A 57671-nucleotide genomic window follows, 5' to 3' on the forward strand; every position below is an offset into this window, starting at 1 on the left:
GGATACACTTACCCAGATTCCCAGGGAGATGAATATACCGTGAATTTTTATTTGGATCCCTCGGGCGGTTCTACTTCTGTAGATATCAACATTGATGTACTCGAATACTATTATGACAGTACCAAGCCCGACCCCATTATAGTGGTAAATACAACTACCATTCCAATCGCCGAAAATGTTAAGCCGGGAGAATGGACGCCTTACCTTAAAGTTCAAATACCGATGGCTCATCAACAACAGGATGGGACGGAGTTATATCCGATTGTAGTGGTCAGGGATTCGAAAACCAAAGACTACTATGTCAATAATAAGAGGGACCAAAGTACGGTTACTATGGAATTACCTTATGATGGTGTTTCTCCAGGTAAGGTACAGAGTATATATCTGAATAAGAAAACAGTCACTGCAAAGATGTTTTATCTGGAGGTGTATGATCTTATTCCCTTATTTCCGCGTTAATTGTAGCTTTAGCAGTTGTCAAGGATTCCTTGACAACTGTTTTTTTGTCAATTCCTCTTCTTTTGATGGAATGGAATATGAGAATATAGCTCCATTTGGTTCTACATTCTGAGCCCAAATCTGTCCACCAAGTTTTTGAATAAAATCCTTACACATGGAAAGGGCTATCCCTGCTCCATGTTGTGTAGAGGAACCGAAGTTACTGGATACTGAAAACAGTTTACCTAGGGTTTGCTCATCCATTCCCTGTCCTTCGTCTGTAACGGATACTGTAATCAAATGATCGTCCTGTGTGCAACTAATTATAATTGTTCCGCCGTCAGGAGAGAATTTAATGGCATTAGATAGTAAATTTCGATTAACGAATTGTAGCATTTCCTTATCTGATACGGCAGTTGCATGCATTGGTATTTGGTTTAACAATGTTATTTTTTTTGCGCTTATTTGTTGCATAACAATATCAGCTGATTCGCTGAAAAGGTCGTGGAGCACCAGTGTTTCAGCTTTGTATTGGTAACCGGAAAGTTGTTGTTTGATCCATTGCAATATGATGTCGAATGACTCCAGCATATCTGAAGCTCGTTTTTCTATATCCCCATAAAAATGTTCCATTTCCTCTTTTGTAAATTCTGGATTGTCCTTCATTAATCCTGCAATACTTATTGTAGAGATAAGTGGTGTCCTGAAATCATGTGCTAGAATAGAGAAGAGCTTGTTTTTGAATTCATCTGCTACCTGTAAAGTCTTGTTTTGTTCCAATATTTGCAAGTTAAGTTTCTCGAGTTCAAGTTCATGCTTACGTGAAACCTGATACAAACGGTAAATGAAAAGGAGTAAAAATAAGCTGACTACACAAATGGAAACCAGCAACCAGATTTTGGTTCTACTATTTTTATTTACGATACTTAAAACAGCATTATCGCCTTGTATGGTATTGTACTTAATGTAATCTCCAACAAATTTTTTCAGATTCTCATTCTCTTCAGCCATTGTGGCCTCCAATAGCTTCTGAACACTGATAATTTTGTCTTTATTTCCCAATAATTCAGTATGGGTTAAAATATCCTGCAACATTGGGATTAAATCCAATACATAACCTTTTTCTTTAGCCAATTGGTAACCACGCCAGGCATAATTTAATGCGCTATCTGGCTGATTTTTATAATATCTGGCGAAGGAATTAAGTATGTAAATTTCCTGATCATCAATCTCATATTTTCGCGCCTCAGCTAAGGCTGCAACGAGTACTTTTAGCGATTCTTTATTGCGGCCTTTTTTAAAAAGAAAATCGGATTCTAACTCATTTACTGCAATTAATACTCGGTGATCATTATATCTGGAAGCAATTTCCCGAGTTTTATCTATATAATACTGACTACTATCATCAGAAAGCCTTGGATTACTCATGCAATAATTGGCATTCACCAGGCTCATAATACTGTCTTTTCTTCCTGTTCGAATAACCTGTCTGAAAAGATTAAGACCTTTTGTAGAATCACCAAGACTTAGATATACATTACCCATGTTCATCATTACTTGACTAACGTTTGCACTATCCTGTTGAACCCTGTAAGCGGCCAATGCATGGGTGTACAATTGAAGAGATTCCTGATACATTCCCCTTATGTAGAGCACAGAAGCGATCACATTATCGGCATCTGCTGTTCCTTTCGCATACTGCAATCTAGTGGCTATCTCTTTAGCCCTGATACCATAATAAAGAGCGCTATCCACATTCCTCATATGATAAAGCATTCCTAAGCGGTTTATGGAATTGATATAATTAATACTGTCCTTAGCTGAAGCCAATTTCTGTTTTTCTGCTTTTATTAAATTGGACTGTCCCTGTATTGGGCCATAACAAAAGAGTAGAACGGGCAAAAGGTAAGGCAATAGTTTTGGTAAGCGCATGGTGAAAATAGGAATAGATTAATCTAATTTAGTTTTTAAATTAAACAAACTCAGTTAAATATAAACCTATTCATTTCATTTATTTAAGTGATTGCGCTTAGATATGGTTATAGAATTTGCATACGTTTATTCAAGAGTGGTCTATAAGTATCAGATACAGGAATCATAGTGTGATTAACGATTAATGTGCCCCCCTCGATAGAATCTATTTTCCCGAGGTTAACAATAAATGACCTGTGCACTTTGAAAAATATATTTTCTGGTAATTTTTGTTCTACAGATTTTAAGGATGAGTGAATAGAATAAGTTGTGTTTGAAAGGAAAATTTTTATATAGTCTCCCTTAGCTTCAAAGTATAAAATATCAGATAATTTAATCCGTTTAATAATATTTGAATCTCGGATAAACACAAATTCATCCGCTTCATTTGCAACTGGCTTTCTAGTTTTGATCAGATCCCGAGCCTTTTGTACTGCTTTCAGAAACCGAACAGAACCTATTGGTTTTGTTAAAAAGTCAACCACGTTTAGATCAAAAGCTTCTATAGCATAATCGATTTGAGAAGTAGTAAAAATAATCATAGGGTTTTTACCCTCCAATAATCTTGCTAGCTCAATTCCACTCATTCGGGGCATCTCAATATCTAAAAAAATGATATCAATATCGTTGTTAAGGATAATCTGATGTGCTTCGGCAGCATTTGTGCATTCACCAACCAAAAATAAGGACGGATCTAAACTTATTAATTTCTTTAAGACGGCTCTAAATACCGCCTGATCATCGACAATTAAGCAATTCATCAGAAATGATTTATTTATTAACCCAATATACAGTAATATTTCTATTCAATAAAGACACTACCGGTGTTAAACATCACTATTAAATTACAACGCTTCAAATCCCCATTTCGGCGAAAGAATTTGCCTTTCTGTCTCCTATTCATTTCGGAGATCATTTTTCTGCGATAGTTTTGATCAATCAATTCACTAAAATATAAGCTATTATGAAAACCATTAAAAATTTTATCATCTTAATTATCTCAGTATTATCTATCCAATTTGCGAGTGCTCAATCTACCTCAATGCAAGATCCCGTTAGTTTTAAACTAAAAAATGGTTTGACTATAATCGTTGCAGAGAATCAGGACAGTAAAAAAATATATGCAGGTTTTACAGCAGATGAAGAATCCGCTGAAAGCAGTAAAGCTGGTGTGCAGGACGTATTTAACGCTATGATGAATTTTAGTGATAAAGGTGGGAATATAGCTGCAAATACTTCCGATTTTGCTGCCACCTTAATGACATTCTCAAAATCAATACAAGAACCTGTCTTAAACCAAGCTTCTTTTGAAACAGCGTTGGCAAAAGTAATTACAAGTGTAAATGCCAGAGATCGTTATTACCCTGAAACAATTACTGAAACATCAGTTAAGACCATAACTTTAAACGATATTAAAGCATTTTATAGCAAGAATATTATTCCTTCAAATACATACCTAACTATTGCGGGCAATATCTCTGCCTCCGATGCTAAAGCTTTAGCAAAGAAATTTTTTGGGGAATGGAACACCCGCTCTGCTTCGGAACTATTAGTTAGCAAATAGTTGAAGTTTAAGGGTTGAGTTATTGACTTGCTGTCCAGAATTCTTTTTGGACAGCTTTTGTTATTTAGAAGTATAGTGGATATATAAATGTAGCAAATTCCACTATCTTTGCTGCTCAATTTAATATCCGCATTTCGTGATTAATGTAAATAATATCTCCGTTTCATTTGGTGGAACTACCTTATTTAGTGATGTAACCTTTTCGATTAACGAAAATGATAAAATAGCCCTGATGGGTAAAAATGGTGCTGGTAAGTCGACTATCTTAAAAATAATTGCCGGTGCTACAAAACCTACTTCCGGTAACGTAACAGGCCCAAAGGATGCTGTAATTGCTTATTTACCACAACATTTGCTTACACAGGATAATGTTACGGTTTTTGAAGAGACGATGAAAGCTTTCGAAGAGGTAAACCAGATGCAAAAAGAGCTTGATGAGCTGAATGAGCAACTCACTATTCGTACCGATTACGAAAGTGATGACTACATGAAGCTGATCGAACGTGTGTCTGAACTGAGCGAGAAATTTTATTCAATTGAAGAGGTCAATTATGATGCTGAGGTAGAGAAAGTGTTAAAAGGCTTAGGTTTTGAACGTAAAGACTTTACTCGACAAACCTCTGAGTTTTCGGGCGGATGGCGTATGCGGATTGAGTTGGCCAAGATTTTATTAAAGAAACCTGATCTGATTTTATTGGATGAGCCGACCAATCACATGGATATTGAAAGTATTCAATGGTTGGAAGATTTTTTAATCAACTCAGCAAAGGCCGTTGTGGTAATTTCGCATGATCGTACTTTTGTAGATAACATTACCAATCGTACAATTGAGGTTACCATGGGCCGAATTTATGATTATAAAGCTAAGTACACTCACTACTTGCAGTTGCGTGCCGACCGTCGTGTACATCAATTAAAAGCCTACGAAGAACAACAACGTTTTATTGCCGATAACCAGGAATTTATAGATCGCTTTAGAGGTACATACTCAAAAACTTTGCAAGTGCAGTCGCGGGTAAAAATGCTTGAAAAACTCGAAGTTATCGAGATTGATGAAGTGGATACTTCGGCATTGCGTTTGAAATTCCCACCTTCACCACGTTCGGGACAATACCCTGTGATGGTAGAAGAGCTGACCAAAAAATATGGCGATCATGTGGTATTCGAAAAAGCATCGATGGTGATTGAGCGGGGAGAAAAAGTGGCTTTTGTAGGTAAAAATGGTGAAGGTAAGTCGACCATGATAAAAGCCATTATGAGCGAGATTGACTTTGAGGGAGGTTTAAAAGTTGGCCACAATGCGAAGATTGGCTACTTTGCTCAAAATCAGGCAGCATTGCTTGATGAGAGCTTAACAGTATTTGAAACTATTGATCAGATTCCATTAAGTGATGGGAGCATAAAAATCAAAGACCTTTTAGGTGCCTTTATGTTTAGCGGTGATGATACCACCAAAAAGGTTAAAGTACTTTCTGGGGGTGAAAAAACCCGTTTAGCGATGATTAAACTGTTGCTAGAACCGGTAAATGTATTGATTTTGGATGAGCCGACCAATCACTTAGACATGAAGACTAAAGACATTATTAAAGAGGCTTTGCAAGATTTTGATGGTACCTTAATTTTGGTATCACACGATCGAGATTTCTTAGATGGACTGGCGCAAAAAGTATTCGAATTTGGTAATAAACGTGTTCGCGAGCACTTTGAAGATATTAAAGGTTTCCTGGCCTACAAGAAAATGAGCAGCTTGAAAGAGATTGAACAAAATTAAGTTTTTTAAGGTGTAGCGTTTTGGCTTTTGGATTCGTTTAAAGAATAAACCAACACTCTAACTATGAAAATCTTGACTTCCACAATTTCAGTATTACTTTTATTTTCTATTGGCTTTTCTTCTTGTAAAAAAGATAAAAAAGTGCAGCTCCAAAATCCTATAAATGGCAATTGGGAGGAAATAGGTTTGGATGGACTGAAGCGATCTGTGAATTTTACCAAAAACAATACCTTTTTTCTAACGATTGCATATAACGATGGAGGTAGCAGCCAATTTATTGGAACGTATCAGATTAAAGGGAATGAATTAACTGCAACTAGTACTGAAACGCTTGAACAGAAACCAGGAAAACCTGTTGAACGAACCTCTACGAATTTTACGCTTTATGAAAAAGCCACCTTTAGTATAGTTGGTGATACTCTTAAGTTGAATTACATTAGCTACCCAGCTGATGCCCCAGTTAATACAACTGTAAAATTTCGCAGATTGACCACAATTGATGAAGGTGGGTTGACACGATAAGATAACTATGGTTTCATCTCCTTTTTAAACAGAAAGGTTTGTCCTCCTTGCTTCAGTACAAGATCAGTATTTACAGGGTTAAATTCCAATACAATGCCATCCGGTTCAAACTTAAACTTGTTTTGTTCGAAAGCGTCTAATGGCAAAGCACCCTGTCCTGTTGCCTGTGCGATCAAAGTGGTTCCATTACTAGTAATGTCCAATTTCAAAGGGAGTTGTGCACTACTATACACTCCCACATAATTATCAAGTTGTGTGGGAGTCAGGCTCAACGATTTAAATGAGGGGATCTCATAAGGGCCGTTACTAAGAATATGCAACATCGCAATGTTAATGTCATTTATGGGGTAACTCACTCCATTCATACAAATGGCCACCATCAGCCCCTGTTTTTCAAAGTTTTCTAATACACAGTGTGAACCGTATGTATCACCAGCATGGCCGTAGCCTACCATTGAGTAAAAAGGAATAACCATAAAACCCATTGCCAGGTCATCCTTCGGCCCGGCAGTTTTCATTTGCTGCAAATTTTTAGCACTTATCAACTTTCCTTCAGTTAAAGCCTTTATAAATTTAAGGAGATCAGTTGGGGTCGATAGGATATCTCCAACCCCGATAACATTGGTAAAATAGATATCTTTAATCTCGGACCAGGGAGATGCGAAACGATATGGTATGGCCTCATGCAAACCAGTTTTATTGACTACGCCCGAAATGGTATTTTTTAACCCTGCTTTTTTAAATATCTTTTCCTCGGCAACCTTAGCATAAGGTTTTTTATAAAGCTTTTCTACGATATAACTTAAAAGCAGATAACCTGAATTGCTATAACGCTTTTCTGCACCTGGAGCAAAAAGTGGTTTGATTCCAGAAATTGAATCCAGCAGTGTTTTTTTTGTTCTTGGATTTGTAATCCACATCAGATCACCAGAAGCATAGACATAATCACCCAGGCCACTATTATGTGCAAGTAAATTGCCTATGGTGATCAGTTTTGAATTGGGTACTTCAGGAAAGAAATGTGCCAACTTTGTGTCGAGCGACAATTTTCTTTGATCAATCAGTTGATAAATAAGTGTTGCTGTAAAAACCTTGCTGATTGACCCTATACGGTATCTGGTTTCTGGCGTTGCAGCAATCCTTTTGTCTCCTTCAATTAAGCTGTATCCTATGGTTTTCTGGTAGACAATTTTACCACCTTTTGAAACAGCAAAACTGCCCATCCCTTTGTTGTTGACATTTAAAGTATTAAAGAAGCTATCTAACTTCGCTGTGTTAATATCTTGAGCAGATAGATTACCTATAAAAAGAAAAACAAGTAGTAAAGAGGCATTAATTTTATTCATAAATAAACGGCAGATCTTATCCTCAAATCTAACTATTTGTTTTGCTTTATTATCTACTTTATCAATAGTTTTATGGTGTTAGGAGACTATTACGGAGCTGGTATTTTTGACACAAGGCCTCCATCTTTTTTGCGAAAGCCAGTCGATAATACAATGGCATCTGCGAGCCGTTTGCGAAAAATTTGCGATATTTTTCAAGCAAATGTGGATAGTGCTTTTCTACGGCTCTTAGTACAAGTGTTTTGCTATCTGAAGGTTCGGAACCATACAATGTCAGGGTTGCTGGGAATATATAATCTATATGGGTTTTCTCAAATAGCTGAAACATATTCTCAAGCTGTACCGCGGTATCCGTTATGAATGGTAACAAAGGCATTAAACTTACACCTGTGCTGAGCCCTGCTTGAATAGCTGCCTTTAAAGTCTCCAGACGCATTGAGGGCGGTGTGGCGCCAGGTTCAAAAATGTGAGCAACTGAATCCTCTACAGTTGAAAAAGAGAATGTAAGGAAGGCTTTATGAGATAGTTTAGCACGAAGATCATCCGGGAGTATTGCTTCATTTTCAATGGCTTGAAGAAGATCAAAATCTCGGGCAATTAAATCCGATTTAGTAATCATATGTACCGGAAAACGATAATGTAGAATCACTTCCAGAAGACTCCGGGTAAGCTGTTGTGTCTTCTCGATTTGAAGATAGGGGTCTGTAGCTGAGGACAACACGATGATGCCATATTGTTTTTTACGAGCGCGGATCGATAGCTGCCTGTCCAGTAGTTCAACAGCATTACTTTTGATGCTTAACCTCTCTTCCATATTGACCCCATATTTACTCCCCCTGATATAACAGTACAAGCAGTTAAAGGAACAGCCACTATAGGGATTTATCGTGTAATCGTCCAGAAACCAGGGATCACGCCGTTTTGTTTTGTTGAGTATTGATTTAGCTATGATTGTTCGTGTCATTTTTTTTGCTGCGGCCAAGGCCTATTCTAACTTTAGTCTTGAACCATTGTTTTGTTTCAGACGATGCAATATTTGAGTGATAACGATCGATAATATCTGGGTGAAATCTGGCAACAGTTTTGGCACCCCATCCAATCCCTTTTTTTGTATGAAAATCCGTTGTGCCTGCCAAGGACAAAAGTATGTCGAATACTGGCGCTACAAAAACCGTAGCCAGGCCTTTTTTAACTGCGTAATGCGTAGCAACACCAACCGCCCTGACAATCCATTTGTCTTCGTGAATGGCGAGCTGCCGTAGTAAGGGGATGGCCTTGTCTGGTGTGCTGAGTAAGGCATAGCCAAGTACCCGCTCTCCAATTATATCACATACATACCATTCATCACCGAATTGGATATAGTCACAGGCTTTACTAATCGATTGCTGAAAACCCTGAGACAAACGCTGCTGCAGTATGATTCCGGCTAATACCTGACTACCAATCTCCTTCAATTCGATTATCTGGTCCGTAATACTGATTTGTTCTGCATAAGGGATTGTCGAAGCTATTTCCTTAGCGGCATACTCTAACAAAGGAAATCTAACTTTCTTTTTGAGGAGGGTGTGATGCAGGACGGTTATGAAAGCATTAGCTCCCTTCTGGTTCAAAACTGACTTTGCTTCAAGTAAGATTTGCTTTACAGTTGCTTTACTATTGATCGTTTCCATTTGGGGCTGATTAATTGAGATAAAGATAAAGATTATTGAGATTCACTACCAGGTGTTACTGCGGCAACTGTAGTTATCTTATTCAAGGTTTGATTACAAGTGAAGAGAAACCTAACTTAGGCGGATATTTATAAAGTATGCGTTTGCAACTGTATGATGTTATCCCAAAACTGCAGCCTTACATAAAGCTGATATGCACTATGGACTGTGATGAGGCAGCAGATACCCATCATATTCGTGTACTACCTGATATTTGCGTTGAACTTTTTGTGAACTACACCAGCTCACCTGTGGCGATCATTGGCAACGAGTTGCATAAACGAAGTATCATTACTTTTCGCATGAGTCGCCCCATGGATGTGCAGATGCGAAAGGGGGCAGGTTGCTTAGCTATTTGTTTTTATCCCGGTATGGCATATAGTTTCTTTCAAGTCCCGATGCATACGCTAACGGATACTACTATAGCCCTTTCAGATGTATGGAGTGGAGTGTCGGCAGAGATAGAGGATAAACTAGCAGGGATTTGCAATAATGATGAACGTGTAAACTTAGTGCAAAAATATTTGCTACAACAATTGATCTCCGATAAAAAGGACTTGCAGATAGCGTATTGCCTGAATCAGGCACAACTCTCAGGTGGTTTAGTATCTTTAAGTAAGCTTACAAATGATATTGGCCTTAGTCAACGTCATCTTTCGAGAAAGTTTCAGCAGAGTGTAGGTTTATCCACAAAAGAATATCTGTCCGTTTGTAGGTTCATTCATTCATTGAACCATTTGAAAAAATACCCCACCCTTTCACTTACCGAAGTTGCCTACGAAAGTGGTTATTATGATCAGGCACATTTTAATCGTGACTATAAAACTTATACAGGTCATTCACCTGGCGAGGTGGTACATGCACCGCACATTTTGTATTAATGTCCGTTTTGTACAATTTGGAATACTTGAAATCTTGCAGTTTTGTAGAATTAAAATATTAACAATATGCGAAAATTAGTATTAGGATTAGCAGTAACATTGGATGGATACATTGAAGGGCCTAACGGTGAGTACGACTGGTGCTTTACAGACCAGGACTATGGTTTGAATGAGTTTTTTACTCGTGTAGATGCGATCTTCATCGGTCGTAAAAGCTATGAAATGGCTCAGCAATATGCGGATAGCAATAATGGAGAATTAGTTCCTGGTATGCCATCGATGACTGAATATGTATTTTCTAAAACGCTGAAATCTGTAAAAGAAGGGGCAATGCTTGTATCAGATGATAGTATTGCCGAAGCACGTAGGATAAAAGAGCAACCTGGTAAAGACATATGGTTGTTTGGTGGTGCTTCACTCACTGATGCCCTGATGAAAGAAGGGTTGGTAGATGAACTATGGATGTCAGTACATCCTATACTTCTTGGTACTGGCAAACCATTATTCCGTAGCCAGGAGAGTCGAACCAAACTAACGCTCCTGGAAAGTAAAACTTACGAGACTGGTTTAGTGTCGTTACGTTACAGTATCGATAAGAAGTAACGTATAAGAACTCATCTACTTCCTAATGGGAATAATGGCTTTATAGTTATTATTGTTTCTTTCTTCGGTAGAAGGCCTTATCTTGTAGGTTATTAAGTGTTTTGAAATCTTAAAATCTTATAATTATGCAGTTTTCTCTATCTGGAAAGTCTTACACGATTACCGCACTACTAAGTTTTGTTATTATTTATAATGGCTTCTCACAAAGTACAGAAACTAAATATTTCAAGGATGTAACGACAACCCATTTACCCGTAGATGCGGGAGCACATACTTTGGATGTGGTATTGGTTGATGTAAATGGCGATCGACATTTAGACGCCATATTGGCCTTAGAAAATTTACCCAACCGGCTGTACATGAACGATGGTACGGGGAAATTCACATGGAAGAAAGGTGTTTTTGCAGAAAAATCACACGATACAGAACATGTACGGGTAGGAGACTTTGATAAAGATGGGAATTTAGATGTCATCTTCGTTGCGGAAGATGATCAGAATCATGAATTTTATTTAGGAAATGGAGACGGAACTTTTAGAGATGTAAGCGAGCGATTGCCTGCGAAAAGCGAAGCTAATGGCTTGGACATTGGAGATGTAAATGGAGATGGTTTGCTGGATATTATTGTTGGAAATACAGGTCCTACCCCACAAAATTTCTTGTGGCTCAATAATCCGGAAAAACCCGGACACTTTATTGATTATACCAAAGAGGGGCTACCTGCGCTCCGTTGGGAAACACAATCAGTTAAGTTGATTGATTTAAATGGTGATGGACATCTGGATTTAGTTGTAGGAAATGAGGTGCCCCCAAATCGTTTATTCTTTAATGATGGGAAAGGACATTTTATCGAAAAGGCAGAAAAGCTGGAATTGACGGTTCCTTTACATACAAGGGAAGTTTTAGTATTCGATGCAAATGGAGACAAGCGCCCGGATATCCTTTTTCTTAATTTAACAAGCAATGGTGGTAAATTTGAGAAAGACCCTACTGCTCGTTTATTGATTAATGATGGTAAAGGAAACTTTAAGGACGAAACGGCGAAAAGAATTCCTAAACAGGAATATTCTACTTATGCAGGAGCAATTTTTGATTTTAATCATGATAAGCATCCGGATATTATATTAAGTGCACTTAAGATTCCTCCTTTTGAGCCAATGCAGGTTCAGGCATTGCAAAATGATGGCAAAGGGAATTTTAAATTGGTTACCAGTGAAGTTATTCCAGAATCTACTGTAGGCAGAAGCTGGGGAATTGCCGTTGGTGATGTAAACGGAGACGGCAAACCAGACCTTTTTATTGGCCAATGGGGAACACAAGCGAGATTACTTTTGGGAAAATAAGACCGCAAATTACATGTTCCAATACGTACAGCAGCTGTACGGTTTCGGACAGTGGCTGGTTTGATAATGCTTGTTTAAGCTGTCTATTTGCACTATGTTTAAGTTTTGTGTTTTGGCATTAGCTTGGTAGCCTACCTACTAAATCAAGTTACGTTTATGAAAATACCATTTCTGTCGCTGCTGTCTTTCTTAATGCCAATGGCAGCTTATTGCCAGCTATCCGAACAAATATCACCAAAGGTATCTTTGAGTGTAAATACAAATATTGAAACTTATTTTATTGCCGAGAAACTGGCTGTTGATCATATAGGAAATTATGTATTTAGTAATAAGGAAACCAGTTTTGATCACCAGCCCATCGTATATTTCGGTTATAAGGAATTTAGAAGTTGGAAGGATCGACCAGTTATCTTAAGAATATCAGAAATTCTGAAGCAATTAAGGGACATCCAGCATGACAATTCTCAACAAATTGAATATCTACTATATCTTCATCAATTTCCCAAAAAAGGATTCAGATGGGCTGTACCTAATGACCTGCCGATGTATAATGAAACTCAATATCCTGGTGCAAAAGCGCTTGGCATAGAGTTGGGAGATAGTTTAGCTTCATTTTATAAGCAAGCACGAATAGGAGATTTCCTGAAAAAGAATACTGCTTTTTACAAAGGTGCGTTGGCAGAAGCTAGAAAGTACATCAATATTAAGGCTATACCTTATATGGAAAAATGGTATGGTCAGCAGTTTGCAGGCTATGAACTTTACCTCATGCCTGGTATGCCCATTACTGCAGGAGATGATAATTATCGTGCTTTCGGACCGATGATAACCAGTCCAAAAGGCAAGGTTTCTGCTATGGTATTTAGCTCCAGTATTCAGCTTCCACTCCTGAAATCGCTGAAAGATTACCAGCATTTTGGGTTCGATAACGCAGAGGTAACCCGGTTTTTAACTGTTCATGAGGTTGGACATTCCTTTGTGAACCCACAATTGGCAAAGATGAAACCTACAATACTTCAGGACAGTGCTTTATTTACTCCTGCCTTGGCTAAATCTTTGGAGAATTCTTATATAGGAAATTGGGACGTATGCGTAATTGAGCATCTGGTTAGGCTAGGGGAGATAAGGACCGCCGTTGCCATGGGTGATGAAACAGAGGCTAATCGGTTAAGAAAGATGCATGTTAATGAAATGGGTTTTATCCTAGTCCCGATGCTCGAAAAGCTAGCTGTTGTTTATGAAACTGATCATACAAAATATCCTGATTTTAAGAGTTTTTTGCCAGTTATATTTGAAGCGTTGCACCGCCTTACACCTCAGGATATTGATAAGTTGGTTCAGCAGAATTTAGGATCTTAAGGATTAAAAATTAACATAATAAATACTACAAAAAGCACCAGGTGCATTAGGCCAGCAATGGGGGGTGTTCTTTTGCCTAAAAAGGTCATCAAACTTAGTAGCAACGTGATTACAAAAAGAATCATTTCGGTTGCGGTAAGGCCAAATAATACGGTTTTCCCTGTAATTAGGCCTACAATAAGCACCGATGGTACTGTTAAACCTACAGTAGAAACAAATGCTCCATGGCAAAGATTGATCGCCCGTTGAAATTCATTATTGATTGCTGCTTTTACAGCTGTCATAGATTCGGGGGTAAATACAATAATCGCAATCAATACCCCACCAAGTAAAGGCGGTAAATTAGCCGCTTTGATGCCATAGTCAACAACTGTTGCCATGTTGTGCGAAAGCAGAACAATGGGTAATATCATTGCAACTAGCACAATGGAGCGGATCAGTATTTCATTCTTATTTCCTTTGGATGTTTTATTTAAGCTATCGGTTTCAACAGGCAACGCTGCTGTATGTCTTTCAGCAAAAGGTATTTCCATGAACCCTTTTTTGGGTTGTACATAGAGGTGTCGGTATCCTTTCATCTGAAAAAAGAGAAAAAATCCATATAAGACTATAATTAACGAAGAAAGTACAATAGCCTGAGTATTGCTGAACATCCCGTTTCCGGCTCCCTCAATAAAATTAGGTAACATCATTCCAATACCTCCCAGCATAATAATCATTCCCAGGTACGACATGGTGCCCTGTGCATTGTATTCCTGTTCTCCATATTTCAATCCTCCTAACAAAATACACAGACCAATAACAAGATTCATAATAATCATCATTACCGAAAAGATAGAATCCTTGCCGATGGTTGGAAATTCTCCAGGTCCTAACATTACAGCCGAAATAAGGATTACTTCGATGGAAACGATAGATAGCGTTAGTATTAAAGTACCGTAAGGTTCTCCAAGTTTATGTGCTAATTCATCGGCTTCTTTTACCACACCAAAAGCCGCTCCAGCAATTGTAAAGAGTAATATAAAGAAAGCAATCACAGCAGTACCAGATGACATTGCATCACCTAATAATGAATGTCCAAACACCGTGAAAAGTCCAACAATTAGCCATATTATTGCAAGTCGAATACGCGTTTGGGTAGGGATGATTTCAGCTATTGACAAAGTGCTTTTTATATTTTTGCTCGACATAATTAATTTCTGTTTTAAGATTGTTAATAAACAGAGCAAAATTATCGAGAATAAATCATAGCAAAATTATCTTATGATAAATAATAGCTTTTTAAGATGCTATTTTTCCTTACGGATTCTGCTTAGACTAACAGGTGTGATACCAAGATATGAGGCGATATATTTTAATGGGACCCGCTGGATGAGGCTTGGAGAATTTGACATTAATGCATCATAACGCTCCTTTGCAGACAATAATTCTGTTGATATAACTCTACTTTCTATTTTTAGTAATTCTTTTTCAGCTAGTTTTCTTCCCCAATTGGCAATGTGAATATCCTGGTTGTAAAGATTGTTTAGATGTGCTACTTTTAATTCATAAAGTTCACAATCTTCCAAAAGTTCAACATTTTCATACCCTTTTTTACGCTCTACGTAACTTTTCATTGAAAGAATCGTTTCTCCTTCTTCGCCAAACCAAAACGTAATATCTTTTTCCTTTTGTGGTGCAAAAGCTCTTACTATGCCTTTTTTAATGAAATAAATGTTGGCTTCAATCTTATCGGCTTTTAATAAAATATGGTTTTTTGGATAGGCTACCTCAGAAATGTTTTCTTTTAGGGCTACTTTTGAACTTTCGGGTATATTATATATCTGATCTAGGATTTCGTCTATCTTCATTGAGCTTATTTTTACAATTAGTGTTTTTGAATATTATCGCAATGGGAGATTCCAATACCATTGTTTCAGTATAGTACAACTGCAAAATAATTATGATACAAAATAAGGTAAAAATCAGGGCTTTTTTATTATTCGGATTCTTCTTTTGTAAAGCATACTTCACTTGAATATATGGAATGGCATATCCATTAAGTATGGTTTTGATCCTGAGTGAGTTATTTAATTTGATGTTTTGTAACAAAAATCATTTTTAAGAGACAAAAGGGTGTGTCAAATACATAGTTTTGAATAAAGAATTGCATATGAAGATCTCATATTTAACCTCGGTAGTTTTTTTGCTCTTTATTGGTAGCCCGGCTTTAAAGGCCCAGCAGATTAATAAAATTGATGGAAGTTCAATTAGTGCGGATTCTCTTCGCAACAAGATATTATTCTTGATTGAGAAGGCAAAAGTTAAAGGGCTTGAACTGGCGATTTTCAATAAGAATAAAATAGTCTATAAAGAGGCTTTTGGCATTGGAAATGATTCAGGGATGAAGCTCCATCCTTCGATGAGTATTTATGGTGCATCTCTAAGTAAAACAGTATTTACAGTATTGGTATTAAAACTTGTAGAAGAGGGGGTACTTGAATTAGATAAGCCTTTACAGGATTATTTGTCAAAGCCGATCTACGAATATCCCCAAAAAACCAAATGGCAGGATAATTATAATGACCTTAAAACTGATACGCTTTATAAGAGGATTACAGCTCGAATGTGTCTGGATCATACCAGTGGATTTCCAAATTGGCGTTGGGACAATTCTGATCAAAAACTAAGAGTTGCCTTTATGCCTGGTAGCAGATATAGCTATTCGGGAGAGGGAATGGTTTACCTGCAAACGGTAATTGAGAAGATTACGGGAAAGTCATTGGAACAACTTATGCAGGAAAAAATCTTTACACCGTTTAATATGACTAACTCTGCATATACCTGGTTATCTAGGTTTGAAGTAGATTATGCACTTGGGTACAACAATGATGGTAAAGCTTACGAGAAAGACAAAGATAATGAGGCCCGTTCTCCAAGTACTCTTGAAACTACTCTTGATGATTATGCCAAATTTGTAGAAACTATACTGCAAGGAAAAGCGCTTAAAAGGCAATCTCGATTTGAAATGTTTAAGCCACAGATTCGCTTACGTTCTGTTAATCAATTTGGTCCATTGTCTATGAAGGACACCAGTGCAAATGAGGGTATATCCTTAAGCTATGGATTGGGATGGGGCTTACTTAAATCACCTTATGGTTGGGGTGTTTTTAAGGAAGGTCATGGAGATGGATTTCAGCATTATTGTATTGTTTTTCCTGAAATAGGTATTGGGATAGTTATAATGACCAATAGTGATAATGGCGAAAGTATTTTTAAAGATCTACTGGAAATAGCTATTGCGGATAAGTATACCCCATGGAAATGGCAAAATTATATTCCATATAACGACCCTTCTTCTCAAAAATAATTATTTGCAGGTAGTTTAATTTGGGTTTGATGGGGGTGTAAATAGAACTGAAATAAAAAAGCATCCCTTTTGGGGATGCTTTAGATAAAACATCAATAAATTAGATGACTTTAACGTTTGTTGCATTTAGGCCTTTTTTGCCGTTTTCAACCTCATAGGTAACTTTGTCGTTTTCCCTGATAGGGCCTGCTAGTCCTGTAACATGTACAAAAATTTCTGCATCTCCGTTCTCAGGTACGATAAAGCCAAATCCTTTTGACTCATTAAAAAATTTTACTGTTCCTTGTGGCATTGTATTTAGCTATTAAAGTAAGTTATTATCGCTTTCGAAAAGTAGTTGCTCAACGAATAACAATATCAGCGTAAAATAAGGATTGTTTAAAAGAATTCTAAGTTTTTTATAAAAAAAATAACAGCAGGTTATTTTTAAGTGTTGTGAGCCTATAACTATCAGCTAAAGCGTGAGTAATAAATTTCATAGAGTGATACATTAATCATCATGGTAATCAATGTCCAGGTTAAATTGGTAAAGTAGTCCGGAAAGGTTCAGTGCAGAAAATTTGGCCTGTTTTACTTTATTAACTGATGGATCCAGACTAAAGTTTCTTGCAGTGCGGAAATCTGTTTTCTCTAAAACGGATCTTACAAAAGTTGCCCCTGAAAGATCGCAGTTATGAAATGTGCTGGAGGTTAAATCCGATTCTTCAAAATCAGTTTCTTTGAGCGAACAATCTGTAAATTTTGTCTTCTTAAGTTTTGTACCGTAAAAGGTCGAATAATCAAGATGGCATTGTTCAAAATTGAAAGAAAATAGAAACTTATTGCATTTTGAAAAGTCGATACCCAGTACCTTACAGCCGGTAAAAGTTACATCCTTAAATCCTGTACCTGTAACAATGGTAAGTGAAAAATTGCACTGTTTAAAATGACAATCCATGAAATCGTTATGGCTTAAATCACTTTTAGAAAAATCACAATTTACAAATTCACATTTTATAAATTCTCGGTTCTCCAATCTCTTTTCAGCATAATTAATAGCGGTGAATGTTTTGCCCTCGTGGACTGTAGTTTCGTTGGAATTGTTCATGAGATTAATTTAAGTTGAGTAACTTGTTTACTATCTGTTCTTTTTTTTCGGCACTAATGCCATAGAGACCAAGGTTATCTGCATACCAAAGTCCATCAGCAACGAGCATAATGATCAGGCTGTTGACATTCAAGTCGGCAACTGGACCGCCTGAAATATGTGCCGTAAACCATTCATCCCACATTTTTTTATAGTGTTCATTAATTAATGCTGCTTGTAAAATGACTTTCATGGTTCTCCTATAACGGATATCGCTACTTTTTTTGATAACAAACTTCAGAAAGGCAATGGGGGCGATGTTGTTTCCCGAAGTTCTTTTTTCCTCAACAGTCCATTCTGTTAGTTCAACAAGGCTCTGGCGTACCAGTTCTTCTAGGAGCTCTTCTTTATTTCGAAAATGATGGATAATACCGCCCTTACTTAATCCGGTTTTGTCGGCAATAGCTTGGAAAGTAACCTGATGCCAGTCTGCTGTTGCCCCTATTTCTGCAGCAGTATCAAGAATTAGCTGCTTACTTGCTTCTGGATCTTTCTTTCTTTTATATGGGTTTTCCATATTTCAAAGATACCGAACGACTGGTTTGTTTGCAAATTATTTTATACATTTGTTCCCTCATTCGGCCTTCTTATGTCTAGATACATTATCATCTCAACAGTAATTAATACACCAATTGATTTACAGCATATTTACCAGACCATCAATGCTTTTTTAGGTATCTTAGAGTGGTCTGTTGATCTTGAAGATAGTGATAAAGTGTTGCGGGTTGTGAGCAATAATGATGTTGGTCCGGAGCTGGTAAAAAGTCTGGCGGGGGTGGGGATAAGATCTTCTGTAATGGAAGTTTTTGATGAAAATGGGCTTTCCTTGGGAGCAGGTTTGTCTTTTGTTCATTAGCATCGTACCTTTATACAATTAAATAGAAAAGTCATATGAATACTGAGAAAGCCATTCTTGCAGCCGGTTGTTTTTGGGGAGTAGAAGAACTAGTTAGGCATCAACCAGGTGTTATTTCAACAGTAGTTGGATATACGGGTGGCGATGTTCCTAATGCTACTTATCGGAATCATGGAACCCATGCCGAAGCTATAGAGATCGTATTTGATCCATCACTTTTATCTTATCGTGGCTTGCTTGAATATTTTTTCCAGATTCATAACCCGACAACGCGTAATAGGCAAGGAAATGATATAGGCACTTCTTATCGTTCAGCTATTTTCTTTGTAGATGAAACACAAAGAGAGGTTGCCAATGTTTTAATTGCTGATATGGAGGCCTCAGGTAAGTGGCCTGGGCAAATTGTTACAGAGGTTGTGCCGGCAACTGATTTTTGGAATGCGGAGAAAGAACATCAGGATTATTTACAAAAGAATCCGTACGGATATACCTGCCACTTTGAAAGACCTGAGTGGAAACTGGATTAAGTTCCTTTCTCTCTCAGTTCTTTTGCGAGCCCCTTAATGAACAAATAATTTATGGTGCCGCCAATTACACCACCTGCTACCGGGATGAGTCTGCGACTTGCTCTGGAGCCTAAATTCATAAGGATTTTTTCTGCAACCTCCTCCATGATGTTCTTGCTAATGGCAAGTTTGGCATCTGCCTTTACAGATGAGGCGACTATCTTAAAAAAGTCATCAAAACTGATTTTATATTTTCCGGTGTTGTGATAGGAGATAGCGAGAGTTACCCGGAATTGTTGTGTAATAATGTTGATCACATCCAAAGGGGTACCAACAAGCATGGTTCCTACTCCGCCTATTCCAGTAATTAAGCCTGAACCTGCTGCCAGTAAGGCACATTGATTGATAAATTTATCGATCCCCATAGTGTCAACACCTTTTTTGATGTTAAGTTGGTCAATCTGATTAAAAATCTGCTTAAAACCACCCGCTGCGAGATTCTTAAAACCTGCTCTTACGTCTGTTTTCACCTTTTTAAAATTAACCCTACTAAACGATGGTAAATTCATTCTTATTTATTTTATACAAATGCTTGTACTACTTTCATGCCAAAGCAAAAATCATGACATCCTGAAATTTCTCTTTGTATACTATAAATTCGACAAATTATTTAGGACTGTTTAATTTTCCCTGTAGTGAGAAAATTAGTATGTTTGATTATCTCAATTACTCAGTTAATAATTGCAACTTTAAATCAAAAACAAACAAACTTATGAAAAACAATAAATTGTACGTGCCGATACTTCTGCTTTTTCTAGCTGCGACTTTAAATATGGCTAATGCACAAACTAAAATTGGTGTAAGAGCAGGTGTGAATTTTTCGAATGCAATCATGAAGATGGAAAATGGAGAAAAGGGAGAAACAGAAGCGATTCCGGGCTTTCACTTAGGCCTTACTGTAGATATCCCTATTGCCGGTGATTTTTATGTTCAGCCAGCCGCGTTGTATTCAACTAAAGGATTTAAGCAAAAGGGGAAAGGTTTTGGTTACAGTAATGACTTTAAAGCTGATGTTTCTTATTTAGAAGTGCCCATTAACTTACTTTATAAACCAAAATTAGTTGGTGGAAATTTAATATTGGGTGCCGGTGGTTATTTAGGATATGGAACTGGAGGTAAATGGAAGTCTGCATCAAGTGTTTTAATTGGCGATATTCAGATTGGAGACAGCGGAGATGTTATTTTTCAGAATGATGCATCAAAAGGTGAATTTGGAACGTATTTGTATGGTAAACCGCTTGATTATGGGGCCAATTTTTTACTAGGATATGAGCTCTTTAATCAATATTCGATTCAATTCAATGGTCAGATTGGCCTGGCCAATTTGCAAACAGAGTTTAATGGAGTAAAAGGGAAAGGCAAAATTAAAAACCAGGGATTTGGCATTTCTCTTGGATATAAGTTCTAGTTAGGAGACTTAACTCCTAAGTATTATTTGTCTTTTCATTTTCTTTCATCCAGCTTACTTTCTGCACATTATTATGAGCTTGTCCAATAATGTTAGAATAGAGCGTGGGTCTTCTTGCGTTAATATATCGATACCCGCCGGCCAGTGAAAGTTTGTCTGAGGTAAGTTCAGCAATAACGATCTCATTACCCATAGAACGGCATTCATTCAAAATATCGCCGAAGGGATCTAAAATCATAGAGCAGCCATTTTTAAGCTGATCATCATCCATTCCTATCGGGTTGGAGAAAATGGCATAAATAGCATTATCAAAGGCCCTTGCGGGTAGCCATTTCATAAGCCACTCTCTACCCTTTGGACCATCAAATTCTTTTCGGAGTAGCTCTGGTTCCCGATCTCTGTTTTTCCAAAGTTCGGGGTCAACAAAGCCTGCTCCGGGTCTGGTAGATGGGGTACACATGGTTACATGGGGCATAAAAATAGCTTGGGCTCCCAGTAGTGTTGTTGCTCTAACGTTTTCGATAACATTGTTGTCATAGCATATTAGTATACCACATTTCCACCCATATAGATCAAAAACAGTATACTGATCCCCTGAAAGAAGGTTGGGATTGATAAAGGGATGGAGTTTCCTATGTTTAGCTACCAGACCATTTTTATCTACACAAACATAAGCCTTGTATAGATTGTCAGAGCTGTCTTTCTCAAAAAGGCCTGCTAATATGGCTATGTCATTTGCTTTAGCATGTTCCTGAAGTATGCGTATGCTGGGGCCCTCAGGAATGTATTCTGCAATATCCAGAAGTTGTTCCTTCGATAGTTTTCTTGCAAAGGTATAACCTGTAATGGAACATTCATGGAATGCAATGGCGTGTGCACCTATACGGGCAGCTTTGGCGGAAAGCTCACCAATGATATCAAGGTTATAAGCTTTGTCGCCACTTTTGTTTTCGAACTGGGCAGTCGCTACAATTAAATTTTTCATATGATAGAAGTATTTTAAATGCCAAACTTACCAAGGAGAAAAAGGACTTCCTTGTATAAAACCGACAAATTATCTTACACAGGAAGTAGATTTATGGAGAGTTTCCCTTTTATAGATAAGTATTGTGAGGGAGCCAACCCTGTTTTTTGTTTAAAGCGAGTATTAAGATGTGCCTGATCATAATATCCACATTCATAACTAAGCTGTCCCAGATTTGTCTCCTCACCGTATTTTTGAAGGCACTTGAGGAAATTTTGAAGCTTTACCGTATCAGCAAAAGATTTAGGTGAGATACCAACACATTCTTTAAACTTGCGTTCGAGCTGACGCTCTGTTGTGGAAAATATGCGACTAAGTTGTTCTACGGATACATTACCTGCACAGGATTTGATGTAATCACTTAATTTATTAATGAATTTTTCCGAAGATTGTAGAGATGCATTTTGTTTGATTAAGAAATTTTCCAGGCAATTTATAGCATCAGTAGTGTTTTTATTGGTGATATGTTCTTCTAGTAGACGTCCTTTTGTTCCTATAAGTTCTTCAAGGGCTACTGTTTTGTCCTTCATCTCGTTCGCAGAAATTCTAAAAAGTCCTGGCAGTGCAGTCGGATGAAGCACTGCAATGAGCATTTTGACACTACTTGCTTGTAGATTTAAGTAATTGGGAATTTGACCATATATAAAACTAGAGGGCTGTGCTTGTTCGCCTAAAGAATTGCTGATGTAAATAGGATCTCCTAGCCGAAAGGCAATGCCGGGATTACCATCAGAAAAGAAACGGTAAAGGAGGTATTCGCTGCTTTCAATAACCAGATAGTGCTTTACAATATTTGATAATAGGGGGCTACAAGGTATTTGCATTATTCTGGTATGTGAATCAATTATTAAATAGTTTTATTGAAATTACTGTAAGCAGATTCCAAAATCAAACTTATTGCATCTTTTATTCTTTTCATCCCTTCTGGTTTATTGATGTCAATTTCACAGAAAAGACTATCTGTCGTTTTAGCATGAAGTACCATATGATAAATGCCCGCGACTAATAGGCCTACTATTGCTCTCAGATCGATGTCTTTACCCTTAAGTTCTTTATCTGTTAATGCGAAAAATTTAGAACTTAGTTGTTCTCTCTCTTCGCAAACTTGAAACATGATTTGGCTTCTCTGACTTATTTGCCAAAGGACAATTTTCTGCATTTCTTCGTTCCCATAAAAGTAATCTAATTGATTAAGAAGAAGTTTTTCTAATACCTGTTTCGTGTCTTTTCCCTGATTGTCCTCGGTAAGATTGTTTACCTCGCCTGAAGCCGCAACCCAGTAATCTTTGCTCTTAATGTAAATTTCAATCAGGTTATCTACTGATCCAAAATAAAGTGTAACTAGTTTACGATCTAAACCGGCGGCTTTTGATATGTTTGTCGCCGTTAATCCTGTATATCCTTTAGCTTTTACTACAGTTCCAACTGCCTGTATTAATTTCTGCTTTGATCTGTCTTTATCGTTTGATGCTCCCTGATATCTTTTCTTTTCCATAACAAATCAATTGTAATCCCTAATTTACAAATTATCGTAATACTGTTTCTCTTCAATTTTATTTGCTTTAATGCAATAAAACAAAGCTACTAAGCTCCAGATGCATACAAGAAATTTATCTGTACTGTAATCATCGTTTATTATTTCAAGTGCTTTTGCAATAAGGGTTACTATAGCGGATATTGAAATAATTATTAGAACAATTTTACTTTTCATTCGGCTAATTTAGGGTTTTAGAGGCTAAAAGATCTGTTAATTGGATGATGTAGATTATTTAGATGTTTTTTCAATAGATTTAAACATTAGTGGGGGTAACTTGTTCTTATATTAGTAGCAATGATGCTGCAATTTTATAGTTGTATACATGGAAACTGTAGTTCAAAAGGAATGGGAGGTTGTTGAAAATAGGCTACACAAAATATTAATATTCAAGGATTTTCAAGAAACCTTTGCTTTCATGGTGAAAGTGGCATTTTTAGCTGAAAAGAATAATCATCATCCTAAATGGTGTAATGAATGGAATAAATTAGAGATTTGGTTAAGTACACATGATGCCGGTGATATCGTGACAGAAAAAGATAGGGTGCTAGCCAAACAGATTGATGAACTAATGATTTAATACTTTTAAGAATGATTGCAGGCATCCCGTTATTTGTTAATTTATTTTTTGTTCTAACGGTTCTGTTTACGCTTTTTTTATTTCATGGCGTAGTTAAGAATTCTTCGAGCATTACTGTTAGTGCTAAAGCTAACCGTCTTTTAATTGTTTTGATTATATGGCTTATAGTTCAGTCAGTACTGGCCTTAAATCATGTGTTTAGTATCGATACTACTTCTTTTCCACCTAAAATTGCATTGATAGGGGTGTTGCCTGCTATCTTGACTATCATATTGGTCTTTTTGACAAAGTCGGGTAGGAACTTTATAGACGAGCTTCCAATATTAAACCTTACTTATGTACATATGGTGAGAATTCCTGTTGAAATCACTTTGTATTTGCTGTTTATGTATGGGGCTGTTCCGGAGTTAATGACATTTGAAGGAAGGAACTTTGATATTTTGGCTGGAATTTCATCTCCTTTGGTGGCTTATTTTGGTATAACAAAAGGAAAAATGGCAAAGGGATCGTTATTGGCATGGAATGTTATTTGTCTTTTTTTATTACTCAATATTGTAGTGAATGCACTTTTATCGGCTCCATCACCACTCCAAAAATTTGGATTTGATCAGCCTAATATTGGTGTTTTGTATTTTCCATTCAGCCTGCTTCCTGCTTTTATAGTGCCTGTTGTACTTTTTAGTCATTTGGTTAGTATCAGGCAACTGCTAATTAATAAAGTAAAAGCATAAAGTTGATTTGTACAACTATTATTAATAAAACACCTAGAATGAATTTCAAAAAATCAATGCTTCTCTTGCTCCTGTCAGCAAGCTCTCTATTTTGCTCTGCGCAGGATTATATATTTTTTCTTCATAACAAATTTGCAGAAGACCATCCGCTTACAGAAGAACATCCTGAATACGGAAAAACCCAATATTTAGAAATTTTAAGTAAGTTTAAGCAAGCAGGGTTTCGAGTAATCAGTGAAAAAAGAGCTCCTAATACGGATGTAGGTGCCTACTCTAAAAAGGTCGTTTTGCAAATAGACAGTCTGCTGAAATTGGGCGTTAAATCAGATCACATTACAGTTATTGGGACTTCAAAAGGAGGGTATATTGCTCAATATGTATCTAGCACTTTAAAAAATCCTAATCTTAATTTCGTATTTATTGGTTGTTACAGAGATAAGGATCTGATTGCTTTTCCAGGAATTAATTTCTGTGGGAATATTTTAACCATCTATGAGCGATCGGATGAGTATGGTGTTTCTGCTGTTAGAAGGAAAGAGACCTCTAATTTAAAAATTTCGAATTTTAAAGAGATAGAGTTAAATACGGGTTTGAAACACGGCTTTTTATTTAAGCCAATGAAAGAATGGATCAATCCTAGTATACAATGGGCAAGGCGCAATTATAAATAGCTAAAATTAGGCTAATTAGCTAATTTTTTGTATATTGGCATATCAAAAGTTTCTTATGGAAAAGCAGGGTGTAACCGCTCTGAATGAGCCGGTTGAAATAACAAAAGACGAAGTTATCCTGACTACTGAAAGGGATATCGAAACATTCTTTAATGCATTGATGTATCCTCCGGATCCGCTAAAGGATTTGTCGAAGCTAGCAGACTATTATGAGCAATTTCTTCATCAGGTTCACAAGAATCTGGTTATTTGATTTGTTCTGATAAAATTCGTTTCTTCAAAAAAATATTTACATTTGCATTGTAAACGAATAATTACTCCAATGAGAATATCTAAGTAAAATGATGGTTAAGACCATCTTATAATTCCGAATCCCACGGAACATTTTTGCTTGTAGAATTTCAATCATTTATCTTTTACTTAAATGTAAACAATACACCTGTATTTCTTTAACCATCTCGTGCTCACGCGCAGTTTAAATCTTATTCATTTACTTTTTATCAATGATGCTTTTATGGGTATTGTAGTTAAGCAACTATCATATATACATCCCAATAGGGAATATCTTTTTAATAATATTAATTTTTCAATTTCTAAAGGAGAAAAGATCGCCTTAATTGGCGGCAATGGTGCTGGGAAATCGACTTTGTTAGAAATTATTGCAGGACAAATTCAAGCTGCTTCAGGTGATGTTTCATCCGGTGAGAAGCCCTTTTATGTCCCTCAGCATTTTGGTCAGTACGATGATTTTACTGTGGCCCAATCTTTGGGTATTGATCAGAAACTGGAGGCTTTGCAGGCCATAATAAATGGTGACGGTTCACTATCCAATTTTTCTAAATTGGATGACGATTGGAGTATTGAAGAACGGGCTCAGGCGGCATTAGAATTATGGGATATCCAACATATAAAATTATCTCAACCAATGCACAAACTTAGCGGTGGAGAAAAAACAAAAGTGTTTTTATCCGCCATTTCAATTCATTCCCCATCTATTATCCTTTTTGATGAACCCTCAAATCATCTTGATGCTGAGAGTCGAAAGCAGTTACATCACTTTATTGAAACGAGAAAGGCAACAATGGTTGTGGTAAGCCATGATAGAAACTTGCTTAATCTTCTCGATTTAACTTATGAACTAAATAAAAATGGGATAGAGGTTTACGGTGGAAATTATGAGTTCTTTAAAGATCAAAAAAAAGAGGAACTGAGAGCCTTAGAAGCACAGGCTGATCATAAAGAAAAAGCATTGCGCCAGGCTAAACAAGTAGCGAGAGAGGCTGCAGAGCGCAAACAAAAGGAGAATTCAAGGGGGAATAAGAAGCAGATTAAGAAAGGTGTTCCACGAATTTTTATGAATACGATAAGAAACAAGGCTGAGCAAAGTACGTCTAAATTGCAGGAAGTCCACGCTGATAAGGTAAATGGCCTTTTGCAGAATCTCCAGCAGATTAAGCAAGAATTGCCAGAGCTAAAAGAATTGAAAATGGTTTTTGAGAATGCCAGCTTGCATGTAGGTAAAATACTAATAACTGCTCAGAATGTGAATTTTGGCTACCAATCAAAATACATTTGGAAAAATCCTTTAAGTTTTCAGATCAGAAGCGGGGATAGGGTTGCCATAACCGGAAGAAATGGCGCTGGTAAAACCACGCTTTTGAAATTGATGATGGGGGGCTTAAAAACTTCAGCAGGAATATTATCCATCGCTGATTTTAAATACCTTTATATTGATCAAGAATATTCGTTGTTAAACAATAAACTGACTGTTTTTGAGCAAGTACAAGAGTTTAATACTTCACATTTGCCAGAACACAGACTTAAAACAATGCTACATCAGTTTCTTTTTAAAGTTGATATGTGGGATAAGACTTGCGGGGAACTTAGTGGGGGAGAAAAGATTAAGTTGATATTTTGCTGTCTATTGGTAAGTAATAGTTCTCCAGAGCTTATTATTTTAGACGAACCGACTAACAATTTGGATATTCAAAGTCTGGAGGTGATTACCTCGGCAATAAAGGATTATAAGGGAACTTTGCTGGTGATTTCTCATGATGAGTATTTTATCAATGAGATTGGAGTAGAAGAGGAGATAAGGCTGTTACCAGCTTAAAGTACGGGGCCTTTAGTTAAAAAAGCCCCGTAAATAATTATTTCGTGCGGTTAAAAACAAATAGATCTTTAAACACCCATTTGCCATCTTGGAGGTTACCTCTGGCAATAACAAATTGATTAGCAGATCGTTTTTCGTATAGAATGCGTAAACTTTCGCCTTCTTTCTGGAAGATAGCGCGGTCTTTACTCGCTTCCACAAAATTATAACGGTCATGCTTGTCTTTTTCTTCTAAGCCCAGTAAACCCGGCTTAAAATGCTTTACCATCGAGACTAAGCCCAACTCGGTTTGTTCGTAAGCCAGTATTTCATAAAGGTCGGCTTTACCGGCTTTCATCATACGCATAAAACCAAGTATGTTTTCGCCTTCGGGCTGTAACCAAACACCTTCTATTGTTAATCCCTCAGGAGTAGTTGCTTTCCAGTTACCTTGAATAAAAGCAACATCAGCAACCGAACCACCTTTTGGTTGAGTTTGGGCATAAGTTTTAGGCAAAAAGCCAGTTAATAAAAATAGGAAAAGAAAAGTACAAGCGTGTTTCATAGCAATTAATAAAAAATTTAAGAAACTTAAATATACAGAATCATTTTAATTGCCAGTAGAATTTAGTAACAACTACAAAAATAATGAAACAAGGTTCTCCCATTCTTTTTCCAAAGAGATATTAGGCCTTGATTGACTTGCTCTATTATACCAATAATCAGCATTCCATATGTCTCCTTCCTTTCGATGCAGATAGGCGTGGACATGAGCCGATCGTTTATCATTTAAATGATCAATGAGATCATGGGCTGTTTTCCAGTCACCTTTTCCATCATGCCAAAGTGCCTGCAAATGAACTGATAGATTTGAAGGTATTGTCTCGCTAATTAAAGAGTCTTTAAAATCTTGAATATTGATTATCATATTTTGTTTACAGCTCGTTAAACAATAGCCGTTTAGCTTTGCTTACGTACATATTTGGTAAGGATAACAATCAGCTGACCTTCAACACGGCCTTCAATTTGTTCCTTATTGTCCTCAACTAATTTAATGTTTTTAACCACGGTACCAAGTTTTGCACTTATACTAGAGCCTTTAACATCAAGTGTTTTAATGATCACAACTGTATCTCCATTTTCAAGCACATTGTTGTTAGAATCTTTATGAAATTCAACTGCTGAATCGTTCTCATGATCGCCTGTAGCTTTCGCCCATGTTAGGGTGTCGTCATCAAGGTACATCATATCCAGATTATCAATAGCCCAGCTTTCTTGTCTTAGCCTGTTTAGCATACGCCAGCTAACTACCTGTACCCCGGGAACCTCACTCCACATACTCGAAGTTAAACATTGCCAGTGTTTACTGTCTAACACTTCTTTTTTTTCAATTTGTGCTAAACATTTTCCACAAGTCATCACACATTCTTCAGCTGTGTTTTGAGTTTGAGGTGGTACTTCATAAATACTAAGGTTCTCTTGAGAGCCACACAATTCGCACTTATTTTCACTTCTTTCACGTAGTTGTTCTTCCAGTTTCATATTCATAATTCACAAAACGCGAAGATACTCATTTTAACTAGTTCCTTATTCAAGCCAATTGCTATAAAATGTTTAGTTGTAAAGACCTTGTATCTTTACCAAATCAACTGTGTTTGATGGTTTAAAATTAGAACTGCTCATATATTTTTTGAGACTATAAAGTAATTGTCTTGCTTCAGGACGTGTATTCTGATTAGAAATCAGGTCGATAGAAGAAACCATCAATTTGCCATTTCCAACCTTACATTCAAAAACTAAACCAAGTGGGGTAGCAGTAACCCAGTCATCAATAACCCTTACAATTGGATTTAATTGAGGGGCAACTGCATCAAGTTTGATGGCACTAGAATGCGTCATGGCATCCCACCATTGCCAGTTGCTATGATATTGAGCAGGGAAGTCTGTCAACGCAGGGTGTTTAGGGTTGCATAGGATACCTAAAGTAGTTGGTGGTTGCTTGCGTGTCCATGCTGTATTCCAGAATATAGAAGAAAATCCAATCTGTACACTGCCACCCATTTCAGGCTTAACTGTTCCTTTTTTTAAGGTAAGCAGTACGTTCCGACCTTCATTAAGTGCTTCAATAGCTTTTGTATCCAGTGTTTGTGTTACCACAACGCTGTTTGCAGATTCGGGTAAAGTTGTGGGGTACACGAATATATCCCATTGGTTTGCATGACTTCCTATGTTAGCTTTTAAAATCAGACGTTGTGCTTTTGTGATTGATTTGATCTGTTGCTTTATTGTGCCCAGTTTTATTGCGTTTCCTAAAGGAATACCGTCGCTAGTGAAGCTCCCACTGAATAGTTTATTTCCATTTTCTGATTGGATACTCCAGTTTATTACTGATTTTTTTATTGGTCCGTCTCCAAAATTTGCTATTTCTAATGGGACTACCAATTCCTCATCATTGGTGTAATTCATTTTTGGAAATCTGGCTAAAAGCACTACTGAATTACAGAATTGACTGTATTCGGTAGCAGTTATATAGCCTTTTGCCTCCCAGAATGGATCAAGAACGCCTACTAGAGCTGTACCTTGTCCGGGGAAATCATTTAGGCCTAAAAGCTGGAAGCCTGCAAATCCAGGAGTGCGTAGTGCAGCTTCAATATCAGCTTTATAACATAGTGCCTGAAGTTTTCCTGAAGCCAGAACAAAGCTATCTGCTAACTTCTCCATTCCATTTTCTTTAAGCTTATCCTGAAATATTTCAAAGTTTTTAGCTTTTAATACTCCATCATATTTCTTAATCTCTCTAAAATTAGGATAGACACACCACTGACCAATTTCATGACTAACTGTAGGTTGTTTCCATTTAGAAATGATACCAGTCCAATCATAATCTGATCTTGGCGCTCCCTTGTTGATGATACTGGTTAATCCTGCGCCCCAACCCTGAATTCTTGGGTCAGGAGTATTGTTGAAATCGCTGGCCTCTACTACTGGCCATCCTGCTGCGGTAGTATATAGTCTTCTTTTATCTTTTACTTTCCAGTAGTTCACAAACTCGGTTAAGTAATTTACCATGTTCTTACCACCTGGTTCATTTCCATAGGTCATCATTACAAATGAAGGGTGGTTACCGTATGCCTTAACCATTCTCTCGCTTTCCTCATAAATGTATTTGTCTAGCGGCTTCCCATCTCCAATTACTGCTCCTTTTTCGCCATTAGACCATGCAGAACATTCTGCCTGTACAAAAATACCTAACTTATCTGCTGCTGTAAATGCGGCTTCCGGTGGGCACCAAGAGTGAAATCGAACATGGTTTAATCCATATGACTTTACCTGGCTTAAAATTTTTGTCCATGAGGTAACATCTGTTGGTGGAAAACCTGTTTTAGGAAATGCAGCACAATCCAAAGTTCCACGCAGAAAAATCAGATCATTATTTATACTTAACTGAGTACCTTTTGCTTTAAAATCGCGCATGCCAAATGATATTTGTTTGCTATCTGCTTCTTTTGACTCGGCTTGCTTTAATGTTACATTAAGGTTGTATAAATTAGGGTGAAATTCATTCCATAATAGGGGATTACTTCCCATCGGGTAAGTTATTTCTATAACTTGTAGATTTTCTTTAGCACTCAGGCTTTTTGTAAACGGTTTTAGTTTTTCGGCGCCTGATTTATTGGTCGAAGCCATCAAATCTATTGATACGTCCTTTGAATTGCCTGTTGTGTTGGTAATTTCAATCTTTACCAGAATCTGCTTCTTATCGATATCAGGATAGAGTTGTACATCAGAAATAAAAACCAGAGGTCGCGCTTTCATACTTAACTCACCGATCATACCATTCCAGTTGGTTTGTGTGTGATCAGTAACACTATGGGCATTGTCACCCATATTAATGTCTTTTATTTGATTGTCAACTCTTATGGTTAATCGATGTGTTCCTGAAGTTAATTTGCTGCCAATATCAAACAAGTGACTTGTTCCAAGGCTATTTTCCATGCCTATTTTTACATCATCAACCCATACTGTAGTTTCCCAATGGCTTCTTTCAATAAAAAGCTGGATGTGTTTACCTTTCCATGAAGCTGGAACATTTACTGTCTTTTGGTACCAAGCAGCACCTCTGTAATATTTAGTTGGTTGCAACCAGAAAGGGATTTTGATGTTTCCTGGCTGACGATATTTTGCATATTCGTCATTTTTAAACCAGGACATATCCAGAATATCCCCAGCCCATGGAGTTTTCGTCGAAACTTCATCTCCTTTACCATTTGTAGTCATCGATCCCGGAAGTTTAATCTCTTCGTTTAACTTACGGGTGTACCATTTCTCCGAAACTCCCTTATCAAGTGAGTCTGTTTGAAATGACCATGTGCCTGAAAGGTCAATACGGTCTTTGTTCTCTTTTTTTGATTGAGCAAAGGCATTAATCGTTGTGAGTAGAAGTGCTAAAAGGATAAATTGAAGACTCTGGAAATATCTGTTCATAAGGGTTCATTTGGATGGTATAAAGTTTGAGGTTTTATTAGAAATTTGGATGGATTAACTGTTAAAAAAGATGGACTATTTTACTAAATAAGTTAATGATTATAAAGCTAATAAGCAGAAAGGCCATTTTGTGATACGATATCACAAAATGGCCTTTCTGTTTTTTAATGAAATAAGAGGTTTTCTCTATTTCGTTTTATATAATGAAGCGCGCAAAGCTGCAACATCTTCACTTGTAATATACTCGTCGTAAGTCATCATTTTATCAATTGTTCCATTAGGAGTCAATTCAATGACGCGTGTTGCCACAGACTCAGTTAATGCATGATCTCGTGAAGTAAATAGAGCCGTTCCTTTGAAATCCTTTAAACCATTGTTTAATGCAGTAATAGATTCAAGGTCAAGGTGATTCGTTGGCTCATCAAACATTAAAAGGTTGGCGTGTCTTAACATCATTTGAGAGAACATGCAACGCATTTTCTCACCTCCTGATAGTACTTTTACATTTTTAAGTACCTCTTCTCCAGAGAAAAGCATTCTGCCAAGGAAACTTCTTACAAATTGCTCATCCTGATCAGTACCTGAATATTCACGAAGCCAGTCAACAAGGTTTTCGTCTTTACCTTCAAAATAAGGAGTGTTGTCGTTAGGTATATCAGCAGTATTAATAGTTATACCAAACTTAAATTCACCTGTATAGTTTTTCTCACGACCTGTTAATACATTATAAAATGCAGTAGTAGCAAGACTGTTTTGAGAAAGGACAGCAATTTTATCACCTTTATTAACCATGAAGTTGATGTTTTTAAACATTACTTCACCATTTAAAGTGCATGAAAGGTTCTCTACCTGTAAAATCTGATCGCCAGCCTCTCTGCCAAGGTTGTTAAACAGGATGGCAGGGTATTTTCTGCTTGATGCCTTAATCTCAGAAATGTCGATTTTATCTAAAGCCTTTTTACGCGAAGTTGCTTGTTTTGATTTAGAAGCATTGGCGCTAAAACGCTGAATAAACTCCTGAAGCTCTTTAACTTTCTCTTCCAGTTTTTTATTCTGATCACCACGTTGTTTCAATGCAAGCTGACTTGATTCATACCAGAAAGAGTAGTTACCAGAGTAAATACTCATTTTGCTGAAATCGATGTCGACGATGTGCGTACAAACCGCATCTAAAAAGTGCCTATCGTGAGATACCACCAATACGATGCTTTGATAATCAGCTAAGAAATTCTCTAACCAGGCAATTGTATCGATGTCCAAATCGTTGGTAGGCTCATCCAGTAATAAGATGTCCGGATTTCCAAATAAAGCTTGTGCCAATAATACACGTACTTTTTGGTTACCATCAAGTTCTTTTAGTTGCTTATAGTGATGTTCTTCTTTAATACCTAAGTTACTAAGCATGGTAGCAGCGTTGCTTTCCATGTTCCAGCCATCCATTTCGGCAAATCTGTTTTCCAATTCGCCTGCACGTTCACCATCTTTATCAGAGAAATCTTCTTTTAAATAGATGGCATCTTTTTCTTTCATGATGTCATACAATTCCTTATGACCCATCATTACAGTTTCAATTACGGTAAATTCATCAAACTCATAGTGGTTTTGTTTTAAAACTGCCATTCGTTCTCCGGGAGTAAAAGCTACACTACCTGTAGTTTGATTTACCTCGCCTGAAAGAATTTTAAGAAATGTTGATTTACCTGCTCCGTTGGCACCAATTACACCATAGCAGTTGCCATGAGTGAATTTTAGGTTAACATCTTCGAATAAAGTGCGTTTTCCGTAACGGAGTGATAAATTAGAAACTGAAATCATATTGCTGAAAAATAAGTCGCAAAGGTAGGCATAATTTATAAAATCATTAAGATTTTTAGCTATATCGGGGAATGCTTGTTGGTTTTATATAAGTTTGAAGTTCAAAATTTCTAAATTAGAAAATCAGAAACCGATTTTTAATACAATTTAAGTGAACAAGGAAGAGTTAATTGCAAGACTAGGTGCTTCGATGGAGTTTCAGATGGTGGCCAACTTAACCAGCATTGTTGAAAGTAATGACGTGAAAGTGGTTGATTTACTAGCTATTAGTTTTCATAAGAAAAAGGAAGTTGCTTTTAGATCTGCATGGATATTGGAATATTTTGCTACCCATAAACCAGATGTGTTTATTGAACACATAGCGGAACTTATGTTCTTACTGGATAAACAGAAAAACCCATCGGCTATGCGTCATTATGCCAAAATTATTGCTCTAATAACTGATAGGAAGGCTAATGATATTTACAAGGAAAAGGTAGCAACGATAGATTTTGAACCTATTGTTGATGTCTTGTTTACCTGGCTGGTAGATACTGAGGTATTGGTAGCCACTAAAGTGCATTGCATGCAAACCCTGGCAAACCTTGCTCCCAGATATGACTGGATTAAAGATGAGTTGTTGGAAACAATAGATCATTTGGTAGATATTGAAAGCGTTGCTTTTTTTGGTCGGGCCAAGCAAATCAGGAAGCAGTTAAAAAGAATCCCAAAGACCGTTTAGTATAGAAACTATTACATCACGCAAACACTTCACTAAGGCATAAGTTCTATTTTTGTGACTTATGTGCTTTTTAAAAAATTAGCATAGCATTTGGTAGAGATTATGGGAATGGAACAAGAAATAGATATTTTAAGCAGGATTATTAAACGGAGACGGAGCATTTTTCCTGTAAGTTATACTGAACAGGAGGTACCTGTTGAAGTAATAAAACAAATTTTGGATAGTGCTAACTACGCACCTACACATAAGTTAACGCAACCGTGGCGATTTATAGTTTTCAGAAATGAAGGTAAGGCTAAGCTTGGCCAGGAGCTTGCACGTTTATATAAGGAAACTACTCCGGCTAATCAGTTTTTACAAAAGAAGTACGATAGCATTTTAGAAAAGGCAGGACAGGCAAGTTGTATAATTACATTAAACGCGGCATTAAATTCAGATAAAGTACCAGAATGGGAAGAGCTTGCAGCGCTTGCCTGCGCGGTTCAGAATATGGCGCTTACGGCTGAGGCCTTAAATGTTGGAGCATATTGGAGTTCACCGGGAATGATTGTAGATCTGAAGTATTATCTTAACTTAGGGGAACAGGAGAAATGTTTTGGCCTTTTTTACATGGGATATCATAATGAAGAACCCAGAGAGGCACAACGTGGTCCAATAGAAGATAAGATTAAATGGATAGAATCATAATTTATGCAGGATATTAAAGAAACACTATACCGTCTTTGTTTGAATTTTATGGAACAAAGAATCCAGACTGCTGAAGTTGCATTGCAACAAGCACGCGAAGCTAGTAACGATGATACTAAAAGCAGCGCAGGCGATAAATATGAAACCAGCAGAGAAATGATGCAGCAAGATATTGACAGAAATAAACGTCTTCTTATGGATGCACAAGAGAATTTAAGACTGTTAAAGGTTATTGAGGTAAATCATGATTCTGAAATCATAAAGCACGGTAGTCTTGTATATACCAACAACGGTACATTTTACATTAGTGTTAGTGCAGGTCAGCTTACTGTTGATGGTAAGGCTATATTTGCTATATCCCCTTCATCTCCCATTGGCAAATTGCTTTTGGATAAGAAGAAAGGGGATGCATTTAGTTTTAACGACAAGAAATTTGTTGTAGAGGCTGTAGCCTAAAGCTATTTAAAACTCTTATTTATACTATTGTTAAGGTTCTTAGCGGTATAAGTTCCTGGATCAATAATGCGTCGGATAGTGAAAAGCGGATTAGTCTCGTCTCTTTTGGTTGACAAGATGAAAGCCGCTTTAAATCCGTGCTCCTTTAACTTATGTAAAGTTTCCGGCTTCCAAACCCCATAAGGGTAAGCAAAATATTCTACTTTTTTACCGGTAATGGTTTCCAGTGTTTTCGTGGGCTTATCTATTTGTATCGCCCAATCCTCATCAGTAAACTGAGTAAAGTTTTTATGATTCCAGGTATGGCTGGCAATAACATGGCCCTCATCTGAAAGTGTCTTGATCTGAGCTTTACTCATGTATCGCGGCCTTCCAATAGATACGGTCATGATAAAGAATACGCCTTTAAAACCGTATTTTTTTAGTTCAGGTGCTGCAACAGTAAATTGATCCAGATCCGTATCATCAAAACTAATAATGATTGGTTTCTCCGGAAGTTTAGCTCCATAATTTAAGTAATCATAAAGCTGGTCAGGTAAAATGGTATGATACCCACTGTCGGCAAGCATTTTAATGTGCTGCTTAAAATTAGCAGGAGGAATGATGTCATCATGAGCACGCTTGGAATCACTGGCTTTCCAATCCCTAATTTGATGATAACACAATACAGGTACCTCCTTTTTGCTGAGCACTTCTGTAGCAGTGGCTTCTTTTTTAGCCTTAGCACCAGTATCTATGGTGTCCTTTTCAGTTTTAGAATTTCCTGTTGCCGAAGCCGTTTCACTAAGACTAGTATTTACGCACCCTGAAGCTAATATCAGTAAAACAGTGCATAGACTTAAAAAGGATCTCTTCATTTTAGAACGATTATTTTTACCTTTAAATAGTATTAGAAGCTTTTTACAATGCTGTTGTGTAGCGTTTTAGGGCTCCAGTATCCACTTGCAATAATTCTTCTTATGGTAAATAATGGATCATTTTGGTCACGTTTATCAGCAAGAGAGAAGGCCATTCTGAATCCACGTTTCTTTAATTCAGGGAAACCTTGAGCATTCCATAAACCAAATGGATAAGCAAATTCAGTCATCTTTTTACCGGTAATTTCCTCCAGTTTTTTAGTCGGCTTATCTAACTGTTCTTCCCAATCTTTACCAGTATATTTTTTGAAATTCTTATGGTCGTAAGTATGACTGCCAATTACATTTCCTTCATCAGAAAGCTGTTTTATCTGTTCTTTAGTCATGTAGTCAACAAATTTACCTTTACGGCCAATAGATACGGTCATGATAAAATAAACTGCTTTAAACCCGTATTTTTTTAAGGTTGGAGCAGCAATTGTAAACTGATCCATATCGGTATCATCAAAGGTAAACATGATGGGCTTACTAGGCAATGGAGCGCCCGTATTCAGGTAAGCATATAATTGATCCGGTAGTATAGAATGATAACCGCTATCGGCAAGCATTTTAACCTGATCTTTAAAGTTTTGTATTTCAACGATGTAGTCTTTGCCCACCTTGCCATCTGTTGGTTTCCAGTTACGAACCTGGTGGTAACATAGAATAGGAACTTGTTTACGCGCAAGTATGGTTTTAGCATCAGCAACCTTAATCTTGCTTACATCAATTTTTTCGCCTTGTACTTCTTCCTTTGATGAAGTTTGCGCTAAAGTATCTTTAACATCTGCATTATCAGTGTTAGTTTGAGATTTAGACTGACAGCTGGCCGTAAAAATTGCTGCTGCAGCTAGTAGGGGTAGAAGATGCTGTTTCATTTATAAGTATTTGTGGCAAAACTATGAAATCAACGGCTATTTTATTGTATTAACTATCATATTTATTACAAATAAAGATTTCTCCTTCTTTAGTATTAATCAATAATTTAGGCGTTTTAATTAACAGTTCAAATGAAGAAACTTTACATCGTATTTTTATTACTTATTAGTGTGGGTTTTAGTGCTATTTCGCAAACTAAAACCTTTACAATAACAGAAACTATTACCGCGGCACCTAAGGCAAATTACCAGCTTGCCTCCAGATTTTCGCCCAACAAACTTAAAAAGATTGTTTACTCAACTGCTGTTGATCCGCATTGGCTAAAATTAAGCAATCGCTTTTGGTATGAGTACGAAACGCCAAATGGAAAACTATGGTATCTGGTAGATCCCATCGCAAAAAACAAAAAGCAAATCTTTGATAATGCAAAACTGGCTTCCGAAATAACTACAATTATTCGTGACCCATTTGATGCTCAGCATCTACCATTGGAAAATCTTAAATTTTCAAGCAATGAAAAACAGATCAGTTTTGAGGTGAAGAGTACCATTGATGAATTGAAAAAGGATCGTAAGGATAAAAAAGATGCGGATTCAATGCAGAAAAAAGTATTCTATTTCAATTATGATATTGCAAGTGCAAAGCTTACCGAGGTTCCTAATTACACCAAACCTAAAGCAAAGCCATCATGGGGTTCTGTAGCTCCAGATTCTTCTGCTATCATATTTAGCCGCAATTATAACTTGTACTGGATGGATAAGGAGAACTATAAAAAGGCAGTGAAAAATGAAGAAGACAGTACTATAGTTGAGCATCAGTTAACCAAAGACGGGGTTAAATTTTATTCATATGGTAGTGATGGAGATGGTGAGAATAACGAAGAACAAGAGAAAAACAATAAAAAGAGACGTGGGGCTTATGTGTTATGGTCGCCAAACGCTAAGTATTTTGTGCTCGACAGAACAGACTCTCGGAAGGTAAAGGACCTTTGGGTTGTAAATAACATAACCGGAGGTAGGCCGACATTAGAAACCTATAAATATCAGATGCCCGGTGAGCCGGAAGCTCCAATTGATGAGTTATTGCTATTCAATTTCGCCGATAAATCATTTAAAAAATTGAATACGGCTGCATTTAAAGATCAGAGTGTATCAGTTTGGGGAGCACCTTCTTTGAATAAAGATCGTGACAATGAATTTAGGCCATCTATATGGTTAGGTAATAACAGCAAGATTTACTTTTCGCGTACCAGCAGAGATTTAAAAAGAGTTGATGTATGTACTGTAGATATCAATACAGATGTTGTAACTCCGGTAATTGACGAACGTTTTAATACTTATGTAGAAATTAACCGTCCAGGGTTGGTAAATGACGGAAAAGAAATTATTCACTGGTCGGAAAGAGATGGGTGGGCGCACTTTTACCTGTTTGATGGTAATGGTAAATTGAAAAATCAAATTACTAAGGGTGCTTTTCACTGCGAGAATATTGTGAAAATTGACGAAAAAAACCGAGTGCTATATTTTACAGCAAATGGTAGAGAAGCGAAAGAAGACCCTTACTACCTGCACTTATATAGTATCAATTTTGATGGATCGGGAATTAAGTTATTGAATTCCGGTGATTTTGATCATGCCGTAAATATGAATGATGAGAATAAGTTTTTTGTAAATAACTTCTCAAGAGTTAATACCGTTCCTAAATCAGTATTGATGGACAATACCGGTAAAAAAGTAATGGATTTGGAAACTGCTGATCTTTCCTTATTGATGGCAACCGGTTATAAGTTCCCGGAACCTTTTAAGGTAAAGGCTGATGATGGGATCACTGATATCTACGGTGTAATGTATAAGCCTTTTGATTTCGATCCTAATAAGAAGTATCCGATTATTGAATATGTGTATCCAGGCCCTCAAACAGAGGTTGTTAATAAGTCATTTAGCAAAAGCATGGATAGAACAGATCGTTTAGCACAGTTTGGCTATGTAGTAATTACTGTGGGTAATAGGGGCGGTAATCCTGCCAGATCTAAGTGGTACCATACTTATGGTTACGGAAATCTGCGTGATTATGGTTTGGCTGACAAAAAGGCTGCGGTTGAACAGTTAGCTGATAGGTATGCTTACATTGATGCAAGCAGAGTTGGTATTACCGGGCATTCAGGTGGTGGTTTTATGTCAACGGCAGCAATGTTGGTTTATCCCGATTTCTTTAAAGCTGCGGTATCAAATGCCGGAAATCATGACAATAGTATTTATAACAGATGGTGGAGTGAAAAGCACCATGGTGTAAAAGAGGTTATTTCTGCTAAAGGAGATACAACATTTAAGTATAGCATAGATAAGAACCCTGATCTAGCTAAAAATCTGAAGGGTCATTTACTATTGATGACAGGTGATGTAGATAATAATGTACATCCGGCAAATACCATTAGGGTAGCTAATGCTTTAATGAAAGCAGGCAAAAGATTCGAGTTTGTGATTATGCCAGGACAGAGGCATGCTTTTGGTGATTTAACTGAGTATGGTTTCTGGAAACTTGCAGATCACTTTAATAAATACCTGATAGGTGACTTTTCTCAATCAGATCAGGTAAATATTCTGGAAATGGATAGGGAAGTGGAACAGAAGAAATAGTAAAAAGGGGTGTCCAAATTTAATCGATCGTCATGATGCTGAATTTATTTCAGCATCTCTCAAGAGAAAGAAAACCTTGCTAGTGCGAGATGCTGAAATAAATTCAGGATGATTGTTATGACTCATACAAGTATTTTTTTAATATAATTTATAAAGATATTATGCAGCAATTAATTGGTTATTTACATAGGGTTTTTGGTGGTTCACAACCGCTACAACCCTTAGAGCGATCTTATTTCGTATTGCGTTTAAGATGCTCATGGGATGTTTGCCTTCTTCCTTTTTACGGTTATAATACGTCCTGAACTCAGGGTAGTATTGTATGACCGATAAGGCACTAAGATGAAACATCTTTTTCAGGTCTTTATTGGCCATATGATGCACGCGGTTTCGCCCCTTTATACTGATGCCACTACTATGTTCAAACGGTACAACACCAGCATAACAGGCGAGCTGCTTGCCACTGATCTTAGCGGAGAAATTAGTCGTACAGCAGATCAGGTAAACAGCGGTTAGGTGACCAATGCCAGGTACAGTGATCAGCAGGTCATAGTTGTTTTTTAACTCTGGATTTTCAGCTATGATTTTATGAATCAGAGCTTCAATATCCTTGATAGATCCGGCAATGCCTTTGATCGCTGTTTTGTGAGCTTGCTCTATTGCTTTTTGCACCGTAGGATCATTAATATTTTTAAGTTCTTTGATATACTGTTTATTACTATTGATTTGCGAAAGCAGTCTTGATCTGGAAGCCATAAAGTCTTTCAGCTGCATTAGAGTAGGATTTAGGGCGGGTGAGGCTTTCAATGTGTCGGCTTCTTTCCAGGCATATTTGCATAGACGGATACTATCTATCTTGTCGTTTTTACCCCTGGCAATACCAAAGCTCCATTTGATGTGGGCAGCATTGCCAATATGCAAAGACAGCCCCTTTTTGTTGCAAAAAGACCAGATCAGCCGATGGTAGATGCCTGTGTTTTCGATCACCACTAAGGTGTTCTGATCCATAGCTACCTTGAAGCTTTTAAGCCATTTAAAAAAGGCTTTAAGTCCATCCAGGGTATTATCAAAACGTGCTGTTTCAATAGCTTGTTTCTGGTGATCGGTAACTACCATCAGGGAAGCATCGAAGAAGGGTTTTGAGACATCAATGCCAATGAAAAATTTGCTGTTCGCATTCATAGTATTAAATTATAATTTTGTAGCAAGACCTAACAGTTTTGCCCCATCGGTCCAAGTCCTTAATAATGGGTATTACCCTAATTGTTATATGGCCACTAAGGGAAAACACGGCAGCGGATTTCATCATGCTATAGGTATCAAAACCTTTACGACCGATTAATTCGCCGCTGCCGTGGTTAGGCAACTTCCCTGCAAAATTCTGTATATCTGAAGAATTAAACATAATACTAAATAACAATTGTTTTTTAGGTTCTAGACCACTGGTCAAATCTAAAGGACGACGATCTTACCTTTTTGAACACCCTATTTGTTTAATAAAACAGAATTCATTTAATAAAACAGGCTTATTGTAAGCCTAACTTGCTTTTCAATTCTTTTGAAAGTGCTGCCTTTGGCACAACTAAACTTACGGTGTTAATTGCAAAATAAGGCTCCGATACTTCAATGTAGCCTTTAAAAGGACCTACATCACCCCACGAATTTTTCACTTTAAAAAATAGCTTGCCACTTGCTGTTTGTTCAAGACCAATAAGGTGCATCAAATGATCATCTTGAGTGGTTAAATTCTCATACAGCTGCTGACGCAACTCCGGTGTATATGCGATTTCTTTAACTTCAGGGTTTAGCTCTTTTTGTTTTGCATCAGTTGTATCAGCAAATAAAATAGCATAACCTTTTTGCTGCTGGAAATTTCTGTTGCTTACATCTGCATCCCACATAATGGTATATCCATTTTTTACTGCGGTAGTGGTTAATGATACCATTTCAGATAATGGAAGATTGTAAAATGATCCATTTGCAAAATTATCAGGTGCCTCTAAAACAAACTGACTGTAATAAGGATGGTGAGTAAAAGAGGTGATGTTTACATAATCGTTAGCATCAAACTTTAATACCTCCTGAGCAAATGTTTTTGCAGTATAATTTTTGCCTTTATATTCAAAATTAGTTGGAGGAACTCCAATTTTTTCATCAAGAATCTGTACGTAACCTTTTAGCCAATCACTATCAAGAGGACGCTTTTTAAGTACACCATCAAGATATGTTTTTAAAGCAGTTTCTAATCCAGTGTGGTTAGGTATTTCACCGCTTAGACCCTGAAAAGACGCCTGAGGCATTGCACCATACAGTGATATTGAGTGTATTAAGTCATGACCAAGACCGCCTTCTCCGAACTGTGCTTTCCCCTGACGTAGAATATAGTTTTTTGCTTTTTCTATATACACATTGCGAGCGGTAAACATTTCCGATAAGTTCAGCGCTCCTAAACCTTTACGGATTCCTTCTGATTCGATAAGGGAAGTGGTTGAGTAATTCCAACAAGTACCCGATTGACCCTGATTTTTAATGGAAGTAGCAGCATTTTCTTTTACAGGTTTTAGCACATTGTTTTGTGCTTGTGCGGATAAAATAAATCCAAACCCAATTGCAAATAATATGGTTTTTTTCATTTTTAAATTAGCTAGTTCATTAAAAGTAGGAAACCATCATGAGTTTTTATGAAAATAGCCATAAAAAAAGCCCTCGCAAATGCGAAGGGCTCTTTATCTAACCAAATGTAAAGTCTATTAAAAGTGGAATTGGATACCTAAATTAGGTTTGAAAAAGTTAGCTCCAAGATCGAATGAATCAGAACCAGCACCTTTAATTTTATCGCCATTACCATTCTCATAACGAGTGTTGTTGTAGCTTAAACCATTAATTCCAAACTCAATACCAATTCTTTTAGTTGGGTAGAAAGCAAAACCTGGAGCTAATGCAACACCAATGCTTGTAGAAGAACCTACTTTATCACCTACTTTACCTGCAGCGTCAACAGCTTTAGCAGTTCCAAATTCCATTGGTACAGATAACTGACCGAAGAATTTGAATGACTCAGATAAATTAGCATAGTAACGACCAAAAGGGCTAACTACAAATGCCTGGTTTTCAAATTTACTAATTTGTTTATCGTAGCTGTAACCAACACCAGTACCAACTGCAATATTATCACTTACAAAATAACCAACGCTTGGTACAATTTTGAAGCTTGTGTTTGATTTAGCACCTTCTGCATCTGATTTGCTAGTGCTAAATGCTGCATTACCACCAACAATAATTTTTCCTTTTTCAGTTTGTGCTTGAGTTGTGAATGCTAATGCAGAAACTGCAACTAATGATAATAATAATTTTTTCATTTTCTTATTTTTTAATTTATAATCTGGTCGTTTGCTAGTTTTTATATTCTGACCATTTCCGTTATATAGTCAACACCTGTGCCAAACACAATCTGCTTCATTTTTCTTGAATCGCAATTTTTTGTAACTCGCTAACTAATAGTGAAATAAAATTAAAGAGGTATTTCAATATTATTTTAGGGTGACAATTAACTATTAATTGTCATTTAATTAACATGAGAATATATAGTCAGTTTGACTATTATTGTATAATTGTCAGGAATTATGTGTGTGTTTTGGCAGAATTTCAGCCACTATATTTTAAGTATGCCAAGCCAAATTGGCGCTTTCCGTAAAAAAGATAATTTCATAAAATCATTGTGGCTACTTAAGTGTTATAACTATATGAGATTATTAATAGAGCGAAAACCAATTAAGGTATATCCTGACCCAAAGCGTGTAATTGCCAGATTCTTTTTTAATGGAGAAGAGCGCGCGGTAGAAGTAGTAAAACATGTTATGAGTCTTACAGCGGTAGAGGTTTTCGATATTATCTCTCCATTGCTACAGGAATATTCCAAGCGGCACAGAAGCATTACCAAAATTCTAAATAGGCATTGTAAGAAAGTAAAAGAATGCATAGAGACAGCTGGGTTTGATTATGAAGAAATGGATAAGTATCATAAGTTGCTAATTGGTTCTTATTTCACACATGAATATTCTATAGAATCTGCGGCCTTTTTTAATCCATCTATTGTTGATGATCCTGATCAATCTGATCTTGTTGAAGGTGAAAGACGCGTAATTATTAGTTTTAGGGCAGTTGGAGAAGGCCATATTTCATCTGTAGTATTCAGAAGAGCACTTATAGATCGTAATCACGACATTACAGTAATACCTGTAGGCAATTATGTTGATGAAGCCGAGGTAGTAAAGAATGCTATTTATAACAAAAAACTATTTCTTAAAAAGGCAGCCGACTCAAAGATTAATTTTGAAGTACTGGATGAGATAGGTTTAAAGCTTGAAGAAAAATTTGATTATGCAACCCTGCGTAGAATTATTTTGGACTCTAAAAACCTGCAGGAAACAGACTTAATGAAGCTTGAGTATGATAAAGTGCTGTGGCTATCTGATACTTACCATGAGATTAGTTTTTCAAGAGATACGGATATATCTGACCGGGTTATCTTTCCTATTTCTGAATTTGAACGCAAGGGCATAGAAGATGCAAGATTTGTCCGCTTTGTTAGAGATGACGGTTCAGTAATATATTATGCTACTTATACCGCGTTTGATGGCGCCATGATTATGCCTAAATTATTGCAGACAACAGATTTTTATGAGTTTAAAATTAGTCCTCTACATGGCATAGGGGCACAAAACAAGAACCTTGCACTGTTCCCAAGAAAGATCAATGGTAAATACGCGATGATGTCGCGCATTGATGGCTTTAATAATTATTTGATGTATTCTGATAGGCTTACCGTTTGGGATAATCCGGTTAAGTTGCAGGAACCCAAGTTCTGTTGGGAATTTATACAGATAGGCAACTGTGGTTCGCCAATTGAAACCGAAGCAGGCTGGTTGGTGATAACGCACGGTGTTGGCCCTATGCGAAGGTATTGTTTAGGCGCCAGTCTTTTCGATCTAAATGACCCCTCAATAGAAATTGGCAGGTTAAGGGAACCTCTTGTTATTCCAAATACGGATGAGCGGGAGGGATATGTGCCCAATGTTCTGTATTCATGCGGTTCTATTATCCACAATGGGGAGTTGATTATCCCGTATGGCCTGTCCGATTACTGTTCTTCATTTGCTGGAGTTAAAATAGATATCCTGCTCGAGAAGCTAAAAAACTCGAACCAAGGAGATTTATAGCGCTAAAATTTGATGGTAAAGGCTGATGTAATCAGCCACCATTTTTTCCTGAGAGAAGTTGCTAATTGCCCAATTTCGGCAGGTCAGCCGATCAATAGAAGATATAGATGAAACTGCTTTAATAGCTTCATCTACATCTTTTACCAGAAATCCGGTTTCATGGTCTTTTATCAGTTCAGGCATTGCTCCCTTGTTAAATGCAATAACGGGGGTTCCACAAAGCATAGCCTCAGCCACACTTAAACCAAACGGCTCTTCAAAACTAATGGGATGTAATAATGCATAAGCTTTGCCCAACAATTCATTCCTTTGCTCTGGTCTGGCAGCGCCTATAAACTTAATCTCATCGTTTAAAAAAGGCTCAATCCTTTCGTTGTAGTAATTCTGATCCTGTACAATGCCAGCAATAATTAACCTGCGTTTTGTTTTTAGTGCTATTTGTATGGCTTCCGAAGTACCCTTGTCGGGATGTATTCGCCCAAAGAATAACAAATAGTTTTCAGGCGAAGCATTGAAATCGAAATTACCAACTTGAATTCCATTGTATACCGAAGCGAGGTATTTTAAGGAGGGATGTCTGTTACTATTGCTTATAGAAACATAATGGCTTGTAGCGTTGTATTTTTGATAAACAGATAATATCTTTTCTGATGAAAAGCCATGGATAGTGGTTATTAATGGAGTTTTTATCAAGCGGGAATAGGTAAGTGGTAAAAAGTCGAAATGGTTATGAATCAGGTCAAATTGGTGTGCCTTTTCCATCAGGTTGCTAATGTGTAGGCATTCAACAACCTTGGCGTCAACGGTTTTATCTTCTTCGTATCCTTTATTTACCACAGCATCCAATTTTGCTGCCGTGATGGAATCTGATGTAGCGAATAAGGTTACCTCCAAGCCTTTACTTACCAATCCTTCAGTTAAATTCGATGCCATTTGTTCCCATGGCCCATAATGCCACGGTGGAGTTCTCCAGGCTACGGGTGCCAGAACTGCTACTTTCAATTAAAATCCTGTTTTTGAGCAGCCAGAAGGTCGCTGCTTTGGATAAATTCGTATTCTGATTCCAAGGCTTTCAACACAATTAAATGCGAAATCCAATAAGCCAACGTGCTTTCTGCTCCTTGATTTCTATTGATACCATGCGATTGTAATCCATCTCCACAACCTTTAGTCTCATAGTCATACAAGGGGATTTGAAGTGAGTTTTCTCCTAAAAACCATTGGTAGCTTAAATACATTTGTTTAATGTAGGTTAAATCGTGTGTAATTTCATACGCTTTAAAGTACACCATTACCATTCCCATAGTTTCAATGGCTTGTTGGTCGTATATGGCCATTTCTCCTCCATCTTTAAATAGCCAACCATCATTTCCAACTGGATTTAGGTAACCATTTGCCAATGTTTTTTGAGTTAGAAACTCCAGGCTCTCAAAAGCAATATCTTTTGATTCCTGATCTTTGCTGATTTCATAGTGAGAGATTAAAGCAAGTGGTAGTATCGCATTATCGTATGTTAGTTTTTCTTCAAACCAATGCCAATCTTCAGCTCGGTGGGTGCGATAAGCAGTTTTTAAAGGCTCTGCAAGCTGATCCAGTAAGTTTTTTATATGCTCATCGTAAGGATGGGCATGGATAAAATGTGTTAAACCAATTATAGTATTTGCTATTCCTCTTAAATGCTTTAAGCTAGCAAAATGAGGAATTGATTTAAGGAATAATTCTTTTCCAAACTCCCTGTAAGAGTTGTTAGGTGCATTGTTAATTAAATAACCCAATGCCCATACAGTTCTTCCAAATGAATCTTCGGTACCAACTTCATCCAGATACTCTCGCTTAAAGCTCAGAAAGTTTCTGAAATTGCCATCCTCGAGTTGCATGTATTGAATGTAGCTTAAATAAATAGGCAGCAGATCTAAAGCAATTTTACTTTTGTTTTGCTGGTAGGCAAGGATAGTTAGTATTAAAGCTCTTGAATTATCATCTAAACAATAGCCCTCTTTAAGATTTGGTATCCCATATTTTGCATGTTGAACAATACCTGTATCATCTGTTAAACGTTGTATGTGTGCCAGAGTAAAGGCCGGCATCATATCTGGATCTATGATTGGCTTATTGTTGATTTCTTTTTCAGAAAGGTATTTTGATACTGCTTCTTCAAGTACATCAACAAATACTTGTCCTATAGTTGGCCAGCGTAAATGCATTCCATACTCATAAGCATTAGCTCTTAATTGATTCAGTTTGCTATCGTCTTCAAGTAACTCATTTACTATAGTGGCAATACCATTGGCATCTTTAAAATCAAATAATCTACCACGATGGTCGGCAAGTAATTCCTGTGCATGCCAATAGGGGGTTGATAGTATTGCAGTTCCTGCCCCAACAGCATAAGAAAGCGTTCCACTTGTAATTTGGGCTTCATTTAAATAGGGCGTGATGTACATTTGGCAGGCCGTCAGATAATCGAATAACTCTTCTTCCGACACAAATTTGTTGATGAAGGTAAGGTTATCTTCTACATTAAGCTTTCTAGCAAGTTTCCTTAGGTTGTCTCTGTATTCTTCTCCTGAGCTTCGTATAACTCCTGGATGAGTGGTGCCTAAAACCACATACATTACGTTTGGGTTTTTAGCTACGATTTGTGGTAGGGCTTCAATAACGGTTTCCAGACCTTTGTTTCTGCTGATCAAACCAAACGTAAATAGTACCTTTTTGCCTTTGAAGGCTAATGTGTTTTTAACAGGGTTCTCTTGTTTAGGCTCTAAATCTGGCACACCATGCTCAATCAACTGGATTTTATCAAAAGGGATTCCGTAAATGCTGGTTAAAAACCCTACGGCTCTATGACTCATCACTATAATTCTTGAAGAGTGTTTTGCAATTTCCCGTAAAACAGTAAGTTGTACGTAGTTGGGGTCTTTTAGTATGGTATGAAGAATTGTGATCAGAGGTTTTTGAAGCCTGGCTATAAGGGGCAAAATATAGATTCCGCTTTCGCCTCCGTAAATTCCGTATTCGTGTTCCAAAATGCAGGCATCGGCAACACTGGTGTTAATGTAATCTGCTGCACGAATGTAGTCCTTTTGGTTTTCTTGCCTTATGATGTATTTTACCTCTTTAGGGTATTCATATTGATCCAATGAATCAGAATCATTCATTGCCACAACAAAGCTATCCTTGGAAATGGATTCTTTATTAAATCCGATGGCTTTTAGTAAGTTGTTGTTGAAGGTAGCGATGCCGCATTCACGAGGTGGATATGAGGATATATAAGCAATTTTCATAGTTTTAGAGGAATGTATTACTTATATAACACAAGTTAGAGTGGAATGTTCTGTTTTTTAGGTCGGCAAGGGAATTAAGATAATTTCTGGGCGAAGTTTATATTGTGTTAGACTCAACTCAGACTCAACTCAGACTCAGGTCAGACTCAACTCAGACTCTGGTTAGACTTTAGTCTGTTTGGACGCTATTTTTACACAAAATGCTATCGGATATTAGTCTTTTATTTTATAGGGGATTGTAGGGATGCTTATATGTTGTAGCGCGCGCAGGTCGTGCTGTAACACACGCACGTCATCCTGAATTTATTTCAGGATCCCGTTTAAGTAGGTTTTTAATACCTTGTGAGGGGTCCTGAAATAAATTCAGGATGACGTGTGTGTTAGTAATGCAGGTTATGTTTTTTACAACTCTTCTTTCTTATTTGCTAAGCAGAGTTTTTTAAACTTTTCCCTGATTTTAAAAAAAGCTCACGTGTTGTTTAAAGCTTATTTGTTGTTTAAAAAGACAAACTTGTGATCAAACATATCCAGTTTAATTTTACTATCCTTATCGATCTTGCCAGCAAGAATCTCTTTAGATAGCTCATTAAGGATACGTTTCTGTATTACACGTTTTAACGGGCGGGCACCAAATTGAGGATCATATCCTAATTCTGAAAGCCAATCCAAAGCTTCAGGTGTTGCCTCTATTTCAATTCCCATTTCCGCAAGTGTATCCTGTACATGTTTAAACTGTAAGGTAACTATGTCCCTAAGCTCATTGCGATTAAGCGGTGTAAACATGATCAGCTCGTCTATACGATTTAAAAACTCGGGTCTGATGGTTTGTTTCAATACCTCAAACAATTCGCTTTTGGTTTTTGCAATTATCTCATCACGGTTATTATCGTTAAGATCTTTAAAGTTATCCTGAATCATATGTGCCCCAATATTTGAGGTCATGATGATGATGGTGTTTTTAAAGTTTACCACGCGACCTTTATTGTCGGTTAACCTTCCGTCATCCAACACCTGTAACAGAATGTTAAATACATCAGGATGTGCTTTCTCAATCTCATCCAGCAATACCACTGAATAAGGTTTTCTACGCACAGCTTCAGTTAGCTGACCGCCTTCATCGTATCCTACATATCCTGGAGGAGCTCCAATTAAGCGAGAAACCGCATGACGTTCCTGATATTCACTCATATCTATTCTGGTCATCGCATTCTCGTCGTTAAACAGAAACTCTGCCAATGCTTTGGCTAATTCCGTTTTACCAACACCCGTTGTACCTAGGAATATGAATGATCCAATTGGTTTACGTTTATCCTGTAAGCCCGCTCTTGAGCGACGTATAGCATCTGATATAGCCTCAATAGCCTCATCCTGTCCGGCAACACGTTTGTGTAACTCGTTTTCCAGGTTTAATAATTTCTCGCGTTCGCTAGAGATTAGTTTGGTTACCGGAATACCGGTCCATCTGCCTACTACACCGGCAATATCATCAGCAGTTACTTCTTCTTTCAGCATTCGGCTTTCGCTTTGCATGCCTTCGAGTTCAACTTTTAGCTTTTCAACATTGTCCTGCGATTCTTTTATTTTACCATAACGAATTTCTGCTACTTTGCCATAATCTCCGGCACGTTCTGCTTGCTCCGCTTCCAGTTTATAGTTTTCAATCTGCTCCAGTTCATTGTTGATATTATCTACCAAATCTTTTTCGCCTTGCCATTTCGCTTTTATTTCGTCACGTTCGGCAGACATATTGGCAATTTCTTCGCCAAGATCTTTAACTTTTTTACCGTCATTCTCTCTTTTAATGGCTTCGCGCTCAATTTCCAGTTGCATGATCTTACGATTCAGCTCATCAACCTCTTCAGGCACGCTATCCATTTCCAAACGTAGTTTAGAAGCAGCTTCGTCCATTAAGTCGATAGCCTTATCTGGCAAAAAACGATCTGCAATATAGCGTTGAGACATTTCTACGGCGGCAATAATGGCTTCGTCTTTAATCCTCACCTTGTGGTGGGTTTCGTATCTTTCTTTTAATCCACGCAGAATTGAAATTGCATCCTGAGTATCAGGCTCATTAATCATTACCTTTTGGAAACGACGCTCAAGGGCCTTATCTTTTTCCAGATATTTTTGATATTCATCTAGCGTAGTAGCTCCAATTGCACGTAATTCTCCACGAGCAAGGGCAGGTTTAAGGATGTTTGCAGCATCCATTGCACCTTCGCCACCACCGGCACCAACTAAAGTATGGATCTCATCGATGAACAAAATAATGTCTCCATCGCTATGAGTAACCTCTTTAACTACTGCTTTTAAACGCTCTTCGAATTCGCCTTTATATTTTGCCCCGGCAATTAATGCACCCATATCAAGCGAGTAAACGGTTTTCGTTTTCAGGTTTGTAGGTACATCGCCTTTTATGATTCTAAAAGCGATACCTTCGGCAATGGCTGTTTTACCAACACCCGGCTCTCCAATCAAAATAGGATTGTTTTTGGTACGCCGCGAAAGGATTTGAATTACCCTCCGAATCTCTTCATCACGACCAATAACGGGGTCTAACTTGCCAGATTCGGCATATTCGTTAAGGTTACGCGCATATTTATTAAGGGCATTATAAGTTGCTTCGGCATTTTGATCGGTAACATGACTATCGCCTCTTAAAGCAATAATTGCTTTTTTAAGGTCTTTTTCATTTACTCCCTGATCTTTTAAAAGTTTCGATGTATTGTCGTTAACTGATAAAATACCTAGCAAAAGATGCTCTACAGACACAAACTCGTCTTTAAATTCTTTTAGGTACGACTGAGCTTTTTGTAAAGCAGAGTTGCTGCCCGAAGTTAAATAGGCATTGCTTCCACTAACTTTAGGGAATTTCTCAATCTGACTATCTAAATGTTGGTTTAAAACATTAAGATTTACGTTTAACTTTTTTAAAACGTATGAAACTACGTTTTCATCAACAGTAAGCAAACCTTTAAGCAGGTGTGCTGTTTCAATAGCCTGTTGCTGATTGCCTTGGGCTATTTCAGAAGCCTGTTGAACTGCTTCCTGGGCTTTTATAGTGAAATTGTTGAAGTTCATGCTAGCAATTAAACAAAGCAAATGCCATCTTGGTTTTTAGTTATTAATCGGAAATTTTGTCGGTACTTTTTGTTTTGAACTGCATAATTGTCTGATAAATAGTTGTTTATGATGAAAAAATGTCTGATCCTAAGAAATCTGATTTAATTTTACGTCCTTTGTAACCATCTACCTTTTTCATAAATGCTGACTCCATTAGATAACTTTTACCAGCAAAAAGAAGAACCCGTACGAGGTTGTTTACTTGCGTTAAAGGATTTTATATTGGCTTTGGATGAAAATATTACCCCTGAGTGGAAGTATCATCTACCATTTTTTTACTACAAAGGAAAAATGTTTTGCTACTTATGGATTCATAAAAAATACCTTAAACCATACATAGGTATTGTGGAAAGCAAGCATATCGATCATCCTGATCTGATTATTGAAAAGAGGGTCAGAATGAAAATAATGTTGATAGATCCTAATGAGGATTTACCAATTGAAACGATAAACGATATACTAAAACAAGCGCTTGCCCGATATTAAATGAAGGATTTTATACGATTATACTTAGATGCTTACCGCGGGTTGTCTACCCCAGCCTGGATGCTTGCTTTGGTTATGCTTATAAACAGAAGTGGAGCAATGGTGATTCCTTTTTTAGGAGTTTACATGATTAATCACCTGCATTTCTCATTAGAAGATACCGGAATGGTGTTAAGCTGCTTTGGTTTAGGTGCTGTTTCAGGAAACTTTTTAGGCGGATGGCTTACCGATAAAGCCGGACACTTTAAAGTTCAGTTGGTTAGTTTAATTTTAACTGTACCTATGTTTTTTCTGCTTCCAGAGTTGGATACGGTGGTTAAGTTGGCGATTGGCGTTTTTACTTTAAGCTTAGTTTCGGAAACATTTAGACCTGCAAACTCTGTTTCTATAGCCTATTATTCGAAACCGGATAATATCATCAGGTCGTTTTCATTAAACAGGATGGCCATGAACCTTGGCTTTTCTATAGGCCCTGCTTTGGGCGGTTTTTTGGCGGCCATATCTTATGCATTTTTGTTTTATGGAAATGCAATAGGCGCATTATTGTCGGCCATTCTATTTTTTATCTATTTCCGTAATCGTAAAGGGAATGAGAAGAAGAAAAAGGAGGTGGTAGAGGATGAGGGAGATCGTGCTAATTTGTCTCCTTACAAGGATGTTCCTTTTATGCTTTTCAGTGTGCTTTCCTGCATTTTTGCCATTTGTTTTCTGCAATTATTAAGCACACTTCCTTTGTACTACAGAAATGTTTACAAAATGACTGAAGCTGAAATAGGAATTATTCTTGCCTTTAGTGGTTTGGTGGTGTTTTCTTTGGAGATGCTTGTGGTTCATATTGCCGAAAAGAGATTTACTGCCCGCACCATAATTGTGGCTGGTACTGTACTTTGTGCGGTGTCATTTCTGGTGCTGAACCTTGCCAAAGGGATTCCTGTGCTTTACCTTTCTATGTTTATAATCTGTTTGGCGGAGATTCTGGCGATGCCTTTTATGGCAACCATTACACTTCAAAGATCTTCCGTAAAAAAGAGAGGTGCTTATATGGGTATAAATGCGCTGTCTTTTTCTGTAGCCCATATATTTTCTCCGCTTGTAGGTACTAGGGTTGCTGCTGAATTCGGTTTCGAAACTTTATGGTGGGGTACGGTAGTGGCTTTAACCGTTGCTTCGGTAGGTTTCTATTTTGTGATGAAAATGATGAAGTTATCAGCATAGTGTCATCCTTTTTGTATTAATTGGTATATCGGGAAAAGTCGATATATCTTTGTGCTATGGATCAGTTAGAGATTTTCAAAGCACTATCAAATAAAACACGACTGCAAATCTTGCAGTGGCTTAAAGAACCGGAAAAACATTTCCCAGCACAGGAACACGCTTCATTTGATGAGGTAGGGATTTGTGTAGGGCAAATACAACAAAAGGCTGGTTTAACCCAGTCTACCGTTTCAGAATATCTCTCTATTCTTCAGAAATCAGGATTGCTTGAATCAACCAGGCTAGGGCAGTGGACTTATTACCGACGTAATGAGGAAGCTTTTGCTGCGCTAAGCAATATCATCAAATCAGAAATATAGAACTTATTAAAAAAACAATTATATGAGTACAGAAAGTTTGTTCAGACCTTTTAGTTTGAAATCATTAAATATAAAAAACAGAATAGTGATGGCACCTATGACGCGTTCATTCTCGCCAGATGGAGTGCCAACAGCTGATGTTGCTGCATATTATGCAAGGAGAGCAGCCGGAGAAGTAGGGTTAATCCTATCTGAAGGAACGGTTATTGATCGTGTTTCATCATCAAATGATGCTAATGTGCCACATTTTTATGGAGATGCGGCTTTGGCAGGATGGAAAGATGTAATCAACAGTGTACACCACTCTGGTGGAAGCATGGGGCCACAAATATGGCACATGGGTGTAATGGATAACCACCATTCAGGATGGGTTCCTTCGTCGCCTTTTGAAGGGCCATCTGATTTAAACAGACCAGGTTTCTCAAATGGAGTAGCAATGACTCAAGAGGATATCGATGCAGCTGTTAAAGCTTACGGAAGTGCTGCTGCGGATGCTAAAAGATTGGGTTTTGATTGTGTTGAGCTTCATGGTGCTCATGGTTATTTAATTGACCAGTTTTTTTGGGATGGCACCAATAACCGTACAGATAGCTATGGCGGTAAAACATTAGGTGAGCGTACTAAGTTTGCGGTAGAGGTTATTAAAGAAGTGAGAAGACAGGTAGGTGTAGATTTTACTATAATTTTGAGATTATCACAATGGAAACCATCTGATTATACTTTGCAAATGGCTAAAACACCACAGGAAATGGAACAATGGTTACAGCCTCTGGTTGATGCAGGAGTTGATATTTTTCACTGTTCGCAACGTCGTTTCTGGGAGCCTGAGTTTGAAGGTTCTGATCTTAACTTTGCTGGATGGGCTAAGAAAATCACCGGAAAAGCTACCATTACCGTCGGTTCTGTTGGTTTATCAGGAGAGTTTTTAGCAGCATTTAGAGGCGAAAGTTCTGAGCCAAGTTCTTTAGAAGAGCTAATGAGAAGAATGGATAGAGGAGATTTTGATCTGGTTGCTGTCGGCAGACCTTTACTTGCAGATGCCAAATGGGTTCAGAAAATCCGTGATGAACGTACTGCTGAATTGAAAGGATTTTCTAAAGAAGCATTAATGCAATTACTATAGTATTTGCAAATAGAGGTAAATAAAAAAAGCTGGTCATGTTGACCAGCTTTCGGACGATTATTAAGGGTATACTACTTACACAAGTGCAAGTATGTATTATTTTAATACTTCAGCTAATCTTGTTGTTTGATGATCAGCAAGCTTTTGCAGGGGACCTGCAGCAAGCATTTTCATCATCATGTTAAGATCTGCAGAAATAATATGTTTTGCGATAGTTCCGCCATTACCATTATCAGCCACTGTCCATTTTAATTGAACATCAAAAGGAGGTTTTTCTGTAGGTATTGCAGTTAATTCCTTGTTTTCTACGCGATCAGAGATTTTAATGGCCAGTTTAGCCATATTCTGAATGGTAAAGCTAGCATCATCTGTTGTAGAAGACCAGTTGTAAATGTTCTCAGGCATTAATTGCTGATGATTGTTCATATCAGCCAAAAATGCGTATACTTTTTCAACCGGTAGGTTTAACTCTACGGAGCTTTCAATAACTGTCATTATGATTTTACGTTAATTGTTCTAATTCTTTTCCCCAATTTGCTGGGTCTCTACGCCATTTGGTAAGCAAATCAACATCGTTTTGTGCAATGAAGCTGTGCTCAGCAGCATATTCTATAAGTGTGTTATAGTTAGAAAGAGTCGAGAAGCGACATTTTGCTTCTTTAAAATTCTCTTCAGCCTGATCGAAGCCATAAGTAAAAATGGCAACTAATCCAGCAACAGAAAGTCCTGCATTTCTTAAAGCATCAACAGCTTGAAGGCTGCTTTTTCCTGTTGAGATTAAATCTTCAATAACAACTACGCGTTGTCCTTCAACTATTTCACCTTCAATTAAACTTCCGGTGCCGTGTTCTTTTGCTTTTGCTCTAACATAAGCGAAAGGCAGGCCAAGTTCTTGGGCTACTAATGCACCTTGAGGTATACCAGCTGTTGCTACACCTGCAATTAAATCTACAGAACCATATTCTTCCTGTATCAATTGCGTAAGCTTTTGTCTGATATAAGTTCTAACAGAAGGATGGGAAAGTGTGATCCTGTTGTCACAATAAATAGGAGATTTCCAACCAGAAGCCCATGTGAATGGGTTATTAGGTTGTAATTTTATTGCTTTAATTTGTAATAAAAATTCAGCTACTTTTAATTCAATATCACTTTTATTATACATGTCTCAAAATTACGGAATTTCTCGCGTTTTGCTGGTAAGCGTAATAAATATTTTATCTATCGCTTATTAGAAAAATGCTGAAAACTCTTGTTTAATTTATTTTAGAACGAGCAAATATCCGTAATAAAAATCAATGCTGAAAGTCTTTTTTGTGATCGACTGTGAATCAGTGATATGCGTTGGTTTGTTTAAGATATTGACTTGTTTTTTGCATACCTATCTGCAGATCTGAGTATTTTTGCGCGTCTGAGTATATACGGCCGTTGAGTATGCACGGCCGTTGAGTGTTGTATACATCGTCATCCTGAATTTATTTCAGGACCCCTCACTAGCTAAGCTCTTTTTCTCTTGAGGGGTCCTGAAATAAATTCAGGATGACGATGTGTACAAAACACGATGTGTACAAAAGACGATGAGAGCAATTAAAGATGCCGATGAGGCCATTAAATAAATGTTTTTTGATGCCCTGATTTTTTCTAATTGAGTTCCTGTACGGCTTGGGAACCGGCTCGGTATCGCCTGTATACCCGGTCGGGAATACTGAGGGGAAAATCAGGCTTTTCTCAGGCTCTTCTCAGGCCTACCTGAGGTAAATCGCCTGAGATGTCCCTGAAAAATACCTGATCTATCCCTGGGTAATCTGCCTCTGAAAACCACCTGGAATTAGCTGGATTCGTAACTGGCATTAGCTGGTTTCATAACTGGCATTGCCTTACTTCATAAATTGTATTATTAAATTTTAAGTAATTATTTCTGCTATAATTCTGTACTTTTAAACCTCGATTTTATTAGGGGAACAGCCTAACTAAAAAGGGCGCTTTAGTGTAACTGCTGCGGGGAATTAAATAATAACGAAAACGACCATATTCTGATGAAGACTTACAGGATTTATATTAACGATAACACATTGTTTATTGCCGACTTAATGCCTAAGCAGGTAAAGAAAATTCAACAGCTTGATAAGCAGGATTTTGATTTTCCATTGTTCTATAAGAATTTAGAAAAGGTATCCGGTAAAGACTATATTCTGATTGATTCAGATCCGAAACAATTGTTTCAGAAGATTAAAAAAAGCTGTGAACTTATTAAAGCTGCAGGTGGTTTGGTTAAAAATGCCAAAGGCAATTATCTCTTTATTTTTAGAAATAAAAAATGGGATTTACCTAAAGGGAAGGTAGAAAAAGAAGAGAAAATGAAAGAAGCTGCGCTTCGAGAGGTTGAAGAGGAGTGTGGTGTAAAGATTTTTACCAACGATGAAAAGTTATGTAAAACCTATCACGTTTATACGCTAGGTAGTAAATTGGTACTTAAGAAAACCAATTGGTACAGCATGACTGTAAAAGGCGAGCCTAAACTTATCCCTCAAAAAGAAGAAGGAATAACAAAGGCGAGTTGGTTAAGTAAATTGGAGCTTAATCAGGTATTGAAAAATACCTACCCCTCAATAGTTCAGGTTTTAGAGGTAGGCGGACTTTTAGAAAATAATATTGTAGTAAAACCAGTATTACACGCTATAAAAAAGGTATAGCCTGTTGCGGTAAAAACTTACTTACATCACCATTGTTACGCAGTATATCGCGTACAATGGTTGAGCTTATGGCCGAATATTCGGGCTTACTCAAAATAATGATGGTTTCTACTTCGGGCATCATGGTTTGGTTAATCTGTGCAATTGCCTTTT

Annotated in this window: 57 protein-coding genes (2 of these 57 running past the window's edge); 27 read left to right on the forward strand and 30 right to left on the reverse strand. The window is 37.3% G+C overall.

Features of this window, described 5'->3' with window-relative positions; translation table 11 throughout:
• Nucleotides 1-459, forward strand: partial view of a hypothetical protein gene (locus HQN83_RS16805; protein ID WP_173091486.1) — the 3' portion only. 366 nt of this gene lie to the left of the window's left edge; only the last 459 of its 825 coding nucleotides appear in the window; its start codon lies off the left edge, out of view; it ends in the stop codon at nt 457-459.
• A gap of 18 nt (nt 460-477) precedes the next feature.
• On the opposite strand, the gene HQN83_RS16810 is transcribed toward HQN83_RS16805, so the two are convergent.
• Together HQN83_RS16810 and HQN83_RS16815 are read right to left on the reverse strand one after the other, a co-directional pair.
• Entirely contained in the window at nt 478-2370 is a 1893-nt protein-coding gene (locus HQN83_RS16810; RefSeq protein ID WP_173091487.1) for a tetratricopeptide repeat-containing sensor histidine kinase, read from the reverse strand.
• Nucleotides 2371-2477: 107 nt separating this feature from the next.
• Nucleotides 2478-3170: a LytR/AlgR family response regulator transcription factor gene (locus HQN83_RS16815; protein WP_173091489.1), complete on the reverse strand. Its 693-nt coding sequence runs from the start codon at nt 3168-3170 to the stop codon at nt 2478-2480.
• Nucleotides 3171-3373: 203 nt separating this feature from the next.
• Here HQN83_RS16815 and HQN83_RS16820 point away from each other — a divergent pair, with 203 nt between their 5' ends.
• The 3 genes from HQN83_RS16820 (at nt 3374) to HQN83_RS16830 (ending at nt 6266) form a co-directional block, all read left to right on the forward strand.
• Nucleotides 3374-3973: an insulinase family protein gene (locus HQN83_RS16820; protein ID WP_173091491.1), complete on the forward strand. Its 600-nt coding sequence runs from the start codon at nt 3374-3376 to the stop codon at nt 3971-3973.
• Between the two features lie 136 nt (nt 3974-4109).
• Complete coding sequence (locus HQN83_RS16825; protein ID WP_173091493.1) at nt 4110-5744, forward strand: ABC-F family ATP-binding cassette domain-containing protein; 1635 nt, start codon at nt 4110-4112, stop codon at nt 5742-5744.
• A gap of 63 nt (nt 5745-5807) precedes the next feature.
• Nucleotides 5808-6266: a hypothetical protein gene (locus tag HQN83_RS16830; RefSeq protein WP_173091495.1), complete on the forward strand. Its 459-nt coding sequence runs from the start codon at nt 5808-5810 to the stop codon at nt 6264-6266.
• 5 nt (nt 6267-6271) lie between these two features.
• Here the strand turns inward: HQN83_RS16830 and HQN83_RS16835 are convergent, their stop codons facing one another.
• The 3 genes from HQN83_RS16835 to HQN83_RS16845 all read right to left on the reverse strand — a co-directional run bounded on the left by HQN83_RS16835 (nt 6272) and on the right by HQN83_RS16845 (nt 9282).
• A complete protein-coding gene (locus HQN83_RS16835) occupies nt 6272-7612 on the reverse strand; it encodes a serine hydrolase domain-containing protein (protein ID WP_173091497.1) in 1341 nt (446 codons plus the stop codon).
• 70 nt (nt 7613-7682) lie between these two features.
• The gene (locus HQN83_RS16840) at nt 7683-8576 is read right to left on the reverse strand and encodes an SPL family radical SAM protein (protein WP_173091498.1); all 894 of its coding nucleotides are present in this window, start codon (nt 8574-8576) and stop codon (nt 7683-7685) included.
• Entirely contained in the window at nt 8554-9282 is a 729-nt protein-coding gene (locus tag HQN83_RS16845; RefSeq protein WP_173091500.1) for a DNA alkylation repair protein, read from the reverse strand. Before HQN83_RS16845 ends, HQN83_RS16840 begins: the two co-directional genes overlap by 23 nt.
• Nucleotides 9283-9419: 137 nt before the next feature.
• Between HQN83_RS16845 and HQN83_RS16850 the strand changes: the two genes are divergently transcribed.
• From HQN83_RS16850 to HQN83_RS16865, 4 genes are all read left to right on the forward strand, one after another.
• A complete protein-coding gene (locus tag HQN83_RS16850) occupies nt 9420-10202 on the forward strand; it encodes an AraC family transcriptional regulator (protein WP_173091502.1) in 783 nt (260 codons plus the stop codon).
• A 66-nt stretch (nt 10203-10268) separates the two neighbouring features.
• The gene (locus HQN83_RS16855; protein WP_173091504.1) at nt 10269-10805 is read left to right on the forward strand and encodes a dihydrofolate reductase family protein; all 537 of its coding nucleotides are present in this window, start codon (nt 10269-10271) and stop codon (nt 10803-10805) included.
• Nucleotides 10806-10930: 125 nt separating this feature from the next.
• Nucleotides 10931-12148: an FG-GAP repeat domain-containing protein gene (locus HQN83_RS16860; RefSeq protein ID WP_173091506.1), complete on the forward strand. Its 1218-nt coding sequence runs from the start codon at nt 10931-10933 to the stop codon at nt 12146-12148.
• A gap of 156 nt (nt 12149-12304) precedes the next feature.
• Complete coding sequence (locus HQN83_RS16865; protein WP_173091508.1) at nt 12305-13507, forward strand: DUF4932 domain-containing protein; 1203 nt, start codon at nt 12305-12307, stop codon at nt 13505-13507.
• Here HQN83_RS16865 and HQN83_RS16870 read toward each other — a convergent pair.
• Both HQN83_RS16870 and HQN83_RS16875 read right to left on the reverse strand, forming a co-directional pair.
• Nucleotides 13504-14697 (reverse strand): calcium:proton antiporter, encoded by a 1194-nt coding sequence (locus HQN83_RS16870; RefSeq protein ID WP_173091510.1) that lies wholly within the window; start codon nt 14695-14697, stop codon nt 13504-13506. The two genes, HQN83_RS16865 and HQN83_RS16870, sit on opposite strands and share 4 nt — an antisense overlap.
• Nucleotides 14698-14796: 99 nt before the next feature.
• Nucleotides 14797-15357: a Crp/Fnr family transcriptional regulator gene (locus HQN83_RS16875; RefSeq protein ID WP_173091512.1), complete on the reverse strand. Its 561-nt coding sequence runs from the start codon at nt 15355-15357 to the stop codon at nt 14797-14799.
• A 302-nt stretch (nt 15358-15659) separates the two neighbouring features.
• Between HQN83_RS16875 and HQN83_RS16880 the strand changes: the two genes are divergently transcribed.
• Nucleotides 15660-16856 (forward strand): serine hydrolase domain-containing protein, encoded by a 1197-nt coding sequence (locus HQN83_RS16880; protein WP_173091514.1) that lies wholly within the window; start codon nt 15660-15662, stop codon nt 16854-16856.
• Nucleotides 16857-16956: 100 nt separating this feature from the next.
• Here the strand turns inward: HQN83_RS16880 and HQN83_RS16885 are convergent, their stop codons facing one another.
• From HQN83_RS16885 to HQN83_RS16895, 3 genes are all read right to left on the reverse strand, one after another.
• Nucleotides 16957-17148, reverse strand: coding sequence for a cold-shock protein (locus HQN83_RS16885; protein WP_173091516.1), 192 nt, complete (start codon nt 17146-17148; stop codon nt 16957-16959).
• 198 nt (nt 17149-17346) lie between these two features.
• On the reverse strand, nt 17347-17943 hold the full coding sequence (locus tag HQN83_RS16890) for a pentapeptide repeat-containing protein (RefSeq protein WP_173091518.1): 597 nt from the start codon (nt 17941-17943) through the stop codon (nt 17347-17349).
• A gap of 4 nt (nt 17944-17947) precedes the next feature.
• Nucleotides 17948-18499, reverse strand: a complete 552-nt coding sequence (locus HQN83_RS16895) for a TetR/AcrR family transcriptional regulator (protein ID WP_173091520.1) — start codon at nt 18497-18499, stop codon at nt 17948-17950.
• A gap of 72 nt (nt 18500-18571) precedes the next feature.
• Between HQN83_RS16895 and HQN83_RS16900 the strand changes: the two genes are divergently transcribed.
• Nucleotides 18572-18838 carry a hypothetical protein gene (locus HQN83_RS16900; protein ID WP_173091522.1) on the forward strand — a complete coding sequence of 89 codons (267 nt, stop codon included), beginning with the start codon at nt 18572-18574 and terminating at the stop codon, nt 18836-18838.
• Nucleotides 18839-18873: 35 nt separating this feature from the next.
• Complete coding sequence (gene msrA, locus HQN83_RS16905; protein WP_173091524.1) at nt 18874-19365, forward strand: peptide-methionine (S)-S-oxide reductase MsrA; 492 nt, start codon at nt 18874-18876, stop codon at nt 19363-19365.
• Here the strand turns inward: msrA and HQN83_RS16910 are convergent.
• The gene (locus HQN83_RS16910) at nt 19362-19913 is read right to left on the reverse strand and encodes a hypothetical protein (RefSeq protein WP_173091526.1); all 552 of its coding nucleotides are present in this window, start codon (nt 19911-19913) and stop codon (nt 19362-19364) included. The two genes, msrA and HQN83_RS16910, sit on opposite strands and share 4 nt — an antisense overlap.
• 203 nt (nt 19914-20116) lie before the next feature.
• Between HQN83_RS16910 and HQN83_RS16915 the strand changes: the two genes are divergently transcribed.
• A complete protein-coding gene (locus HQN83_RS16915) occupies nt 20117-20812 on the forward strand; it encodes an outer membrane beta-barrel protein (protein WP_173091528.1) in 696 nt (231 codons plus the stop codon).
• 16 nt (nt 20813-20828) lie between these two features.
• On the opposite strand, the gene HQN83_RS16920 is transcribed toward HQN83_RS16915, so the two are convergent.
• From HQN83_RS16920 to HQN83_RS16930, 3 genes are all read right to left on the reverse strand, one after another.
• Nucleotides 20829-21797, reverse strand: coding sequence for a nitrilase family protein (locus HQN83_RS16920; protein WP_173091530.1), 969 nt, complete (start codon nt 21795-21797; stop codon nt 20829-20831).
• Between the two features lie 74 nt (nt 21798-21871).
• Entirely contained in the window at nt 21872-22660 is a 789-nt protein-coding gene (locus HQN83_RS16925; protein WP_173091532.1) for a helix-turn-helix domain-containing protein, read from the reverse strand.
• Between the two features lie 23 nt (nt 22661-22683).
• Entirely contained in the window at nt 22684-23331 is a 648-nt protein-coding gene (locus tag HQN83_RS16930) for a TetR/AcrR family transcriptional regulator (protein ID WP_173091534.1), read from the reverse strand.
• A gap of 364 nt (nt 23332-23695) precedes the next feature.
• Between HQN83_RS16930 and HQN83_RS16935 the strand changes: the two genes are divergently transcribed.
• From HQN83_RS16935 to abc-f, 5 genes are all read left to right on the forward strand, one after another.
• Complete coding sequence (locus HQN83_RS16935) at nt 23696-23950, forward strand: 4a-hydroxytetrahydrobiopterin dehydratase (protein ID WP_173091535.1); 255 nt, start codon at nt 23696-23698, stop codon at nt 23948-23950.
• Nucleotides 23951-23961: 11 nt separating this feature from the next.
• Nucleotides 23962-24681, forward strand: a complete 720-nt coding sequence (locus tag HQN83_RS16940) for a hypothetical protein (protein WP_173091537.1) — start codon at nt 23962-23964, stop codon at nt 24679-24681.
• A gap of 38 nt (nt 24682-24719) precedes the next feature.
• On the forward strand, nt 24720-25352 hold the full coding sequence (locus HQN83_RS16945) for an alpha/beta hydrolase (protein ID WP_173091539.1): 633 nt from the start codon (nt 24720-24722) through the stop codon (nt 25350-25352).
• A gap of 55 nt (nt 25353-25407) precedes the next feature.
• The gene (locus tag HQN83_RS16950; protein ID WP_173091541.1) at nt 25408-25605 is read left to right on the forward strand and encodes a hypothetical protein; all 198 of its coding nucleotides are present in this window, start codon (nt 25408-25410) and stop codon (nt 25603-25605) included.
• 207 nt (nt 25606-25812) lie between these two features.
• Nucleotides 25813-27465: a ribosomal protection-like ABC-F family protein gene (gene abc-f, locus HQN83_RS16955; RefSeq protein WP_317172516.1), complete on the forward strand. Its 1653-nt coding sequence runs from the start codon at nt 25813-25815 to the stop codon at nt 27463-27465.
• Between the two features lie 37 nt (nt 27466-27502).
• On the opposite strand, the gene HQN83_RS16960 is transcribed toward abc-f, so the two are convergent.
• The 5 genes from HQN83_RS16960 to HQN83_RS16980 all read right to left on the reverse strand — a co-directional run bounded on the left by HQN83_RS16960 (nt 27503) and on the right by HQN83_RS16980 (nt 33744).
• Nucleotides 27503-28009 carry a DUF6265 family protein gene (locus tag HQN83_RS16960; protein ID WP_173091543.1) on the reverse strand — a complete coding sequence of 169 codons (507 nt, stop codon included), beginning with the start codon at nt 28007-28009 and terminating at the stop codon, nt 27503-27505.
• 72 nt (nt 28010-28081) lie between these two features.
• Nucleotides 28082-28372, reverse strand: coding sequence for a hypothetical protein (locus HQN83_RS16965; protein ID WP_173091545.1), 291 nt, complete (start codon nt 28370-28372; stop codon nt 28082-28084).
• Between the two features lie 32 nt (nt 28373-28404).
• Nucleotides 28405-28986 (reverse strand): PhnA domain-containing protein, encoded by a 582-nt coding sequence (locus tag HQN83_RS16970; protein ID WP_173091547.1) that lies wholly within the window; start codon nt 28984-28986, stop codon nt 28405-28407.
• Nucleotides 28987-29058: 72 nt separating this feature from the next.
• Nucleotides 29059-31929, reverse strand: coding sequence for a sugar-binding domain-containing protein (locus HQN83_RS16975; protein WP_173091549.1), 2871 nt, complete (start codon nt 31927-31929; stop codon nt 29059-29061).
• Nucleotides 31930-32115: 186 nt separating this feature from the next.
• Nucleotides 32116-33744, reverse strand: coding sequence for an ABC-F family ATP-binding cassette domain-containing protein (locus HQN83_RS16980; RefSeq protein WP_173091558.1), 1629 nt, complete (start codon nt 33742-33744; stop codon nt 32116-32118).
• Between the two features lie 151 nt (nt 33745-33895).
• On the opposite strand from HQN83_RS16980, the gene HQN83_RS16985 reads away from it, so the two are divergent.
• The 3 genes from HQN83_RS16985 (at nt 33896) to HQN83_RS16995 (ending at nt 35608) form a co-directional block, all read left to right on the forward strand.
• Nucleotides 33896-34465 (forward strand): hypothetical protein, encoded by a 570-nt coding sequence (locus HQN83_RS16985; RefSeq protein WP_173091560.1) that lies wholly within the window; start codon nt 33896-33898, stop codon nt 34463-34465.
• A gap of 108 nt (nt 34466-34573) precedes the next feature.
• Entirely contained in the window at nt 34574-35152 is a 579-nt protein-coding gene (locus HQN83_RS16990) for a nitroreductase family protein (protein WP_173091562.1), read from the forward strand.
• A 48-nt stretch (nt 35153-35200) separates the two neighbouring features.
• Nucleotides 35201-35608, forward strand: coding sequence for a 3-oxoacyl-ACP synthase (locus HQN83_RS16995; RefSeq protein WP_246254533.1), 408 nt, complete (start codon nt 35201-35203; stop codon nt 35606-35608).
• Between the two features lie 2 nt (nt 35609-35610).
• On the opposite strand, the gene HQN83_RS17000 is transcribed toward HQN83_RS16995, so the two are convergent.
• Nucleotides 35611-36465: a polysaccharide deacetylase family protein gene (locus HQN83_RS17000; protein ID WP_173091566.1), complete on the reverse strand. Its 855-nt coding sequence runs from the start codon at nt 36463-36465 to the stop codon at nt 35611-35613.
• A 32-nt stretch (nt 36466-36497) separates the two neighbouring features.
• Nucleotides 36498-37382, reverse strand: coding sequence for a polysaccharide deacetylase family protein (locus HQN83_RS17005; RefSeq protein ID WP_173091568.1), 885 nt, complete (start codon nt 37380-37382; stop codon nt 36498-36500).
• 132 nt (nt 37383-37514) lie between these two features.
• Between HQN83_RS17005 and HQN83_RS17010 the strand changes: the two genes are divergently transcribed.
• On the forward strand, nt 37515-40019 hold the full coding sequence (locus HQN83_RS17010) for a S9 family peptidase (protein ID WP_173091570.1): 2505 nt from the start codon (nt 37515-37517) through the stop codon (nt 40017-40019).
• Between the two features lie 159 nt (nt 40020-40178).
• Here HQN83_RS17010 and HQN83_RS17015 read toward each other — a convergent pair whose 3' ends face one another.
• The 3 genes from HQN83_RS17015 to HQN83_RS17025 form a co-directional block, all read right to left on the reverse strand.
• Nucleotides 40179-41201 carry an IS110 family RNA-guided transposase gene (locus HQN83_RS17015; RefSeq protein WP_173091572.1) on the reverse strand — a complete coding sequence of 341 codons (1023 nt, stop codon included), beginning with the start codon at nt 41199-41201 and terminating at the stop codon, nt 40179-40181.
• A gap of 344 nt (nt 41202-41545) precedes the next feature.
• On the reverse strand, nt 41546-42652 hold the full coding sequence (locus HQN83_RS17020; RefSeq protein WP_173091574.1) for a C1 family peptidase: 1107 nt from the start codon (nt 42650-42652) through the stop codon (nt 41546-41548).
• Between the two features lie 117 nt (nt 42653-42769).
• Nucleotides 42770-43378 (reverse strand): outer membrane beta-barrel protein, encoded by a 609-nt coding sequence (locus tag HQN83_RS17025; RefSeq protein ID WP_173091576.1) that lies wholly within the window; start codon nt 43376-43378, stop codon nt 42770-42772.
• 384 nt (nt 43379-43762) lie between these two features.
• Here HQN83_RS17025 and HQN83_RS17030 point away from each other — a divergent pair, with 384 nt between their 5' ends.
• Complete coding sequence (locus HQN83_RS17030) at nt 43763-45238, forward strand: glycoside hydrolase family 130 protein (RefSeq protein WP_173091578.1); 1476 nt, start codon at nt 43763-43765, stop codon at nt 45236-45238.
• Here HQN83_RS17030 and HQN83_RS17035 read toward each other — a convergent pair.
• From HQN83_RS17035 to clpB, 3 genes are all read right to left on the reverse strand, one after another.
• On the reverse strand, nt 45233-46240 hold the full coding sequence (locus HQN83_RS17035; RefSeq protein WP_173091579.1) for a glycosyltransferase family 4 protein: 1008 nt from the start codon (nt 46238-46240) through the stop codon (nt 45233-45235). The two genes, HQN83_RS17030 and HQN83_RS17035, sit on opposite strands and share 6 nt — an antisense overlap.
• Complete coding sequence (locus HQN83_RS17040; RefSeq protein ID WP_173091582.1) at nt 46237-48522, reverse strand: glycosyltransferase family 4 protein; 2286 nt, start codon at nt 48520-48522, stop codon at nt 46237-46239. The genes HQN83_RS17035 and HQN83_RS17040 overlap by 4 nt, the downstream gene beginning before the upstream one ends.
• Before the next feature lie 486 nt (nt 48523-49008).
• Nucleotides 49009-51603, reverse strand: a complete 2595-nt coding sequence (gene clpB, locus HQN83_RS17045) for an ATP-dependent chaperone ClpB (RefSeq protein ID WP_173091584.1) — start codon at nt 51601-51603, stop codon at nt 49009-49011.
• A gap of 183 nt (nt 51604-51786) precedes the next feature.
• On the opposite strand from clpB, the gene HQN83_RS17050 reads away from it, so the two are divergent.
• Genes HQN83_RS17050 through HQN83_RS17065 form a run of 4 tightly spaced genes read left to right on the forward strand, consistent with a single transcriptional unit; the run spans nt 51787 to nt 54828 of the window.
• Nucleotides 51787-52131, forward strand: a complete 345-nt coding sequence (locus HQN83_RS17050) for a DUF1801 domain-containing protein (protein ID WP_217277411.1) — start codon at nt 51787-51789, stop codon at nt 52129-52131.
• Nucleotides 52132-53346, forward strand: a complete 1215-nt coding sequence (locus HQN83_RS17055; RefSeq protein ID WP_173091586.1) for an MFS transporter — start codon at nt 52132-52134, stop codon at nt 53344-53346.
• A gap of 56 nt (nt 53347-53402) precedes the next feature.
• The gene (locus HQN83_RS17060) at nt 53403-53705 is read left to right on the forward strand and encodes an ArsR/SmtB family transcription factor (protein ID WP_173091588.1); all 303 of its coding nucleotides are present in this window, start codon (nt 53403-53405) and stop codon (nt 53703-53705) included.
• A gap of 22 nt (nt 53706-53727) precedes the next feature.
• Nucleotides 53728-54828, forward strand: coding sequence for an NADH:flavin oxidoreductase (locus HQN83_RS17065; protein WP_173091590.1), 1101 nt, complete (start codon nt 53728-53730; stop codon nt 54826-54828).
• 96 nt (nt 54829-54924) lie between these two features.
• Here HQN83_RS17065 and HQN83_RS17070 read toward each other — a convergent pair whose 3' ends face one another.
• A complete protein-coding gene (locus HQN83_RS17070) occupies nt 54925-55323 on the reverse strand; it encodes an SRPBCC family protein (RefSeq protein WP_173091592.1) in 399 nt (132 codons plus the stop codon).
• A 7-nt stretch (nt 55324-55330) separates the two neighbouring features.
• Nucleotides 55331-55990, reverse strand: coding sequence for an orotate phosphoribosyltransferase (gene pyrE / locus HQN83_RS17075; RefSeq protein WP_173091593.1), 660 nt, complete (start codon nt 55988-55990; stop codon nt 55331-55333).
• Between the two features lie 871 nt (nt 55991-56861).
• Here pyrE and HQN83_RS17080 point away from each other — a divergent pair.
• Nucleotides 56862-57518, forward strand: a complete 657-nt coding sequence (locus tag HQN83_RS17080; protein ID WP_173091594.1) for an NUDIX hydrolase — start codon at nt 56862-56864, stop codon at nt 57516-57518.
• Here HQN83_RS17080 and coaD read toward each other — a convergent pair.
• Nucleotides 57502-57671, reverse strand: the end of a protein-coding gene (gene coaD / locus HQN83_RS17085; protein ID WP_173091595.1) for a pantetheine-phosphate adenylyltransferase. It continues 292 nt past the right edge of the window; the window shows 170 of its 462 coding nt (coding positions 293-462); its start codon lies off the right edge, out of view — the gene reads right to left on this strand; it ends in the stop codon at nt 57502-57504. The two genes, HQN83_RS17080 and coaD, sit on opposite strands and share 17 nt — an antisense overlap.

It is taken from the genome of Pedobacter foliorum (assembly GCF_013266735.1).
GTDB classification, from domain to species: Bacteria; Bacteroidota; Bacteroidia; order Sphingobacteriales; family Sphingobacteriaceae; genus Pedobacter; species Pedobacter foliorum.

What these genes read in the sequence shown, in the direction of transcription:
- HQN83_RS16810 (WP_173091487.1), bottom strand. Translation starts at nt 2,370, where the DNA reads ATGCGCTTACCAAAACTATTGCCTTACCTTTTGCCCGTTCTACTCTTT.
- HQN83_RS16815 (WP_173091489.1), bottom strand. Translation starts at nt 3,170, where the DNA reads ATGAATTGCTTAATTGTCGATGATCAGGCGGTATTTAGAGCCGTCTTA.
- HQN83_RS16820 (WP_173091491.1), top strand. Translation starts at nt 3,374, where the DNA reads ATGAAAACCATTAAAAATTTTATCATCTTAATTATCTCAGTATTATCT.
- HQN83_RS16830 (WP_173091495.1), top strand. Translation starts at nt 5,808, where the DNA reads ATGAAAATCTTGACTTCCACAATTTCAGTATTACTTTTATTTTCTATT.
- HQN83_RS16835 (WP_173091497.1), bottom strand. Translation starts at nt 7,612, where the DNA reads ATGAATAAAATTAATGCCTCTTTACTACTTGTTTTTCTTTTTATAGGT.
- HQN83_RS16840 (WP_173091498.1), bottom strand. Translation starts at nt 8,576, where the DNA reads ATGACACGAACAATCATAGCTAAATCAATACTCAACAAAACAAAACGG.
- HQN83_RS16845 (WP_173091500.1), bottom strand. Translation starts at nt 9,282, where the DNA reads ATGGAAACGATCAATAGTAAAGCAACTGTAAAGCAAATCTTACTTGAA.
- HQN83_RS16850 (WP_173091502.1), top strand. Translation starts at nt 9,420, where the DNA reads ATGCGTTTGCAACTGTATGATGTTATCCCAAAACTGCAGCCTTACATA.
- HQN83_RS16855 (WP_173091504.1), top strand. Translation starts at nt 10,269, where the DNA reads ATGCGAAAATTAGTATTAGGATTAGCAGTAACATTGGATGGATACATT.
- HQN83_RS16860 (WP_173091506.1), top strand. Translation starts at nt 10,931, where the DNA reads ATGCAGTTTTCTCTATCTGGAAAGTCTTACACGATTACCGCACTACTA.
- HQN83_RS16865 (WP_173091508.1), top strand. Translation starts at nt 12,305, where the DNA reads ATGAAAATACCATTTCTGTCGCTGCTGTCTTTCTTAATGCCAATGGCA.
- HQN83_RS16870 (WP_173091510.1), bottom strand. Translation starts at nt 14,697, where the DNA reads ATGTCGAGCAAAAATATAAAAAGCACTTTGTCAATAGCTGAAATCATC.
- HQN83_RS16875 (WP_173091512.1), bottom strand. Translation starts at nt 15,357, where the DNA reads ATGAAGATAGACGAAATCCTAGATCAGATATATAATATACCCGAAAGT.
- HQN83_RS16880 (WP_173091514.1), top strand. Translation starts at nt 15,660, where the DNA reads ATGAAGATCTCATATTTAACCTCGGTAGTTTTTTTGCTCTTTATTGGT.
- HQN83_RS16885 (WP_173091516.1), bottom strand. Translation starts at nt 17,148, where the DNA reads ATGCCACAAGGAACAGTAAAATTTTTTAATGAGTCAAAAGGATTTGGC.
- HQN83_RS16890 (WP_173091518.1), bottom strand. Translation starts at nt 17,943, where the DNA reads ATGAACAATTCCAACGAAACTACAGTCCACGAGGGCAAAACATTCACC.
- HQN83_RS16895 (WP_173091520.1), bottom strand. Translation starts at nt 18,499, where the DNA reads ATGGAAAACCCATATAAAAGAAAGAAAGATCCAGAAGCAAGTAAGCAG.
- HQN83_RS16900 (WP_173091522.1), top strand. Translation starts at nt 18,572, where the DNA reads ATGTCTAGATACATTATCATCTCAACAGTAATTAATACACCAATTGAT.
- msrA (WP_173091524.1), top strand. Translation starts at nt 18,874, where the DNA reads ATGAATACTGAGAAAGCCATTCTTGCAGCCGGTTGTTTTTGGGGAGTA.
- HQN83_RS16910 (WP_173091526.1), bottom strand. Translation starts at nt 19,913, where the DNA reads ATGAATTTACCATCGTTTAGTAGGGTTAATTTTAAAAAGGTGAAAACA.
- HQN83_RS16915 (WP_173091528.1), top strand. Translation starts at nt 20,117, where the DNA reads ATGAAAAACAATAAATTGTACGTGCCGATACTTCTGCTTTTTCTAGCT.
- HQN83_RS16920 (WP_173091530.1), bottom strand. Translation starts at nt 21,797, where the DNA reads ATGAAAAATTTAATTGTAGCGACTGCCCAGTTCGAAAACAAAAGTGGC.
- HQN83_RS16925 (WP_173091532.1), bottom strand. Translation starts at nt 22,660, where the DNA reads ATGCAAATACCTTGTAGCCCCCTATTATCAAATATTGTAAAGCACTAT.
- HQN83_RS16930 (WP_173091534.1), bottom strand. Translation starts at nt 23,331, where the DNA reads ATGGAAAAGAAAAGATATCAGGGAGCATCAAACGATAAAGACAGATCA.
- HQN83_RS16935 (WP_173091535.1), top strand. Translation starts at nt 23,696, where the DNA reads ATGGAAACTGTAGTTCAAAAGGAATGGGAGGTTGTTGAAAATAGGCTA.
- HQN83_RS16940 (WP_173091537.1), top strand. Translation starts at nt 23,962, where the DNA reads ATGATTGCAGGCATCCCGTTATTTGTTAATTTATTTTTTGTTCTAACG.
- HQN83_RS16945 (WP_173091539.1), top strand. Translation starts at nt 24,720, where the DNA reads ATGAATTTCAAAAAATCAATGCTTCTCTTGCTCCTGTCAGCAAGCTCT.
- HQN83_RS16950 (WP_173091541.1), top strand. Translation starts at nt 25,408, where the DNA reads ATGGAAAAGCAGGGTGTAACCGCTCTGAATGAGCCGGTTGAAATAACA.
- HQN83_RS16960 (WP_173091543.1), bottom strand. Translation starts at nt 28,009, where the DNA reads ATGAAACACGCTTGTACTTTTCTTTTCCTATTTTTATTAACTGGCTTT.
- HQN83_RS16965 (WP_173091545.1), bottom strand. Translation starts at nt 28,372, where the DNA reads ATGATAATCAATATTCAAGATTTTAAAGACTCTTTAATTAGCGAGACA.
- HQN83_RS16970 (WP_173091547.1), bottom strand. Translation starts at nt 28,986, where the DNA reads ATGAAACTGGAAGAACAACTACGTGAAAGAAGTGAAAATAAGTGCGAA.
- HQN83_RS16975 (WP_173091549.1), bottom strand. Translation starts at nt 31,929, where the DNA reads ATGAACAGATATTTCCAGAGTCTTCAATTTATCCTTTTAGCACTTCTA.
- HQN83_RS16980 (WP_173091558.1), bottom strand. Translation starts at nt 33,744, where the DNA reads ATGATTTCAGTTTCTAATTTATCACTCCGTTACGGAAAACGCACTTTA.
- HQN83_RS16990 (WP_173091562.1), top strand. Translation starts at nt 34,574, where the DNA reads ATGGAACAAGAAATAGATATTTTAAGCAGGATTATTAAACGGAGACGG.
- HQN83_RS16995 (WP_246254533.1), top strand. Translation starts at nt 35,201, where the DNA reads ATGGAACAAAGAATCCAGACTGCTGAAGTTGCATTGCAACAAGCACGC.
- HQN83_RS17000 (WP_173091566.1), bottom strand. Translation starts at nt 36,465, where the DNA reads ATGAAGAGATCCTTTTTAAGTCTATGCACTGTTTTACTGATATTAGCT.
- HQN83_RS17005 (WP_173091568.1), bottom strand. Translation starts at nt 37,382, where the DNA reads ATGAAACAGCATCTTCTACCCCTACTAGCTGCAGCAGCAATTTTTACG.
- HQN83_RS17010 (WP_173091570.1), top strand. Translation starts at nt 37,515, where the DNA reads ATGAAGAAACTTTACATCGTATTTTTATTACTTATTAGTGTGGGTTTT.
- HQN83_RS17015 (WP_173091572.1), bottom strand. Translation starts at nt 41,201, where the DNA reads ATGAATGCGAACAGCAAATTTTTCATTGGCATTGATGTCTCAAAACCC.
- HQN83_RS17020 (WP_173091574.1), bottom strand. Translation starts at nt 42,652, where the DNA reads ATGAAAAAAACCATATTATTTGCAATTGGGTTTGGATTTATTTTATCC.
- HQN83_RS17025 (WP_173091576.1), bottom strand. Translation starts at nt 43,378, where the DNA reads ATGAAAAAATTATTATTATCATTAGTTGCAGTTTCTGCATTAGCATTC.
- HQN83_RS17030 (WP_173091578.1), top strand. Translation starts at nt 43,763, where the DNA reads ATGAGATTATTAATAGAGCGAAAACCAATTAAGGTATATCCTGACCCA.
- HQN83_RS17040 (WP_173091582.1), bottom strand. Translation starts at nt 48,522, where the DNA reads ATGAAAATTGCTTATATATCCTCATATCCACCTCGTGAATGCGGCATC.
- clpB (WP_173091584.1), bottom strand. Translation starts at nt 51,603, where the DNA reads ATGAACTTCAACAATTTCACTATAAAAGCCCAGGAAGCAGTTCAACAG.
- HQN83_RS17050 (WP_217277411.1), top strand. Translation starts at nt 51,787, where the DNA reads ATGCTGACTCCATTAGATAACTTTTACCAGCAAAAAGAAGAACCCGTA.
- HQN83_RS17055 (WP_173091586.1), top strand. Translation starts at nt 52,132, where the DNA reads ATGAAGGATTTTATACGATTATACTTAGATGCTTACCGCGGGTTGTCT.
- HQN83_RS17060 (WP_173091588.1), top strand. Translation starts at nt 53,403, where the DNA reads ATGGATCAGTTAGAGATTTTCAAAGCACTATCAAATAAAACACGACTG.
- HQN83_RS17065 (WP_173091590.1), top strand. Translation starts at nt 53,728, where the DNA reads ATGAGTACAGAAAGTTTGTTCAGACCTTTTAGTTTGAAATCATTAAAT.
- HQN83_RS17070 (WP_173091592.1), bottom strand. Translation starts at nt 55,323, where the DNA reads ATGACAGTTATTGAAAGCTCCGTAGAGTTAAACCTACCGGTTGAAAAA.
- pyrE (WP_173091593.1), bottom strand. Translation starts at nt 55,990, where the DNA reads ATGTATAATAAAAGTGATATTGAATTAAAAGTAGCTGAATTTTTATTA.
- HQN83_RS17080 (WP_173091594.1), top strand. Translation starts at nt 56,862, where the DNA reads ATGAAGACTTACAGGATTTATATTAACGATAACACATTGTTTATTGCC.